We start from the raw sequence: 57,671 nt of genomic DNA, 5'->3' as shown, positions 1-57,671 counted from the left end.
TCATCAGGCGCAGGGCCAGCGGAAAACCCATGACGTGCGGAAACGTCGCGGGCAGCCGATCGGTGAGCCGGAACCCGCAGACCCGGTCATAGTCGGCCAGCTGCGCCCGGTCGACGCTCACCCCGCCCACTGTCAACTCGACCGCCGGCAGGTCGGGCCCGCGCCGCCCACCGCCGAGGCCCGGCAGCGCGCCCAGCAACGCCCGTCGGTGCAGCGCCCCGGCCGCCGGCATCCGGGGCAGCTCGACGGGGGTACGGCTGCCCGACTCCGGCCGCGCGCCCATCACGCCCCCAGCAGGCTCTGGCCGCAGACCCGGACCACGTTTCCGCTGACCGCGCCGCTGGCCGGCCAGGCCAGCCAGCCGATCGTCTCGGCCACGTCCACCGGCAACCCGCCCTGGGCCAGGCTGTTCATCCGCCGGCCCGCCTCGCGGACCACCAGCGGGATGCGCGCGGTCAGCCGGGTCTCGATGAAGCCGGGGGCCACCGCGTTGACGCTGATCCCGCGCTCCCGCAGGGCCGGCGCGAGTGAGTCGACCAGCCCGATCACGCCGGCCTTGCTGGTGGCGTAGTTGGTCTGCCCCCGGTTGCCGGCGATCCCGGCGATCGAGGAGACCGAAATGATCCGCCCGCCGGACGGGATCAGCTCCCGCTCCAGCAGTACGTCGTTGATCCGCTCCTGGCTGGAGAGGTTGACGTCGATCACCTGGTCCCACCGGTCGGCGTCCATCCGGCCGAGCGTCTTGTCCCGGGTGATGCCGGCGTTGTGCACCACCACGTCGACCCGGCCGTGCCGGCTGGCCAGGTGCTCGGCGAGTCGGGTCGGCGCGTCCGGCGCGGTCAGGTCGAGTTGGACGGCGGTGCCGCCGATGTCGTTCGCCACCGCGGCGAGCGCGTCACCGGCAGCCGGGATGTCCAGGGCCACCACCTTCGCGCCGTCGCGGGCGAGCACCTTCGCCAGCGCAGCACCGATGCCCCGCGCGGCGCCGGTGACCAGCACGACCTGCCCGTCCAGCGGGCGGTCCCAGTCGGCCGGGATGCTCGCCGCGCCGCCGCTGACCCGGATGACCTGCCCCGACACGTACGCGGAGCGGCCGGACAGCAGGAACCGGAGAGTCGATTCGAGGCCGATGCTGGGGTCGCCCTGGGCGCGGGCCACCTGGACGAGTTGCGCGGTGATGCCCCGGCCGAACTCCTTGCCGATGCTGCGGACGAATCCTTCGAGGGCGCGCTGGGCGGTCGCCGCGCGGGGCGTCGGGCACTCCTGCGGCGGGTTGCCGAGCACGATCACCCGGCCGCTGGGCAGCACGGCCCGGGCCTGCGGGTGGAAGAAGTCGTAGAGCTGGCGCAGCTCGGTCGAGTCGGTGATCCCGGTGGCGTCGAACAGCAGTGCCCCGTACCGCCGCGGGTTGTCGCCGTGCGAACGGGTCGGCGCATGCTGCGCCGGAGCGCCCCCGACCCATTCGGTGGCGGCGGCCGGGTCGGCCAGCTCGACCCCGGCGGCGGTCAGTCTCATGGCCACCGGTTTGGCGTACCGAGCGCCGGTGGCCGCGCCGAGCAGGGCCGGGCCGGCCAGCAGCGGGTCGCCGGGGTGGTGTCGGCGCAGTCGGGGCGGGTCGGGCAGCCCGAGGCGCTTGACCAGCGCGCGGCCGGCGGCCGATTGGACGAAGCTCGCGTACCTGTCGGTCATGGGCGTAGCCTACTGGCCAGTAGGGTCCAAGCAACACATGTCGAGGAGGCGGATCGTGCAGAGCATCCGGCGGGTCGCGGTCATCGGGGGCAACCGCATCCCCTTCGCCCGTTCCAACGCCCGCTACGCGGACGCGTCAAACGCGGACCTGCTCGGCGCGGCGCTCGACGGCCTGATCGCCCGCTACGGGCTGGCCGGGCAGCGCATCGGCGAGGTGGTCACCGGTGCGGTGCTCAAGCACTCCCGCGACTTCAACCTCACCCGCGAGGTGGTCCTCGGCTCCCGGCTCGACCCACACACCCCGGCGTACGACATCCAGCAGGCCTGCGGCACCGGCCTGGAGGCGACCATCCTGGTCGCCAACAAGATCGCCCTCGGTCAGCTCGACGTGGGCATCGCCGGCGGCGTCGACACCACCTCCGACGCCCCGCTCGCCGTCAACGAGGAGATGCGCCGCACGCTGCTCAAGCTCAACTCGGCCCGCACGCTGGGCGAACGGCTCAAGATCGCGGCGAAGCTGCGCCCACTTCAGCCGTTCAAGCCGGAGATCCCGCGCAACGCAGAGCCGCGTACCGGCCTGTCCATGGGCGACCACGCCGCCCGGACCGCCCTGCGCTGGCAGATCGACCGGCGCTCCCAGGACGAGCTGGCGCTGCGCTCACACCAGCGCCTCGCGGCCGCGTACGACAGAGGTTTCTTCGACGACCTGATGACGCCGTACCTGGGGCTCACCCGGGATGCGAACCTGCGTCCGGACAGCAGCCTGGAGAAGCTCGCCTCGCTGAAGCCGGTCTTCGGCACCCGCGGCCCGGACGCCGAGCAGGCCACCATGACGGCCGGCAACTCGTCACCGCTCACCGACGGCGCGTCCACAGTGCTGCTGGCCAGCGAGGAGTGGGCCGCGGCGCACCACCTGCCCGTGCTGGCCTGGTTCAGCTGGTCGGAGACGGCGGCGGTGGACTTCGTGCACGGCGACGAGGGGCTGCTGATGGCACCCGCGTACGCGGTGCCCCGGATGCTGGCCCGTGCCGGGCTGACGTTGCAGGACTTCGACTACTACGAGATCCACGAGGCGTTCGCGTCGCAGGTACTGGCCACCCTCGCCGCCTGGGAGTCGCCGGAGTTCGCGAAGGACCGGCTCGGCCTGGACGCGCCGCTGGGCGCGATCGACACCGACCGGCTCAACGTCAACGGCTCGTCGCTGGCCGCCGGGCATCCGTTCGCCGCCACCGGCGGACGGATCGTGGCGACCCTGGCCAAGCTGCTGGCCGAGCGGGGCAACGGGCGCGGGCTGATCTCCATCTGCGCCGCCGGTGGTCAGGGCGTGACCGCCATCCTGGAGCGCTGAGCGGAGTGTGCAAGGCGACGCCCGCCGGACCCGAGGGTCCCGGCGGGCGTCGATAGCGCGGTAGGGCTCAGCCGAGGGTGAACCTCTCCCAGGTGCTGATGGCCGGGCCGTTGGCGATCAGTGGCTTGCTGCCCGCGCCGTCGGCGCTGACGTACTTGTTGTTGATACCGGCCTTGAAGCTGACAGTGCCGTCGCTGTTGCGCACGATGGTGAAACGCTCCCAGGTGCTGACGGTCGGTGCGTTCGCGACAGCGGCTTGGCGCCCGCGCCGTCGGCGGACACGAAACGGCTGTTGGCACGGGCGAAGAGGGCGATCTGACCGCTACCGAGGTCGGCGAAGTCGAACCGCTCCCAGCTACCGGCGGTCGCCGCGCTCGCGATCAGTGGCTTCACACCGGCACCGTCGGCAATCACGAAACGGCCGTTCACGCTGGCCTTCAGCGACCTGTTCGCGTCGGCGACCGGAACCTGGGCGAACTTCTCCCAGGCGCTGATCGTCGGCCGGCTCGCCGAGAGCGTCACAGCACCGCTGGGATCGGCGGTGGCGTACAGGTTGTTGCTCGCCTTGAGGCTGACGGTGCCGTCACTGTTGCGGACGACTGTGAACTTCTCCGAGGCGCCGACCATCTGACTCTCGGCGTTGAGTGATTCGTTGGCCAACTGCGTGACGTAGCGGCCGTTGGCCCGCGCGACGAGGGCCACCTGGCCGTTGCCGGCGTCGGCCAGGTCGTACTGCGCGGCGGCGGTCAACCCGACCTGGTTCGGCAGGAGAACCGACGCGGCTGTACCCACGTAGCGACGGTTGGACAACGCGAGCAGGCCCACGGAAGCGGTCCGCCGCAGCACGCTGACCTGCTCGGTGCTGCTGCCGCTCAGGCCGTCGGTTCCGATGGGGCTGACGGTGACGTTGTAGGTGCCCGGCGTGGCGTACTTGTGTGTGGCGATCGGACTGGACTGGCGGGTGGAGATTCCGTCGCCCCAGCTGAACTCGTAATCACGGATCGGGACGAAGCCCGGCGTCGAGGCGGAGGCGTCCACCCTGACCGTGCTCGTGGCGAGGTCCACTGTGGCGTCGAAGGACGACACCGGGTGTTTGATGGCCTCGGCAGCGCCACGGTCGGCGTACGCGATCGGGCCGGCGCCGGTGTTCGGCACGGCCGGATCGTCCCGGCGTGGCTTGCCCTCGGTGTCGAGATCCTGGTAGCCGGGCACCGTCGAGTTCGCCGAGTCGACATTCTCCCGGACATCCGACGTGTACCGGTCGTGTGCGGCCTGCCCGGTGACGGTGCGGAACTGGGTGAGACCCATCCTGGTTCCGTTCCACGAGTAGCCGGTCGCGGACGCGGACTGGTGCCAGGTGTTGTTGTAATCGATCACGGTGCCGCTCAGCGCGGCGTCGTGGACCGCGATCTCAGCGCCTTCGGGAGCCTGCGGGTCGCAGTAGCCCTGGTTGAAGGCGGCGTTGTTGCGGAGCACGTTGTTCTGCACCGAGACCTGCGACGATGCACCGTCGACCTGGATGCCGCCCAGGCAGCGGTCCTGGATCTCGTTGTTGGCGATGGCAGTGCCCACGGCTCCGCGGTTGTGGATGCCGTACCCGATCCCGCCCTTGATCCGGTTGTTGGCGATCACCGTCCCGGCGGCGGCGGGGCCCACCGCGATGGCAGCGCCGGAGAAGCCGGCGACGTCGCCGTCGATGATCGTGTTTTGTGGCCCGTCGACTCGAATGCCCACGCCGTCATCGACGGCGACGTGTTTCGGGTCGGTCGACACCAGTGAGTCCTCGACGAGCACCTCGCTGGTGGACACATCCATTGTCAGGCCGCCGGCAAGCGCCGTCCCGCTGACGGTGAGGTGTTCCAGCGCCGCCACCCTCACATTGGCGAGTCGGATGGCGGGCGCGGTCGCGACATTCGCCATCGTGAAGTTGCCGCCCGCGATCATGATGTTCGAGGCGTTACGCAGATCGAGGGCGGGTACGTCGGTTGACCCGCTGACATTGATATTCTCGATCTGGATGTCGTGCTGGCCGCCGATGACCAGGCCCGCGTTCGGGCCGACAAGCGTCACCGGTGTGCGGGCGTTCCAGGCCGTGAATGCGATCCGCGCCTCTGGTGTGCCGGAGCTGGTGACGGTGACGCGCTCGGCGTAGGTGCCGCCTTCGATAAGAACCGCCCCAGGGGCGGTCACCACGGCGGCTGCTGCACCGATCGTGCAGAACGGCGTGTCGTCGGAGCCGGGCCCCTGGTCGGAGCAGTTTGCGTCGGCCTGCTTGACGTACAGAATCATGGGGTCGTCTGCCTGGGCGGGTGCGCCGGTGGCCAGCAGGGTGCCGCCGGTCACCGCGATCGCGGTGAGGCCGGCGAGGGATCTTCTACGCATGCGTGCCCTCTGTCGTGAAGGGTGGATTCGGCTTCGCCGGAGATCAGATGGAGACGATGATCCGATACCGGCTGATAGCGCACCGTCCCGGGCGACAAAACGGCCAACCGGCCCCACCGGCACCCGCCCTGGCCTGCTGGTCGGACGGGCCGCCGGGTAGGAGAGAATGAGGCACGTGACGACGATCCCCAACGTGCTGGCCAACCGGTACGCCTCGCCTGAACTGGTCGCCCTCTGGTCCCCGGAGGAGAAGGTCCGGATGGAGCGGCGGCTCTGGCTCGCCGTTCTCCGCGCTCAGCGCGACCTGGGCGTGCCGGTGCCGGACGGCGTGGTCGAGGCGTACGAGCGGGTGCTCGACCAGGTCGACCTCGCCTCGATCGCCGAGCGGGAGCGGGTCACCCGGCACGACGTGAAGGCCCGGATCGAGGAGTTCAGCGCGCTCGCCGGGCACGAGCACGTGCACAAGGGGATGACCTCCCGGGACCTCACCGAGAACGTCGAGCAGCTCCAGGTGCGCGCCTCACTGGAGCTGATCCGCGACCGGGTGGTGGCCACCCTGGCCCGGTTGGCCTGGCTGGCCCACGAGCACTCCGAGCTGGTCATGACCGGCCGTTCGCACAACGTGGCGGCGCAGGCCACCACGCTGGGCAAGCGCTTCGCGTCGGCGGCGGAGGAGCTGCTGATCGCGTACGAGCGGCTGGAGGAGCTGATCGCCCGCTACCCGCTGCGAGGGATCAAGGGACCGGTCGGCACGGCCGCCGACCAGCTCGACCTCTTCGACGGCGACGCCGACAAGGTGGCCGAGCTGGAGCGACGGGTAGCCGAGCACCTGGGCTTCTCCCGGGTGCTGGACAGCGTCGGGCAGGTCTACCCGCGCTCGCTGGACTTCGACGTGCTGGCCGCGCTGGCCCAGACGGCCGCCGCGCCGTCGTCGCTGGCCACCACGATCCGATTGATGGTCGGTCAGGAGCTGGCGACCGAGGGCTTCAAGCCGGGGCAGGTCGGTTCCAGCGCGATGCCGCACAAGATGAACACCCGCTCCTCGGAGCGGGTGAACGGCTTCGCCGTGATCATCCGGGGTTACCTGTCGATGGTCGGCGAGCTGGCCGGTGACCAGTGGAACGAGGGGGACGTGTCCTGCTCGGTGGTCCGCCGGGTGGCACTGCCGGACGCGTTCTTCGCCGCCGACGGGCTGTTCCAGACGTTCCTCACCGTGCTCGACGAGTTCGGCTCGTACCCGGCGGTGATCAACCGCGAGCTGGAGCGTTTCCTGCCGTTCCTGGCCACCACGAAGATCCTGGTCGCGGCGGTCCGGCGGGGCGTCGGCCGGGAGGTCGCCCACGAGGTGATCAAGGAGCACGCGGTGGCGGTGGCCCTGGCGATGCGCGAGAAGGGCTCACCGGAGAACGACCTCTTCGACCGCCTGGCGGCGGACGGCCGACTCGGCCTGTCCCGCGCCGACATCGACACCCTGGTCGCCGACCGCAACGCCTTCGTCGGCGCCGCCCAAGCCCAGGTGGCAGCGGTGACAAGCCGCATCACCACCGTGGTGACCGCCCACCCAAACGCGGCAACCTACAGCCCACCCCCCATCCTCTAACCCCACCCACCCCACCCCACCCACCCCACCCGGCGTTGCCCGCCCTTCCCTGGGTGATCAAGAGGTTTGCGTCATTTTCGATCTCCGTGATGACCGAAACCTCTTGATCAACACGGGAGAGGGGGCCCGGTGGGCCGGTGGGTGGGTTACTCGCCGGTTGGGGTTTCGGCGGCGGTTCTCAGGTTGGGGGCGCTGGCCGGTTCGGCGATGCCGCCGGGAGACTCGGTGAAGCCCGCGATTTCCGCGGTCCCGGCGGCGACCGCCGGCTGGTCGGCCGGCATGACCTCGGGCATCTTGGGTACGGCGACCACCGCCGTCCCGTACGCGCAGATCTCCATCCACATCTCGCCACAGTCCCGACTGTCGAACCGCATGCCGATCACCGCGTTCGCGCCGAGCCGCAGTGCCTCCTCGCCGAGGCGGGCCACCGAGTCGGTGCGCCACCGGGTCAGGTTGTCCGGGGCCATCGGGTCGTACGCGCCACCGCGCAGGTTCTTCACACCCTCGCGGTACGGGTTGCGCGTCCTGGCCATCGATGACACCACCTCACCGAGAATCTGGCGGATCTCGTAGCCGGGCAGTTGCTCTGTCGTCACGACCAGCACGGTTCCGATGCTGTCAGGAGTGGCGCGACCCGATCGTGTGCATTGTTCACCTGATCGGATGCTGCAAAACGACGCGGCGCGGACGGCCGGCACGTGGCCGACCATCCGCGCCGAGCGGGGCGCTAACCGTCAGACACCGGCCACCGAGGTGATCCAGGCCCGGTTGTACGCAACGCTGCCGTAGTTCTGGATGCTCGACCCGTCGGCGGTGGAGGCGACGCCGACCTGCTGACCGTTGTAGAACTGCGGGCCACCGGAGTCACCGCGCCAGGCGTTGCCGTTGATCCGGGTGGTGCGGATCGCCTGGCCGCCGTACGCGTCGGTGGCGCTGTTGCTGGTCACCCGGACGGTGGCGGTCTTCAGCACGGTGGACGCCGAGCAGCCGCTGTAGCAGGTCATGCCCCAGCCGTAGATCGAGTTCGTCGAGTTGATCGGCGGGTTGCTGCTGGCCAGGCTCACCGCGGAGGTGCTGACGGTGCTGGAGAGCCGCATGAGCGCGAGGTCGTAGCGGGTGTAGGTGGCGCTGACCGTGCGGGTGACCCCGCCGGAGGTGCGGTTCACGCTGCCGACGCGCACCGACATGGTGCCGCTGATGCAGTGCCGGGCGGTGAGCACCCACTGCGCGGCGATGACGCTGCCGGAGCAGGTGAACGAGCCGTTGCTGAGCACCGCGGCGGCCCAGGGCGCGGACGAGACGGTGCCGCCGCCGATGATGGGTTGCGGGCCGGCGGGGGCGGCGGACGCGGCGGACGTGACGCCGAGGGCGCCGACCAGCGCGGTGCTGAGTACGGCGAGCAGGGGGCGGATGCGCATCGGGTGGACTCCTTGGACGGGGCGCGCCCGGGGTCGCCGGGTGCGGATGGAGCCGGACGGCGGGATTCCCGGAGCCGGCGGAATCGACTTACGTCGATGTAGAGTAGGGCGGGACGCGATCGTTATCAAGGAGCTGATCGAGGTTGCCCAATGTAACGATTCGGCCACCCGCAGCGCCGTATTTGTCCTGCTAGGGCCGCCTGTCGCGCCTGACAGGTCCGACTGAGCGTCAGTAATGTCGATCACTGCCTGAACTGCACCCGGCCGGTGCGTCCGCGGCGATATCTGCCAGGTACGCTGGCTGCGCTCGCCCATTGTGGGTCGGCACCCAACTGCGTACACAGTCAGGAGTGCCCAGTGCCTCGCGTCGTCGTCGACGTCATGCTCAAGCCCGAGATCCTTGATCCGCAGGGCCAGGCCGTCGCAAACGCGCTGCCCCGGCTCGGCGTCGGTGACGTCGCCTCGGTTCGGATCGGCAGGCGGATCGAGATCGAGTTCACCGGTGAACCGGACCTGGACCGCGCTCGGGAGATTGCCGACAAACTGCTCGCCAACCCGGTCATCGAGGACTTCACCGTCCGCCTGGTCGAGGCCGACGAGACTGCGGACGCCCGCTCGTGACCGCCCGGGTCGGTGTGGTCACCTTCCCCGGCTCGCTCGACGACGGGGACGCGGCCCGGGCCGTCCGGATCGCCGGCGCTGAGCCGGTCCGGCTCTGGCACGGCGACCCGGAGCTGCACGGTGTCGACGCTGTCGTCCTGCCCGGCGGTTTCTCCTACGGTGACTACCTGCGGTGCGGTGCCATCGCCCGGTTCGCCCCGGTGATGGAGACGATCGTGGACGCCGCCCAGGGTGGTCTGCCGGTGCTCGGCATCTGCAACGGCTTCCAGATCCTCTGCGAGGCGCACCTGCTGCCCGGCGCGCTCACCCGCAACCAGCACCTGCACTTCCGCAACCGGGACCAGGTCCTGCGCATCGAGTCGGCCGGGACGGCGTGGACCAACGCGTTCCAGCCCGGCCAGGAGGTGCTCATCCCGGTCAAGAACGGCGAGGGCTGCTACGTCGCGGACACCGCGACGCTGGACCAGCTCGAAGCCGAAGGTCGGGTGGTCGCCCGCTACGTCGGCGGCAACCCCAACGGGTCCCAGCGCGACATCGCCGCGATCACCAACGCCGCCGGCAACGTGGTCGGCATCATGCCGCACCCCGAGCACGCGGTGGAGGCGCTCACCGGCCCCTCGCTGGACGGCCTCGGCTTCTTCACGTCGGTCCTCAAGCACCTGGTGGGGGCGCCGGCATGACCGGCGGCACGATCATCGGTCAGCTCAACCGCCGGCCTGGCGGGCACGAGCGCAGCGAGGAGAGGTCATGACCACCCATCCGGACCCGGTACGGGACACACCGGAGGCGTACTCCGCCCCGGCGCAGCCGGCCGAGCCGAGCCTGGCGCAGCCGGTCGCACCGGCAACCGCTCCCGCCCAGCCGGCCGCCGCCGTCTGGACCGAGGGCGTGGACACCGTGCCGCGCGCCGGTGGCACCCCGGGCGAGCTTCAGCCGTACACCGAGCTGGGCCTGCGTGACGACGAGTACGACCGGATCCGGCAGATCCTCGGCCGCCGGCCCACGCAGTCCGAGCTGGCGATGTATTCGATCATGTGGAGCGAGCACTGCTCCTACAAGTCGAGCAAGGTGCACCTGCGCCAGTTCGGCGAGAAGGCCCCGCACAGCGACCGGATGCTCGCCGGCATCGGTGAGAACGCCGGTGTCGTGCAGATCTCCGACGAGCTGGCGGTGACCTTCAAGGTCGAGTCGCACAACCACCCGAGCTTCGTCGAGCCGTACCAGGGCGCGGCGACCGGCGTCGGTGGCATCGTCCGGGACATCCTCGCCATGGGCGCCCGCCCGGTCGCGGTGATGGACCCGCTGCGCTTCGGTGCCGCTGACCACCCGGACACCGCCCGGGTGCTCACCGGTGTGGTCGCCGGCGTGGGCGGCTACGGCAACTGCCTGGGCCTGCCCAACATCGGTGGCGAGCTGGTCTTCGACCCCTCCTACCAGGGCAACCCGCTGCTCAACGCGCTCTGCCTGGGCGTGCTGCCGGTCAGTCGGCTGCAGAACAAGGCCGCCGCCGGCCCGGGCAACGTTGTCGTCCTGATGGGCGCCAAGACCGGCCGCGACGGCATCGGCGGCGTCTCCGTGCTGGCCAGCGCCACCTTCGACGAGGGCAGCGAGGCGCGCCGCCCCGCCGTGCAGGTCGGCGACCCGTTCACCGAGAAGCTGCTGATCGAGGCATGCCTCGAGCTGTACGACGGCCAACTTGTCGTCGGCATCCAGGACCTCGGCGGCGCCGGCCTGACCTGCGCGCTCACCGAGACCGCCGCCGCCGCCGGCACCGGCATGCGGGTCTGGCTGGAGCGGGTGCCGCTGCGCGAGCCCTCGATGGACCCGCACGAGATCCTGGCCAGCGAGTCGCAGGAACGGATGCTGCTGGTCGTCGCGCCGGACAAGCTCGACGCGGTGCTCAAGACCTGCGACAAGTGGGGCGTCCTCGCCACCGCGATCGGTGAGGTCACCGCACCGGAGCCGGACGGCAGCCCGGGTCGACTGCTGATCACCTGGCAGGACCACCTGGTCGTCGACGTGCCGCCGGGTTCGCTGGTCGACGACGGCCCGGTCTACGCCCGGCCGATGCGCGAGCCGGCCGACCTGATCCTGCTCCAGGCCGACCGGGCCGAGACGCTGCCCCGTCCGGCCGACCCGGAGGCGCTGCGGGAGACCGTGCTGCGCATGATCGCATCGCCCAACCTGGCCGACAAGAGCTGGGTCACCGAGCAGTACGACCGCTACGTGCTGGGCAACACAGTGCTCGCCCAGCCGGAGGACGGCGGCGTGATCCGGATCGACGAGCGGACCGGTCTCGGTGTGGCGCTGTCGGTCGACGGCAACGGCCGGTACGCCCGACTGGACCCGTACAACGGCACCAAGCTGGCCCTGGCTGAGGCGTACCGGAACGTGGCGGTGACCGGCGCGAAGCCGATCGCCGTGACCGACTGCCTCAACTTCGGCTCGCCGGAGGACCCGGGCGTGATGTGGCAGTTCGCCGAGGCCGTGCGCGGCCTGGCGGACGGCTGCCTGGAGCTGGGCATCCCGGTGACCGGCGGCAACGTCAGCTTCTACAACCAGACCGGCGCGGCGGCCATCCACCCGACTCCGGTGGTCGGCGTGCTGGGCGTGCTGGACAACGTCGCCGACCGGGTGCCGATGGGCTTCGTGCCGCGCGCCGGTGGCGACCACGACCAGCTCTACCTGCTCGGCGAGACGAACGTGGAGCTGTCCGGCTCGGAGTGGGCCTGGGTGACGCACGAGCACCTCGGCGGTATTCCGCCGCAGGTCGACCTTCTCCGCGAGAAGGCGCTCGCCGAGTTGCTGGCCGAGGCGGCCCGCGTCGGTCACCTGGCCTCCGCGCACGACCTCTCCGACGGGGGCCTGGCCCAGAGCCTGGTCGAGTCCTGCCTGCGTCGCGGCGTCGGTGCCCGGGTCGCGGTGCCGGAGCAGTTCGCCGAGGGCTCGATGCCGTTCGTCTACCTGTTCAGCGAGTCCGCCACGCGGGCGCTGGTCTCGGTGCCGCGCGGCCACGACAAGGCGTTCGCGGCGCTCTGCGCCGAGCGGGGCGTGCCGTTCGAGCTGATCGGCGTCACCGACCCGTCCGGTGGTGCGCTCGAGGTGCACGGCCAGTTCCGGATCGGCCTGGACGAGCTGCGCACCGCGCACACCGAGACGTTGCCGCGCCTCTTCGGGGGCTCGGCGGCCGTCGAGGTGCCCGCGCCGGCTGCCGGTGTGGCGGGTGCGGTCGAGGCCGTCCCGCTGCCGGTCGCGCCGGCTGAGTCGGTCGACGCGGCGGCGGTGGTCTCCGAGCCGATCGCTTCCTCGGGTCCTTCTCCGGAGACCGGCGCGGTCGAGCCGATCGGGTCGGAGCAGCCCGGTGGGGCGTCCGAGTCTGACTCCGGTGACACCGAGCCGTCGCCTGACGAGCGCTGAGGCGTTGACGGCCGCCGTCTACGGCCAACCTGGATCGGGTGCCCGGTTCGACTGGGGGCTGACCGGGGCGGCCGAACTCGGCAGGGTCTGCGCGGCGCTGGTGGTGGTGGACGTTCTCTCGTTCACCACCGCCGTGGAGGTAGCGGTCGCCAGGGGCATGCGGGTGCACCCGTTCCCCTGGGGTGAGCAGGCCGCCGAGTACGCCGTCCGGGTCGGTGCGACCGCTGCTGTCGGGCGGCGGCAGACGACCACGGAACATCCGTGGTCGCTCTCGCCCGCCGCGCTGAGCAGCGCACCAGTGGTGGCGGACCTCGTGCTGCCCTCCCCGAACGGCTCGGCCATCAGCGCCGCCGCCAGCGCCACCGGTCTGCCGGTGGTCGCGGCGTGCCTGCGCAACGCACGCGCCGTCGGGCAATGGCTGCGCCGCCAGGGGTACGGCACGCTGGACGCCCCGATCGGCGTGATCGCCTCGGGGGAGCGGTGGCCGGACGGTTCGCTGCGCCCGTCGGTGGAGGACCAACTCGGCGCCGCCTCGGTGCTGGACGCCCTCTCCGGCGTGCCGGGTGGGCTCTCGGTGGAGGCGGCCATGGCGCTCGCCGCGCTGGCGAGCACCCCGGACCTGCCCGCCGCGGTGCGTGGCAGCGTCTCCGGACGGGAGTTGACCGAGAGCGGCTTCGCCGCGGACGTGGACGTCGCCGTCCGGATCGGCGTGTCGGACGTCGTGCCGGTGCTGCACCAGGGCGTTTTCTCCGCCGCCTGACCGCGCCTGACCGCCGCCAGAAACGGCCACCCGGATCTCCGGGTGGCCGTTTCCATGTGCTGTGGTGGGGTCAGTCGTCCAGCCAGTCGAGGCGGCGACCGCCGCGCTCGGTCGGCGGCGGTGGAGTGTCCGGCCGGTTCCGCCCGGCGGGCTGGCCGTAGCCGCCCTGGTCGTAGCCCCGGTCGTCGTAGCCGCCGCGCTGCTGCGGAGGCTCCTGGCCGTAGTTGCCGCCTTGGTCGTATCCACCGGCGGGCTGGCCGTAGCCGCCCTGGTCGTAGCCCCGGTCGTCGTAGCCGCCGCGCTGCTGCGGAGGCTCCTGACCGTAGTTGCCGCCTTGGTCGTATCCACCGGCCGGTTGACCGTAGCCGCCCTGGTCGTACCCGCCAGCCTCCGGAGCGCCGTATCCGGCGGTCGGCTCTGCGGCGCGACCGCCGTACGGGGCGGCGTCGGGCTGGCCGTACCCCTGCCCCTGCTCCGGCTGGTAGACGCCGGTGGCGTAAGGGTCGGCCGGGGCCGGGTACTGGGTGCTGTCGCCGGTGTACCGGCCGGTCGGCTCGTCGAACCGCTCGCCGTAGGCCGCTCCGCCAGCGGGAGCCGGCGGGTAGGCGGCGGTGCCGCCCGGGGCGTCGTAGTCACGACCGCCGTAGCCGCCACCGGAGGCTGGAGCGTTCCCGTAGCCGGCACCGTAACCGTCACCGGCCGCACCGGCACCGTACCCGCCCTCCGGGCCGGCCGGAGCGCCGTAGCCGCCACCGGAAGCCGGGGCGTTGCCGTAGCCGCCGGCACCGTACCCGGCGGACGCTGGCTCCTCGCCGTAGCCGGCGCCGCCCCAGCCCTGCTGACCCGCGCCGCCGTACGCCTGGGCAGGCGCGCCGTACGGGTCTGGCGGAACGTCGTCGACCACCGGTCGGTGCATCATCGTCGGCGCCTCGCTCAGCGCCGCGCCGCCGACCATGGTCGGGTCTGCTCCACCGCCGGGACGACCGCCGACCACCCGGGTCTGGTCGTCGGGGCCGCGGAACCCGCCGCGCGAGGGCGGCACCGCACCGCCGCCACCGGCAGCTGCCGGGGCGTCGTCGTCGTCGCCGTTCTCCCTGCGCTTCATCCAGAGCAGCACGATCGTGCCGACACCGGCGGCGACCAGGAGACCACCGAGCAGAATGATCAGGTACGAGCCGATGCCGCCGCTGTCCTCGTTGTTCGCGGCGTTCGCCGGAGCACCCTGGCTGGCCTCCTCGGTGGGCTCCTCCTCGGTGCCCTCCTCGGTCACCTCGTCGGTCGGGGTGGCCTCGGGGGTGGCGGACGGGGTGGCGCTGGGCGTCACCTCGACCTTGATCGCGAGGCTGATTCGTTGCCCGGTGACGGCCTGTCCGGCGGCGGCGTTGATCGTCTTGGTGGCCACCACGTTGTCGAAGCTGGCACCCAGATCGATCCGTCCGGGTGCGATCGGCTTGTCGGTGGTGCCGGTGAAGCGGAAGTCGCCGCTGCCGTTGCTGGTGGTGTCGAGCTGTCGGCCGGTGCTGTCGCGCAGCATGACCACCGCGTTCGGCACGGCCTTGCCGTTTGCCTGTGCGACTACCTTGCCGGAGACCGACCGCACGGTCTGGTTCTGCGGCGGCGGCGGAGCGGCCTTGCCCTTCACGGTCAGCGAGACGTTGGCGGTGTCCGGGCCGGACTCGGCCTCGACAGCCACCGTGACCGTCGCGGTCGCGTCGCCGGCGTTGTCGTTGGCCGCGATCCGGACCAGCTGCGACCTCGGCTGATTGCCCAGGCCGGGCAGGTCGATCTCGCCACAACCGCTGGCACATCGAACACCCGAGGGCAGGCCGGCGAGGCTGATCGTCGCCTTGTCGTCACCGTTACCCGGTGTGACGCTCACAGTGATCGTGGCGTCGCTGCCGGCGTTTACGGTGATCGAGCCGGGGGAAACGCTGACATCTGCGGCCATGGCTGGTGTGGCGGGGACGGCGAGCAGAGCGCCGGCAACCAGCGCTACGACCACACCGGCCCGCTGCTTCCAGGCACGTCGGTGTGTTGACACGTCCACCGCCTTCCGGGCTGACTTCCCTCTGACCGGCGGGGCGCCGGGCCGGGGATCATCACGGTACGAATACGCCGTCGGCAACTATGCCTTGTCCGACTGCATGAGCGCGACCCAGGGCCAGCGTCGCGTGTCTGGCCTGGGGGTCGTATCGTCCCGTCGTGTCCTCTCCGCACAGTAAGTCCGCTGCCGTTGTGGCCGCGTTGTCGGCGCTCGACGAGGGGCGTACACCCGAACGGCCGGTGTTCCGAGAGGCGGTCCGGTCGTTGTTGGCCGTCCTCGAGGAGCGCGCCCCCGGCCGATCGGTGGAGGTGCGCGTTCCACCATACGGGGCGATCCAGTGCGTACCGGGGCCTCGACACACCAGGGGAAATCCACCAAACGTGGTCGAGATGGCCCCGAACACCTGGTTGGAACTGGCGACCGGCAGGGTCACCTGGGCGGAGGCGGTGACCGACGGTCGTGTCCAGATGAGCGGCAACCGCGCGGACCTCTCGGCGTATCTGCCCCTCTAGTCGTCCCGATGTCCCACTGACTGTAACGGTGAGCAGCGGAATCGTGACTTTCTGTGTTGACGTCGATTCGCGTACACTGTCAGGCGATGACAGTGGTCCCGGCAGAGGAGAGTGGATCCTCCAGTGATCCCCGCCCGGCCGGTCCAGACCAGCATGAGGGAGCGGTAGGTGCCCCGAGGCGACGGCCGGCTGAGCCACGACCTTGACCCCCAACGACCTGGCCCCCAGGATGCCTGCGGCGTCTTCGGCGTCTGGGCCCCCGGCGAAGAGGTTGCCAATCTGACCTACTTCGGCCTCTACGCCCTACAGCACCGCGGCCAGGAGGCGGCGGGCATCGCGGTGAGCGATGGCTCCGGCGTGGTGGTCTACAAGGATCTTGGCCTGGTGGCGCAGGTCTTCGACGAGCCCACCCTGGCGAGCCTGCGTGGTCACCTGGCTATCGGGCACGCCCGATACTCCACCACCGGCGCGTCCAACTGGGAGAACGCCCAGCCGACGATCCGGTCGACCACCTCCGGCACGACCATCGCGCTGGCCCACAACGGCAACCTGGTCAACACGGCCGAGCTGGAGAAGGAGGTCGCCGAGCGCGGCCTCATCGCTGACGGCTCGACAAACGACACCTCCCTGGTGACGATGCTGCTCGCCAGCCGACCGGATCTGTCGGTCGAGGCGGCCGCGCTGGAGGTGCTGCCGCAGTTGCGCGGCGCGTTCAGCTTCGTCTTCATGGACGAGTCGACCCTCTACGCGGCCCGCGATCCGCACGGTGTCCGTCCGCTGGTGCTCGGCCGCCTGGAGCGCGGCTGGGTCGTCGCCAGCGAGACGGCCGCCCTGGACATCGTCGGCGCCAGCGTGGTGCGCGAGGTCGAGCCGGGCGAGCTGATCGCGATCGACGAGAACGGGCTGCGCTCCACCCGGTTCGCCGCGCCGGAGCCGAAGGGCTGCCTCTTCGAGTACGTCTACATCGCCCGCCCGGACGCCACGATCGCCGGACGCAACGTCCACTCGGCGCGGGTGCAGATCGGCCGGCAGTTGGCCAAGGAGCACCCGGTCGAGGCCGACCTGGTGATCCCGGTGCCCGAGTCGGGCACCCCAGCCGCCATCGGGTACGCGGAGGCGTCCGGCATCACGTACGGCGCCGGCCTGATGAAGAACCCGTACGTGGGTCGCACCTTCATCCAGCCGTCGCAGACCCTGCGTCAGCTCGGCATCCGGCTCAAGCTCAACCCGCTGCGGGAGAACGTCCGCGGCAAGCGGTTGGTGGTCGTGGACGACTCGATCGTGCGCGGCAACACCCAGCGCGCCATCGTGCGGATGCTGCGTGAGGCGGGGGCGCTGGAGGTGCACGTCCGGATCTCCTCCCCGCCGGTCAGCTGGCCGTGCTTCTACGGCATCGACTTCGCCACCCGGGCGGAGCTGCTGGCCAACGGGTTGGACAACGACGGCATCCGGCGCTCCATCGGCGCCGACACGCTGGGCTTCGTTTCTCTACCCGGCCTGATCGCCGCGACCGAGCAGCCGAAGACCAGGTTGTGTCGGGCGTGTTTCGATGGGGAGTACCCGATCGAGTTGCCAGCCGGCAACCTGATCGGTAAGCACGTGCTCGAAGGGGTGGGTCGACGCGTCGCCAACTCGGCGTCGGAGGCCCCGCACACCAACGGCTCGTCCGTCGCCACTCCGGGTGGCGTTACCGCAAACCGCCCGTAGCACCAACCGGCGCGGCCCGGCTACCGCCGGCGGCACCGAGAACCAAAGGGGAGAACCGTGACGCACGTGTCCGAGCGCAGCGGCGCAGGAAGCAGCCCGACCGGCGCCGGCGGCGACCGCCAGCCGTGGACGGGTGGTGCTGGCCGCCAGGCGCGCAAACGCTCGGTCTCGTACGCCGATGCCGGTGTCTCCATCGACGCGGGTGACCGCGCGGTGGAGCTGCTCAAGTCGAAGGTGCGGCAGACCCGCCGGCCCGAGGTGCTCGGTGACCTCGGTGGCTTCGCCGGCCTGTTCCGGCTGGACACGAAGAAGTACAAGAGCCCGATCCTGGCGTCCTCCACCGACGGGGTGGGCACCAAGCTGGTGATCGCCCAGCAGATGGACATTCACGACACGGTCGGCATCGACCTGGTCGCGATGGTCGTCGACGACCTGGTGGCCTGCGGCGCCGAGCCGCTGTTCCTGCTCGACTACATCGCCACCGGCGAGGTCGTGCCGGACAAGGTCGCCGAGATCGGCGCGGGCATCGCCGACGGCTGCCGCTACGCCGGCTGCGCGCTGCTGGGCGGCGAGACCGCCGAGCACCCCGGCGTCCTGCGTCCGGACGAGTACGACATCTCCGCGACCGGCGTGGGCGTGGTCGAGGAAGCCGACATCCTGAGCCCCGATCGGGTCGAGGTGGGCGACGTGGTGATCGCCATGCGCTCCTCCGGCCTGCACTCCAACGGGTACTCACTGGTCCGGCACGTGCTGCTGGGCGCTGCCCGGATGCGTCTGGACATCGTGATCGACGACTTCGGTCGGCAGCGGACCCTCGGCGAGGAGCTGCTCACCCCGACCAAGATCTACGCCAAGGACTGCCTCAAGCTGATCGCCGAGGCCGAGGTGCGGGCGCTGTCCCACATCACCGGTGGCGGCATTCCCGGCAACCTGGTCCGGGTGCTGCCCGAGCACGTCGACGCGGTGGTCAACCGGTCCACCTGGAAGCCGCAGCCGATCTTCGACCTGATCCAGACGAAGGGTCGGATCGACGACCACGACATGGAGTCGACCTTCAACATGGGCGTCGGCATGTTCGCGATCGTGTCGGCCGAGGACGCCGACCGGGCGCTGGCCACCCTGACCGGTCGTGGCGTCGAGGCGTGGCAGGCTGGCGAGATCATCGAGGGCACCGGCAACGTGCAGATGGTCGGTCAGCACACCCGAGGATGATCACTTTCCGGTGATCGTACGGGCACCTGATCAGGGCTTCACCCGAGTGGCCAATGCCGCCTAGCCTGAAGGGCACCCTCAGGCTAGGCGGAGGAGGGCGATGGCTGCTCGGGGACAGTCGTTCAGCGGGATGCGCGGTCTGGCCGCCGTCCCGTCGTACGTCGTCATGCAGCCCACCACCCTCTGCAACCTCGACTGCGCGTACTGCTATCTGCCGTTTCGCGCCGCCGACCGCCGCATGCCGGTGGCGGTGGCCGAGGCGGTCGCGGCAGCTGTCAATCCCTGGGCGGCGAACGGTCGGTTCTCCGTCGTGTGGCATGGCGGCGAGCCCCTGGCCACTGGTCGAGAGCACCTGGCCGATCTGATCGCCCCGTTCGGGCCAGAGGTCGAGCACCATGTGCAGACCAACGCCACTCTCATCGACGACGACTGGTGCGATTTCTTCGCCCGGCACGAGATGCGGGTGAGCGTGAGCGTCGACGGGCCCCGGGCGCGCAACGGCGACCGGGTCAACCGGGGCGGTCAGCCGGCGTACGACCGGATCCTGCACGGCATCTCGGTGCTGCGGCGGCGCGGTCTGCCCTTCTCCGCGCTGGCCGTGGTGTCCCGGCCCGAGCCGGGGCTCGCCACCGAGCTGTACGAATACTTCCTTGAGCTGGGCTGCGACGTGCTGGGCATCAACATCGAGGAGACCGAGGGGGTCAACACCCGCGACAACCGCCACGACCCGTCGGCGGTGTCCGCGTTCTGGGCGGAGTTGGTCGGCGCGTGGCGCCGGGAGCCCCGGATCCACCTGCGGGAGATCGAGTGGTCGTTGCGCTACGCCGCGGCGGTGCTCGACAACTCGGCGGACGCATTGCTGCCCCGCCACCTGGACCCGATCCCCACGATCGGTCACGACGGCTCGGTGATCGTGCTCTCCCCGGAGTTGGCCGGTTTCACCGACCCGCACTACGGCGACTTCAGTAGCGGCAACGTGCTGACGACCCCGTTGGCGCAGATCCTCGGCGACGCGGCGACGACGCCGTGGGTGAGGGAGTTCCTGGCCGGGGTGGAGGCGTGTCGGGCATCCTGCCCGTACTTCGGCTTCTGCGGTGGTGGCCATGCCGCCAACCGTTACTTCGAACTGGGGCGTTTTGACGGTACGGAGACCGAGCACTGCCGCAACAGCAAGATCCGCCTATTGGAGGGAGTGTTGGAGCATGCCCGAGACCACCAGTCACCGGCGGCCTGAGCGCGAAGCGGACGACGGAGTTACCGAACGGGTGCGGGACGCGGCTCCCGCGCTCGTCGCGCTGCTTCAGGAGGCCGAGGACGCCCGGCGGCTGCGTTCGGAGGTGTCGGGCGCGGAGGGCTCCAGCGCGGTCTGCGCCTGGAACCACTTCGAGAACATCCCGACGTTCTACAACTGGAACAATCGCCCGCGCTGAGGGAGCCGTTGTCAGGGGCCTGTCGAGCGACCGGAGTGGATCCGGTCGGGCCAGGCCCCTGATCGTCGGCGACTGCACGTGCACGGGACGTGCGTGAGCACGCGGGGGTTACCGCGTGCTCAGCTGCGTCGAGAGGTCAGCGGGTCGGACGGACCCAGGGATCCGGATCGTCGTCCGCGTGATCCTCATCATCGTCGTCGACGAACTCTTTAGAGTCGTCGTCGAAGTGGTGCTCAGACTTACCAGCACCCGCCAGTTCGCGCTGCAAAGCGGTGAGGTCGGTGTTCGGGGAGTGGTACTTCAACTCCCGCGCCACCTTAGTCTGCTTGGCCTTAGCACGGCCGCGCCCCATGGCTCGACCCCCTCGCACAGAATGCGGGGCAGCCCGAAGGCGGGCCCCGATGACGTCAGGCATCTCTCGTGGCTCTTACGGTACATGGGGATGCCATCGTTCGGCACCTCGGGTTACCGTCAGCCGGCTCTGCGCGTCGCGTCGATCCGGCCGTCACCCAGTGTACCGGGTAAGGAGCGGAACGGTTAGCACCCGTGACACCGGACAAACCGCATCAAATTTGACCCCGGCTCAGCTTACCCAGCGAGGCCCGGCACCGAGGCCCGGAGGCGGATCTCGCCGACCCGCCCCCGGGGCTGGAGGCGCTCAGCGCAGGTGGATCGCGCGCAGCCGACCGACGTCCGCCATCCGCCGCTCCGCCAGCCGGTCGGCGGCCACCGCCGGCGGCACGCCCTCGGCGTCAGCCAGGTGCAGGATCTCGCGGGTGGTGTCGTAGATCCGGGTCGCCCGCAGCTTCGCCCGGTCGAAGTTGAAGCCCTCGATCTCGTCGGCCACCTGGATCACGCCGCCCGCGTTGACCACGTAGTCGGGGGTGTAGAGGATGCCCCGGTCGGCCAGCAGCTTCTCGATGCCCGGGTGGGCGAGCTGGTTGTTCGCCGCCCCGGTGACCACCTTGGCGCGCAACGCCGGCACGGTGTCGTCGTTCAGGGCGCCACCCAGCGCGCACGGCGCGTACACGTCGATGTCCGCGGCGACCAGCGCGCTGGAGTCGTCGACGAGGGTGACCTGCGGGTGGTTGCTGCGCACCCACGCCAGCGCCTTCGGGTTGACGTCGGTGGCGACCACCTCGGCGCCATCCTCCAGCAGGTGCCCGGTGAGGTACTTGCCGACCTTGCCCAGCCCGGCCACGCCGACCCGCCGGCCCCGCAGGCTCGGAGTGCCCCACACGTGCTCGGCCGCGGCCCGCATCCCCTGGAAGACACCCCAGGCGGTGAGGATCGACGAGTCGCCGGCGCCACCGTGCTCCACGCTGCGCCCGGTCACGTAGCGGGTCTCCCGGGCCACCACGTCCATGTCCGCCACGTACGTGCCGACGTCACAGGCGGTGTAGTAGCGGCCGCCCAGCGACTCCACGAAGCGGCCGTACGCGCGCAGCAGCGCCTCGCTCTTGATCTGCTCCGGGTCGCCCCAGATGACGGCCTTGCCGCCGCCCAGGTCCAGCCCGGCGAGCGCGTTCTTGTACGCCATTCCGCGGGACAGGTCCAGCACGTCGGCGAGGGCGTCGTCCTCGCTCGCGTACGGGTAGAAGCGGGTGCCCCCGAGCGCCGGGCCCAGCGCGGTGGAGTAGATCCCGATGATCGCCTTCAGGCCGCTCTGCTTGTCCTGGCAGAACACGACCTGTTCGTGACCGGTCGATACCGGGTCGTCGGTGCTCGCGAATACGCCCATTGTTGGCTCCTACTGTGGTGTGCGTCCTTGTGGGACGCGGACCTGGTGGACCCCGGCGGGGATGCTGCCGGTGTGATCGAGCCTAGTATCGGCCGCCGGGCGGGCGCTCGACGCGCCGCGGCCGTCCCACGGTGCGGCGCGCGTGCTCCGGCCGCTGACCGCGTACGGGCGTGGTTCGTGGGAGGATCGCGCGGTGCCGTCGCTCTTCGCTTCTTACCTGCGCGTGTACGAACCGCTGGCCGCCTTCGATCGAGACCGGCAGAGCTACTGGCGCCGCTACGTCTCGGAGGGGCGCGCGATAGCCCCGGTCGAGGGGCCCGGTCGGCAGCGGACGGCGGTGATCGAGGCGCTGGGTGCTGGCTGGACCCGGCTGCCGGACCTGCCGGAGGAGGCGTACGTCCTGGAGACGGACGAAGGCCTGCTGGTCTGCCCCTGGAACCTGCGCATCCGGGTCGCTGAGGCGGCGCTCAGCGCCCGGGACGGGGTGCCCTCGGTGCTCGCCGACGCCTTCGTGCCGCCGGTGCTCGCCGGGCAGGCCAGGGCGGTGGTGGACGACTGGCGCAGTGGCGCCCGGGTGCTGGAGCACGGGGTGCCCCGGGTGCACGAGCAGATCGCCACCTGGGGCGTACCGCTGCGGTGGTTCGTGCTCTTCGACCCGGCGGAACGCGACCTGGTCACCCAGCCGGGCCGACGGGCGCTGCGCTACCGCACCGAGATCTCCAAGGCTCGACGCCGCTCGTCACGGGCGCTGTCGGTGCTGCGCAAGTCGGTCGGCGAGGCGCCGATCACCGAGGCGGTGGAGGAGGCGGCCCGCTGGTTGGAGGAGTTCCATCCGCGGTCCGTGGTCGAGCTGGACTACGGGGGTCTGGTCGACCTGCTCTCCGACGAGACGCTCGCCGCTGACGACTCGCCCGAACTGGTCGCCGGCGGGCTCGCGGGGCTGTCCCGCGGCGAGGCCGAGGAGGCGTCGGCCGCGTACGACAAGTTGGTGGCCCGGTGGCGCGCGGTGCAGCTGTTGGAGCGGTGCAACTAGGGCATATCACCCTAGGAGCGCTCCCAAGGTGAGTTGTGCTCGTAGTTGACGCATCACGAACCGTGATCATGAGTCCGAATAAGGTGGTTTCTGCCGTGTAAAAGTCGTAAAAATCGGGCATGGTTCATCCGTCCGTCTAGGGACCTTCATCCGTTCGGCCCATGTCGGACATCGGGGACTAGCCGGACCATGGGAGACGCGTCGGCCGGCGGGACCCCGGCCGATGTCTATACATGTGGAGGAGTGACCGATGGCATCGCGAACGCACGAACCAGAGCCGCTACTCACGCCGGCCGAGGTGGCGTCGATGTTCCGGGTCGACCCGAAGACGGTGACCCGGTGGGCCAAGGCTGGCAAGCTCAGTGCCATCCGCACCCTGGGTGGCCACCGTCGGTACCGTGAGTCGGAGGTCAGGGCGCTATTGCAGGGCCAGATCCCGCAGCAGCGGCAGGGCGACTGAGCAGGCAACAGTTCTTCGTCAGGGGCGGTGGATCTCGATCTGCCGCCCCTGACGTATGCCCAGCCCGAGCACGACCCCGGCCGCGCCTCAGCGCTGCGGGGTCAGCGCCGCGGCTCGGCCAACGTCACCCGGATGCCGACAGTGCCGCCCTCGCCGCGACGCAACCGGCTGCCCAGCAGGCTCAGCCGGCCGATCAGGCGGTACTTGTGCTTGAGCAGGTCGCGGACCCGACCGGTGTCACCGCCCCCGTAGATCGTCGCGTGAGCTGACACCTCCGCCCCGTGTGGCCGGCCCCGCACGTCGCACGGGGCCACTGTCACGTCGCCGTTGCGGCGGATCCGCTTCACCTTGCCCGAGTCGGCCCGGGTCCAGACCGCCAGCGCCTCCCCGTCGCGTACCGCCCAGACCGGGGTCGGCACCGCCCGACCGTCCTTGCGAAAGGTCGTGAGCAGGATGTACTTCTCGGCCGACAGCCGGTCCAGCATGGTCACGCCGCCAGGATACGGCCGGCGCGGGCCACTGAGTGGCCGGATAGCGTGAACGCCGTGACGGTTGAGCCCCTAATCGGTGACGTGATCGGCGAACTGCTGCGAGACACGCTCGCCGTGGCCACCGGAGTAGGTCCCCGGCCCCTGGTAGGTGGTCGACTGCCGCGACCGGTCATCGAGATCATCGAACGGGACGACGGTCTGATCAACGGCGCCCCGTCCGCGCACTACCTGGACGGGCCGGCGGAGTGGCAGCCGTACGACCACCGCGCGGTGGACCGGGCGCACGGCGAGACGCTGGACATCGGCACCGGAGCCGGCCGGATCGCGCTGCTGCTCCAGGAGCGCGGCGTACCGGTCACCGGGCTGGACACCTCAGCGGGCGCGCTGGAGGTGAGCCGGCGTCGCGGTGTCCGGCGGCTGGTGCACGGCACCGTCGACACACACGTCGCCGACGGGTCGCGGTACGACACGTTCCTGCTGCTCGGCAACAACCTCGGGCTGTTCGAGGGGCGGGACCGCGCTCCCGAGTTCCTGGCCGCGCTCGCCGCACTGGCCCGACCGGGGGCGCAGATCATCGCGCAGGGCACCGACCCGTACGGCACCCGCGACCCGCTGCACACCGGCTACCACGAGCGCAACCGTCGGCGCGGCCGGCTCGGTGGCCAGCTGCGGCTGCGGCTGCGCTACCGCGAGTTGAGCACCGAGTGGTTCGACTACCTGGTCTGCTCGGCGGACGAGTTCGCCGGCCTGGTGCACGGCACCGGTTGGCGGCTCACCGATGTGGACGACCGCGACGCCCCCTACTACCTGGCCACCCTGCGCCTCGTCGACTGAGCAGGACGGCCCCCGCACTCCGCCAGGCGGAGAGCGGGGGCCGTCCGTACGTCTCAGACCTGGACGGTCGGGGGGAGCTGCTCGGGCGGAAGGCCGCCGTCGCCGTCGACAACCTCGTCCGGTTGGCCGTCCTCGTCGATGTCGACCATGGTGATGTCCACCTTGCCGTCACCGTCGGTGTCGAACTGGAACAGGTCCGCCTTGCCGTCGCCGTCGGTGTCCACCACCCACACGTCGGTCTTGCCGTCGTTGTTGGTGTCGGCGCGCAGCAGTTCGACCCGCTCGTCGCCTCGGGTCTCCACGATCTCCCCGTCGGTGACGCTCTCCGGTGCCTGGCTCATGTCGATGCGGTCCTTCCCTCGGTTGACGGGCCGTCATTACCCGATCCGGCGCTCCCCCACGCATGGGCCGGGTCGTCGCGCTGTCTAGGGTCGCACCATGAGCGAGCGGAGCGGGCGGGACACCCGGGCCGGCGTAGCGGGGACCCCGCGCGTCGGCGGACGGGACAGGGAGGCGTGATGAGCGATCGTTTCGTGGTCGTCGGTGCCGGCACGATGGGACTTGGCATCGCGTACGTGGCGGCCGGCGCAGGGCACGCCGTCGAGTTGGTCGAGGTGGACCCCGAGCGGGGTGCGGCAGCGCTGAACCGGCTCGCCGAGCTGTGGGAGCGGGCGGTGCAGCGCGGGAAGCTGAGCGCCGACGAGGCCGCCACGAACCGGCAGCGGGTGACGCTGCGCCCGACCCTCGCCGAGGTCGCTCCCGCCCCCCAGGTGATCGTGGAGGCGGTGCCGGAGCGTCTCGCCCTGAAGCGTGCGGTGCTCCGGGACGCCGCCACGCTGCGTCCGGCGCTGCTCGGCAGCAACACCTCCAGCATCGCCATCGGGGCGCTGGCCGCCGAGCTGGACGCGCCCGAGCGCTTTCTCGGTCTGCACTTCTTCAACCCGGTCTGGGCGATGGCGCTGCTGGAGATCGTGGTCGGCCCGGCCACCGCCGAGGAGACCACCGCCGCGGCCGTCGCGCTCGCCGGCCGGCTCGGCAAGGACCCCGTCGTCGTACGCGACATGCCCGGCTTCGCCACCTCCCGGCTCGGGGTCACCCTCGGGCTGGAGGCGATCCGGATGGTCGCCGACGAGGTGGCCAGCCCGGCGGACATCGACAAGGCCATGGTGCTCGGCTACCGGCACCCGATCGGGCCGTTGGAACTCACCGACCTGGTCGGCCTCGACGTGCGGCTGGACATCGCCCGCACCCTCCAGGCCGCGTACGGGGACCGCTTCGCGCCGCCCCCGCTGCTGCTGGAGATGGTGGCCGCGGGGCGGCTGGGTAAGAAGTCCGGACAGGGCTTCTACCGCTGGGAAGGCGGTGTCAAGCAGTGAGCGGGTTGCGGATCGAGGAGCGGCCGGACCGGCTGGTGGTCACCCTGGACCGGCCGGAGAAGCGCAACGCCATCGACGCCGACCTGATCGCCGAGCTGCACCAGGTCTGCGCCGAGCTGGAGGCGCGGCCGCGCCTGCTGCTGCTCACCGGCGGCGCGTCGGGCATCTTCGCCGGTGGCGCCGACATCGGCCAACTCCGCGAACGGGGTCGCACGGACGCCCTCGCCGCGATCAACTCGGCCGCCTTCGCCCGCATCCGGGCGCTGCCGATGCCGACCGTGGCGGCCGTCGACGGCCCGGCGTTGGGCGGTGGCGCGGAGCTGGCGTACGCCTGCGATCTGCGGGTGTGCACGGCGCGGGCGGTCTTCGGGCAACCGGAGGTGCGGTTGGGCATCCTGGCCGGCGCCGGTGCGACCCACCGGCTGCCCGCGTTGATCGGCGAGGGCCTGGCCAAGGAGCTGCTCTTCACCGGTCGGCGGGTGGACGCCGCGGAGGCCCTGCGGATCGGCCTGGTGAACCGGGTGGTGGACGAGCCGGGCGAGCTGCTGGCTGTGGCGCACGCGTTGCTGGACGAGATCGCCCTGGGCTCACCGTTGGCGGTGCGGCTGACCAAGCTGGCGGTGGACGCGCCGGCCGCCGCGCACCCGCATCTGGACCTGGTCAGCCAGGCGGTGCTCTTCGAGGACGACGAGAAGCACCGCCGGATGACCGAGTTCCTGGAGCGCCGCCGGCCGCGCTGATCCCGCGTACCAGAAACGGCCGCACCGGCGGGAAGCCGGTGCGGCCGTTGTGGTTTCTGGTCCTGCCTACTGCCGGATCTGCACCCCGGCGTCGGCCAGGCCGCGGATCACCTGGGCGGACTCACCGAAACCGATGATCAGTACGGCGTCCGCGCCGAATTCCTTGATCTCCTTTGCGCCGCCGCTGAAGTCGACCGGTGCGGCCTTCGCGTCGGCCGGCGGCTCGTACGTCAACAGCTTGAGCCGGTCGTTGGCGATACCGGCCTTCTCCAGCTCCTCGCGGACGGTGCCCTGGAGGCCCTCACCGTAGGAGTCCTTGCGGGCGACGATGACGATCTTCTGTGACCCGTCGCGGAGGATCACGTCGGCCAGCGCCCGGCCCTGGAGGCTGTCCGGCGGGGCGGTGCGGAAGTAGAGGCCCTGGTCGTCGACGTCGGTCAGGCTGGCGTCGGTGTTGGACGGGGAGAAGAGGATCTTCCCGGCCTGCACCACGTCCGGCAGCACCGCCCGGGAGATGCCCGAACCGCCGGCACCGATGATCACGCTGACGCCGTCCGCCACGTGCTTGGCCACCGTCGCCTTGGCCACTGCCGGGTTGGTGCCGTCGTCGCCGTCGAGCCACGTCACCGGCTTGCCCAGTGCGCCGCCAGCGGCGTTGATCTCCTTGATCGCCAGCGCGGCGCCGGCGGCCATCGGCGGGTAGGCGATCGAGAGGTCACCGGTCTTCGGCAGCAGGCTGCCCAGGATCAGCGGCTCCTGGTCGGCGGCGCCACCCGGGCGCTGCTTCTTCGGCTTCGGCGGCGTCTTGGTGCTCGCCGCCGACTCGATGCCCGCGCCGACGAACTCGGTCTTGCCGTCGTTGATCTGCTGCCCGTCGAAGGTCAGTGTGGCGTAGCTAGCGGTGGCCGGCTCACCCTTGTCGGTGAAGCCCGCCCGGGTCAGCGACACGCCGCGGTACTCGATGTCCTGCCCGTTGCGGGCCAGCGCGAGACAACTGGCCGGGTCCTCGCAGCGCTGCCCGTCGTTCGTCACGGCGACGATCTGCTTGGTGATGGCGGCAGGGTCGGTGCTCCCGGCCAACTGGGCGGCGAGCACGGCGATCACCACCGCGTCGTACGTCTCGGCGGAGTACACGTAGTCCGTCAGCGCCGGATTGACGGCCCGTAGCCGGCCCTTGAAGTCGTCTGGCAGCGGAACGAGGGGCGTGGTGCCCTTCATCCCGTCGACGAGACTCGCCCGTTCCTTCAACTCCGCAGGGTAGGAGTTGAGCATGTTGCCGTCCGTGCCGTAGAGGCGCACCTGTTGGGCGCTGGCCTCTTCGGGCTTGTCATCCCCGCAAGCGCTTGTGGCGAGCAGGATCGTCGCGCAGGCAGCCAATGTGGCTACCCGCGAGCGGCGTGATTCGAACATGGTCGTCCTTCCTCCGGCGAAGGTCCGCTGCGCACATTAGCGTGCCGAGGCCGGCGGCGGGACCGTGGAGGTGGCGTAATGCGCAGGTAGCTCGCGTTGAACACGGACAGTGACGGTTGTCGGGGGTGCTTGACCACCCGTCCTACTGTGCGCTGCGTGACCGACCTACCACAGCAGACGTTCGATGACGCGGCCGCCGTGCTCCGTTCGGCGCTGACCGGCGATGGAGACGCGGTGGTGGGGGCGTTCGACGCGGTCGTCGACCGGGCCGGCCTGAACGGCGCGTACGGCGTCGCCTGGTGCCTGGCCGCGACAATGCTCGGTGACGCGCCGGCGGCCAGCGGGGCGGCGCTCGACTTTCCGGGGATCGATCAGGCCGGGTACGACACCCGCTGGGTGGCCCGCTTCGTCAGCGCGTACGCGAATCGGGACGAGCCGACCGGGGAGGCGCTGTTCGGCGCGGCGGCAGCCGACGGGCTGCTCCCCGACTGCCTGCTCACACTCGCCGGCTCGACGATCGCCACCCTGCGCAGCCGCGCCGGGTGAACCGCGACCGTACGGATCGGTCAGAACGCGTGGTACGCGATCAGCGGTTCGTACTCATACCGCAGGTTCTCGAAGCGGACCCGGAAGTTGACGCCGTCCCGGACGTTGGTCGCCACGGTGATCCAGCCCGAGTTGGCCGGCAGGTAGGTCCAGTAGTTGCAGGCGCTCGTCTTGTCGACGAAGATCACGCACGCGTCGGTGGCGTACACGCTCGCGTTGCGCACGTTGATGTCGCGACAGCGCGTCGTGGTGCGGTACTGGCCGGCCGAGCCGCCGTAGCGGCCGGTCTCGAAGTACGACCGGACCGCCCCGCCGTAACAGGTGGCGAGCGGGCCGAACGCGTTCGCCCCGGAGTTGACCGGCGTGGTCGGTGTGGTCGGCTCCGCCTGCGCGGGCGTGCCGACGGAGAGCAGTGCGGTGGCCGTGGCGACGGCAAGTAGACGAGCGGTCGGGGATGGCATCCGTTCGTTCCTCCAAGCAGTTGGTTGACCGTCCGTATCGGACTGATCATCTGGCCGTGACGATGATACGTATCGATCGATTGCCGTGCGGCCCCGATGATGTCCGGCCCGTGTGGTAGCTCTGTAGGCATGTCCGAGGCCATGCTCAGCAAGGTGCGCAAGCTGCTGGCCCAGGCCGAGGACCCGGCCTGCACGCCGGCCGAGGCCGCCGCGTTCACCGCCAAGGCGACCGAGCTGATCGCCCGCTACGGCGTCGACCGGGCGCTGCTCGCCGCCCGGGACCCGACCACCGACCCGGTCGGCGATCGGGTGCTGGACGTCGTCGCCCCGTACGCCCGCGACAAGGTCGGCCTGCTCGCCGCGGTGGCCGAGCCGCTGCGCTGCCGCTGCGTACGCCGTCGGCAGGGCAACGGCTTCGCCCTGCACCTCTTCGGCTTCGCCAGTGACCTGGAACGGGTCGACCTGCTCTTCACCTCACTGCTCGTGCAGGCGGCGCACGGCCTGGCCGCCACCGAGGTGCCCGCGGACGACCACCCCGCCGCCTTCCGCCGCTCCTGGCTGGCCGGCTTCGCCGAGGTGGTCGGAGGTCGACTCTGGGCGGCCGAGTCGGCGGCGGCCACCGAGTCGGGCGCACCGTCGATGGCGCTGGTGCTGGCCGACCGGTCCGACCGGGTGCAGCGCCGGCTCACCGAGGAGTACCCACGGCTGCGTACCGCACCGCCACGTCGGTTGGGCGGCACCGGCTTCGGTTCGGGGGCGGAGGCCGGCCAACGCGCGAACCTTGGTGGTCGGGACGTCGGCGGCGTCGCTGCCGGTCGGCGGCTCGGCCGGTGACCCGGCAGGTCGTCAGGCCGTCGAGCTGGGACGGTGGCGCGACACCGTGGCGACGTAGCGGGTGAGTAGCTCGTGCCAGCCGGCCGTGAGCGCCTTGCGGTAACCCTCGGCAGCCTCGCCGTGCCGGTCGAAGTGCCGATGCTCCAGCTCGACCCGGGTGTGTTCCGGCCCCTCGGCATGGAACAGCACCTCGACCTCGCTCGCGCGGGCCGGGTCCGGCACCGGCGCCCGGTCGGGACCGATCTGCCACACGAAGACCAGTCGGCGAGGCGGATCCCAGGTGAGCACCCGACCCCAGTCGGCGCGGAAACCGTACGGGCCGATCTCGTAGAGCATGCCGCCGGCCCGAGGCTCCATGCCCAGCTCGGCCAGCGCGTCCGGGCCGGACCAGGTGTATTCGGTGACCCACCAGTCGGTCAGCTCGTCGGTGAAGACCGCGAACGCGTGCTCGGCGGAGCCCGGGACGAGAAGGCTGCACCGGAGAGAGAACTGGCCGACGTCCTGCCGGATGTCGGCCGGATCAGTCAATTCCTGTCCCATAGGCCCGGACCATACCGGCTGATGCCTCGGTGTGCAGCTTCGCGCTGTGCCCGGTTCCAGACAGCGGGTCGTCGAGTCGTCACGGACGGGATGGCCCGCCGGAAAGCGGGTAACCGCGCCCAACGGCTCGGACGACCGGGCCGGTGTGCAGGTGGGGCGGGAGAGCATGAGCGAGAGCGGGCAGCAGCGGGAGCCGGACCGGAACGTCGACAGCGGGAACCCGGACGTCCTGCTCGACATTCCGAAGGTCTCCGTCGACTCCATCCGACTGGCGGTCGACGGTCTGGAGGCCGACCTGTCGCTGCGGGCCCGGGTGGCCAACCTGCTCCAGGTCGACGCCGGCGTACGGGTGCACCTCAACGGCGGCGAGTTGAACATCGACGGGGTGAACGCCGAGGCGCAGCTGCGGGTGCGGTTGGAGCAGCTGACCAGAATCCTGGGCCGCGCGCTCGACACGCTCGACCACAACCCACACATCATCGAGGCGCTCGCGGGCACGGCCGGCACCGCCGTCGACGACGTGAACCGCAGCGCCCAGCAGTTGGCCGCGGGCGCAGCGGAGATCAAGGCATCGAGTCGACGCCTGGGTTCTGATCGGCCGGATGCGGGTCGGTCCGGGGCTGGCCCGGTCGGTTCGGGACCGGGTGCCGGCGGACCCGGGCCGCGAGCCGGCGGCCCAGGGCTTGCCGACCAGGCGCAGCCGCAGGGCCAGCAGCCGCAGGGTCGGCGTCCTCAGGGCCAGCATCCGGGATCGGCGGGGCCGACCGCCGGGCAGACCGGCAACAAGCCCGGCCAGTCGGCGGCGTCCGGTCCGAGCCCGTCCGGGGACGGCGACGGTGGTCTTCCAGGCGCGGCGCAGGCTGCGGCGCAGAACGCAGCCCAGTTCGCCGAGCAGGCGGGGGAGACGCTACGAGAGGCCGGGCGCAGCGTGTGGGAGGCGATCCAGGGCAGCGTGGCCCAGCATCGCCCGCAGGGTCGCCGCGACCACTGAACACCGCGCGCGGTGTCGCGCCTGCTGGGACCGCGCGACTTCAGAAAGTCGTGTTGATCATCCAGGAGAGTGGTGGGTATGGCGTCACTGAAAGCGACCCACCAAAGCAAGATCCCCACCTGCGTTTCCGCTGGCGGGGACCTCTGTAGCCCGGCGAAAGGCTATGTGGCCAGGGGCGGGGTCGAACCGCCGACCTTCCGATTTTCAGTCGGACGCTCGTACCAACTGAGCTACCTGGCCGTGTCGCTCGGCTCATGTTACCCGGCAACCGGACGAACCGGCGGCAAGGCGACCTGCTCCGATACGCAGAACGCCGCGCGGGGCGCGGCGTCAGCGCTGCGGTCCTGACGGGACTTGAACCCGCGACCTCCGCCTTGACAGGGCGGCGAGCACTCCAACTGCTCCACAGGACCTAGCTTGTGTTGCTCCGACTTGCGCCGGTCTTGCCTTGCTCCGGCTTACGCCGGTCGTGCCCCCAACGGGATTCGAACCCGTGCTACCGCCTTGAAAGGGCGGCGTCCTGGGCCGCTAGACGATGAGGGCGGCCCCGCCATCATTGCACATTCGCAACTTCAAGCGGACTTGCTCCCATCCGGCCCCGCCGGAGGCTTGGAAAGCATACGTGATGCTCCGTCGGTCGACAAAATCGGTGTCGGCAAGGGCTTGATGCGGGCCATAACCGCAGGTCAGAGCGTTTCTAGCGGAGCCGGGTGATGCCGAAACGCTGCTTCAGGTCGGCGATCAACTTCGGGCATGCGGCGAGTGTCGCGGCCCGATTACCGCCCCCGTCGTGCAGAAGGACGATCCCACCGGGCCGGGTGGCGGCGTGCACACGCTTGCCGATCGTGGCCGCGGTCGGCTTGTCCCAGTCCTGCGGGTCGACCGACCAGTGCAGGGGACGCATGCCGAGGTCCTTGGCCACCCCGAGCACCTCCGACGTCCACCGGCCGCCCGGCTGCCGGTAGAACGACACCTTCGCGCCGGGAACGGCCTTCCGGATGGCCTTGTTGGTGCGGTCCAGGTCGGCCCGGATCTCGCCGACAGGTCGGCGGGCAAGATCGAGGTCGTGACGCCAGCTGTGGTTGCAGAGCTGGTGTCCCTCCCGGACGATCCGCCGGACCAACTCCGGGTGACGTTGCACCTCGCGACCGACAACGCAGAAGGTCGCCGTCACCTTGGCGGCCTTCAGCTGGTCGAGCACCTTGGGTGTCCAGGCCGGGCTGGGCCCGTCGTCGAACGTCAGGGCCACCGGGCGTACGCCGGTGTTGCGCCCCAGACCGGCGGGGAGCTTGGCCGGCAGCGGCCGCAGGGGCGGCTTGGCCGGCTTGGTGACGCTGGGGTGCGGTGTCGGGGTGGGCGGCGTGGTCGATTCCACCGGCCGTGGAGCGCCGGCGGGTGCGATGGTGCGCTCCGGCTGCGCACAGCCGGAAAGGGCCAGCGCCACGGCGAGGACGGACGCCAGGATGGCGCGGGCTTGCATCTGCTCGCTCCCGGAGGGTCGGGGTAGGCGGACCCGCCCGACGGTAGTTCACGCCGCGATCCGGCGACAGTGCGATCAATCACGCCTCGACTGGCCCAGGGAGTCGCGGACGGCGGCGGAGAGCGAGACCGCCTCGGCCAGGTCGACCGGTCGCACCACCCCGGCGGGCAGCGTGTCGGCTCGCCAGCCGGGGCCGGCGGCGAGCACCAGCAACGGGCGCCGGGGGGCGGCGAGCAGCGCGCTGAGTTGGGTCGGGTCGGCGGTGGCCCGGGTGTGCGACCAGAGCACCACGGCGGCCGGTCCGGTCCGGTTGACCGCCTCGACGAGGGCAGCCACCGGCACCCGGGCGCCGAGCATCCGGTAGCTGACACCGGCCTCCGCGAGAGCCGCCGCCAACGCCTCCAGCGGCAGGGTGTGCTGTTCCTCGTCGGCGCAGGAGAGCAGGATCCGGGCCGGCCCGGTGGGGACGTTGGCCCGACTGGCCGCCGCGAGCGCCTCCGAGACGCAGCGGGACATCAGGTGTTCCACCTCGATCAGGCCGGCGGTGGCTGCGTGTCGTTCGCCGATACCGGCGAGCACCGGGCGCAGCAGGCCCTCCCAGGTGGCGACGACCCCGCCGGCGGCCAGGGCGTGCGCGATCGTCTCGCTGATCACCGCCGCGTCCAGTCGCATGGCGGCCCGGGCCAGGCCGCGGGCCGCCGGACCGGCACGGCCGACCGGGATGGAGCCGCCGCCGTCACGGCCGGTGGGGTGGATCCGGGCGGGGGCGACCGTGCCGGTGCCGTTGGGCATCGGGTCCGGTGCCTGGCGGGCCCAACGGGCCGCCTCGGCGGGGCTCACCCCGTCGGCGGTGAGCCGTCGCATGATCTCGAGACGGGCCAGGTCGGTGGGTGTGTACCGGCGGTGGTGACCGGGGACGTGTTCGCTGGGCCCGAGCCCGTAGCGCTGGTGCCAGGTGCGGAGGGTCGTCACCGCGACCCCCAACCGACGTGCGACAGCGCCCGCGCTCAGCGCCTCATCGACCACCCGACCGCTCCGCCGTGTCATCCGCCGACGATCCGGGCGGCGTCATGGCCGGGCCGGTTGCGCCCGACCGTGGCTCCGCGGGGCGTAGCAAGCGGTTCACCACCCCGCCCAGCCAGGGCGCGTACGACCGGGGATCGAGCTTCAACTCGGCCTCCAGCGCGGCGGGGTCGGCCCACCGCAGCTCGGCCACCTCGTCCGGGTCGGGCAGTAGCGGAGCGTGGGGCAGGAACTCGCCTCGCAGTACGTGGTCGTACTCGAACTCGACCCGACCGGTCGCCGGGTCCTCGGCGTAGTAGACGTAGATGCCGACCTCGGTCAGCTCGACCGGGCCCGCGCCCAGCTCCTCGCTCAGCCGTCGGTTGGCCGCCTCGGCGAGCGACTCGCCAGGCTGGGGGTGGCCGCAGCAGGAGTTGGCCCAGCGCAGCGGGAACCGGGTCTTCACGGCGGCTCGGCGCTGGAGCAGCACCTGGCCGTCCGGGTCCACCAGCAACACCGAGAAGGCCCGGTGCAGCTGCCCCGGTGGTTGGTGCGCGGCCGCGACGGTCGTCTCGCCGTGGGCAGTGCCGGCCTCGTCGACGAGCTCGACGAGGTGCTTCTCACGACTGCTCATCGGCCTTCCCCGGTGATCCGGCCGGCGGCGAGCTTGCCGGAGATGAGCACCATCGGTACGCCGACGCCGGGTTGGGTCCCGGAGCCGACGAAGACCACGTTCGGCAGGTCGCGGTGCAGGTTGGACGGGCGGAACGGGCCGGTCTGGAAGAGGGTGTGCGCGGCGGCGAACGGGGTGCCGGCGGCCATCCCCTGCTCCTCCCACTCGGCGGGGGTGATCGCCCGGAGCACCTCGACCCCGGCGCCGAAGCCGACGTAGCCGCGCTCCTCCAGGGTGCCGATCAGCTGGTCGGTGTAGCGCTGGGTCAGGTCACCGCGCCACTCGAACGGCGCCCGGTGCAGGTTGGGCACCGGGGCGAGCACGTAGTAGGTGTGTCGGTCCGGCGGGGCCACCGCGGGGTCGGTCCGGCTCGGGTTGGTCACCAGCAGCGACGGATCGGTCATCAGCTCACCCCGTCGGATGACCTCATCGAAGGTGCCCTTCCACGCGCGTCCGAAATGGATGTTGTGATGGGCGATCTTCGCATAGGCCTGTCGGGAGCCGACGTGCAGAACGACGCAGGACGGCGAGTAGGTGAGCCGGCGCTGCGGCGCGGCGGGGAGCAGGTCCCGGTAGGCGACCGGCAGGTCGGGGTTGAGCACCACCACGTCCGCCGGCACCAGGTCGCCGTCGGCGGTGAGCACGCCGGTGGCGCGGCCGTTCACGGTCTCCACCCGGGTCACGGTGGTGTCGTACCGGATCTGCACGCCGTGCTTCTCGGCCGCGCCGGCCATCGCCCTGGAGACCGCGTGGATGCCGCCGCGTGGGAAGTAGACCCCGGCCACCGAGTCGAGGTATGCGATGACCGCGTAGATGGCCAGCGCGTCGTGCGGCGCGAGGCCGGCGTACATCGCCTGGAAGGAGAAGATCCGCTGGGTACGCGGGTCCCGGAAGAACTGGTTGATCTTCGTTTGGAGGCGTCGGAAGGCCCCGCCGCTGAGCAGCTTGAGCAGGTTGCCGGTGATCAGGTCGGTGGGCGCGTCCAGGTTGCGCTCGATGAAGTCGGTGCGCTCCAGCCGCCACAGCTCCCGCGCGTACTCGACGAACCGAAGGTAGCCGTCGGCCTCCCGAGGCCCGCAGACCCGGGAGATCTCGGCCGCCATCCGGGTGGTGTCGGTGAGCACGTCGAGGGTCGAGCCGTCCGGGTAGTACGCCCGGTAGGCGGGGTCGAGCGGGGTCAGGTCCAGCCAGTCGTGCAGCTCCTCGCCGACCGCGCCGAGCGCCTCGGCGATCAGGTCGGGCATGGTGAGCACTGTCGGGCCGGTGTCGAACTCGTAGCCGTCCACGCCGAGGCGTCCGGCCCGCCCGCCGGGCACCGGCTCGCGCTCCAGCACCGTCACCTGTCGACCGCTACCGGCCAGGTGCAACGCGCAGGCGAGCCCGCCCAGCCCGGCCCCGACGACCACCACCCGGTCCGTCCGTCCTGTCACCGTCCGCACGTGACCACCTCCTCGCTCAAGTCGCTCTTCAGGCCCGCCGGTTGGCAGCGGCGGTGGCCAGCCCGGTCAACGCGGTCCGCGCCGTCTGGTCCACGGGCGCGGCGTCGAGCGCGGCCAGCGCGTCGCTGACCCGCTCGGCGATCATCTGCTCCACCCGGGTCACCGCGCCGGTCTCGGCGACCAGTTCGGCGAGCGTGTCGACCGATCCGTCGGCGGCCCGCTCCAACGCCGTGAGCTGTGCCGGCGTGGCCAGCTCGCGGGCCAGCATGAGCAGCGTGGTCGGCTTGCCGGTGCGGAGGTCGTCCCCGGCCGGCTTGCCGGTCGCCGCCGGGTCGCCGTAGACGCCGAGCAGGTCGTCGCGGAGCTGGAACGCTTCGCCGACAGCCAGGCCGTAGCGGGTGTACGCGGAGACCAGCGGGTCGTCGGCGGGCACCCCGGCCAGGCAGGCGCCGAAGAGCAGTGGTCGCTGGACGGTGTAGCTGGCGGTCTTGTAGCGGGCCACCCGTAGTGCCCGGTCGACCGACCAGCTCTCCGGGTCGTTCTCGCCGAGCACGTCCAGATACTGCCCGGCGACCGTCTCGACCCGCATCTGGTCGTAGCAGCGGCGCACCTCGAAGAGTCGCGTCGACGGCACCGAGGCGTGGGAAAGCAACTGGTCGGCCCAGACCATGCAGAGGTCGCCGATGAGCACGGCGACGGCCTCCCCGAACCGGCCGGGATCACCTCGGTGGCCGGCGGCGACGTGCTGTTCGGCGAGCGCGACGTGCGCGGTGGGCCGGCCGCGGCGGGTGGTGGACGCGTCCATCACGTCGTCGTGCACCAGCGCGAAGGTGTGCAGCAACTCCAGCGCGGCCAGCGCGGGCAGCACGGGTGGTAGCGGCGCGGTGCCACCGACGGCCCCGCGCCACCCCCAGTAGGCGAACGTGGAGCGGATCCGCTTGCCGCCGGTCAGGACGGCCTCCCGCGCGGTGGCGGCGAAGCTGCCCATCGACGAGTCGATGTCGTTGAGGGTGTCGACCTCGGCGGTGAGGAAGGCGTCCAGGGTCTCGCCGACAGCCGTGACCAGATCGTGGGTATAAGCAGCCAGAACGGCGCGGACCGGATCGTCCCCGTCCCCCGGCCCTGTCGGCGCCACGCGGGTCACGTTGCCCGCAACTGCGTCGTTGGCCATGCGGCTGAGCGTACCCTAGGGTACGAGTTGCGTCGATTGGTGCGTCGAAAAATGGAGGAGGGCCGGTGGAAACTGATCTCACCGCTGCCTATGACCGGTGCCGTGAGCTGCACAAACGCCACGGCCGCACCTACTATCTCGCCACCCGCCTGCTCCCCGCTTGGAAACGACGACATGTGCACGCCCTCTACGGGTTCACGCGGTACGCGGACGAGATCGTCGACCGCACCGAGGACCTGCCGCCGGCCGAGCGGGCCGCCCTGCTGGACCACTGGGCCAGCCAGTTCGTGGCCGGTCTGCACGGTGCGCCGGTCGACGACCCACTGTTGCCGGCAGTGCTGCACACGATCGCCGTCTTCGATCTCGACCGGGACGACTTTGCGTCGTTTCTGAAGAGCATGGCGATGGACCTGACCGTCACCGCGTACCCGACCTACGACCACCTGCTCGACTACATGGAGGGCTCGGCGGCGGTCATCGGCACCATGATGCTCCCGATCCTGGGCACCTCCGACCCGGTGGCGGCCCGGGAGCCGGCCCGACAACTCGGCTTCGCCTTCCAGCTCACCAACTTCATCCGGGACGTCGCCGAGGACCTCGACCGGGGCCGCACCTACCTGCCGGACGAGGACATGGCGAAGTTCGGGGTCACCCGCGAGGAGTTGGTCGAGGCCCGCGCCCGGGGCCGCGTCACAGCCCGGATCCGCGAGCTGATCGAGTACGAGGTGACCCGCGCCCAGGCGCACTACGGCGCCGCCGCACCGGGCATCACCATGCTGGCGCCCGCCTCGCAGGCCTGCATGCGCACCGCGTACGCCCTCTACGGCGGCATCCTCGACGAGGTGGCCGCGCAGGACTACGACGTCTTCGTCCGGCGGGCCCTGGTGCCGCAGCGGCGACGGATGGCGGTGGCCGCGCGGGCCCTGCTCAGCCCGACCGGTACCCCGGTCGTCATCCCCGGGCCGACCATCCAGCCGGAGAGCCGGTGACCGCGAGCACGGCGATCGTGCTCCTCACCCGCGACCTGCGGGTGCACGACCACCCGGCGCTGGCCACCACCTGTGCGGCCTTCGACCAGGTGGTGCCGCTGTACGTGCTCGACCCGGCGCTGGCCGACCTCTCCGCCAACCGCACCCGCTTCCTGCACCAGGCCCTCGCCGACCTGCGCGACCAACTCCGTGAGCGTGGTGGCGACCTGGTGGTCCGGCACGGCGACCCGGCGGCCGAGACGATCCGGCTGGCCGGCGAGATCGGGGCCACCGCCGTCGCGCTGTCGGCCGACGTCAGCCACTACGCCGTCCGTCGGGAGCGGCGACTACGCGCCGAGTGCGAGCGGCACCGGCTGCACCTGCGACTGTTTCCCGGGTTGACAGTGGTCGAGCCGGGCGCGTTGCGGCCCGGTGGCGGCGGCGACCACTACCGGGTGTTCAGCCCGTACCACAGGGCCTGGGCGGCCAACCGGTGGCGCGAGGAGTTGGCCGCGCCGCGCCGGATCGCGCTGCCCGATCGGGTACGCGTGGGTCGGCTGCCGGCGCTGCCGGCCGGCGACTCACCCGACGCGGCCAGCGGTGGTGAGCGGATCGCCCGGCAGCGGCTCACCGACTGGCTGCCCGACCTGACCCGGTACGGCGATCAGCACGACGACATGGCCGGCGACGACACGTCCCGGCTCAGCCCGTACCTGCGCTTCGGCTGCGTGTCGCCGCTGGCGGTGGCGAACCGCGCCGGCGACCGGTCCGGCCCGTTCGTCAGGCAGCTCTGCTGGCGGGACTTCTACTACCAGGTCACCGCAGCCTTCCCGGAGATCTCGACAACGGCGTACCGGCGGGGCGCCACCGAGCAGTGGCGCTACGACGACGACGCCTTGGCGGCCTGGACCGAGGGACGCACCGGGATGCCGATCGTCGACGCCGGGATGCGGCAGATGCTGGCACAGGGCTGGATGCACAACCGGACCCGGCTGATCACCGCCGGCTACCTGACCAAACACCTCGGGCAGGACTGGCGGTCCGGAGTGGCGGTGTTCTTCCGCTGGCTGCTCGACGGGGACGTGGCGAACAACTCCGGCAACTGGCAGTGGGTCGCCGGCACCGGCAACGACACGAAGCCCTACCGGGGGTTCAACCCGGTCCGGCAGGCCGAACGGTACGACCCGGACGGCGACTACGTGCGTCGGTGGGTGCCGGAGCTGGCGGGGGTGCAGGGCAAGGCCATCCACCAACCGTGGCGGCTGCCCGAGGCCCTGCGCCAGACGCTCGACTACCCACCGCCCCTCTCGGTACCGGACACCGACCCCGTCTGGCTGCGCTGATCAGAGCACCGAGTGCAACGCCTCGACCAGTTCGTCCACCCGGTCGTGCTCGGCGAGGTGCGCAGTGGCGTACGCGAAGATGTAGCCGCGCTCGGGGTCGGCCCACGCGCTGCTGCCGCCGATGCCACCCATGCCCCAGCTGCCGTCCGGCTCCCACTGCATGCCCAGGGTCCAGTGGGCGTCGCGGTCCAGCACCAGGTCCGGCCCGTCGTACTGGACCCGGGTCGCCTCCGCCACCAGCTCCGGGCTGAACAGCCGAACCCCGTCCAGGACACCACCGGCCAGGAGGCCGGCGTAGAGCCGGGCCAGGCTGGACGCTGTGGCGTGCAGGTTGACCGCTGGCACCTCCGCGCCCCGCCACATCGGGCTGTTCAGCACGGCCAGGTCCAGCCCGCCGGCCGGGTTGCCCATCGCCCGCGCCCGTGGCGAGCCGGGCTCGCCGAGCATTCGGGTCGGCCACTGCGGGTCGCCGTACCGCAGGTCCGCGCACCGCAACTGGTCCGCCTCGGTCAACCCGAAGCCGAGGTCGAGTTGCCACCGGTCGGCGATCTCCTCGGCCAGGAACCGGCCCACCGACCGTCCGTCGACGCGGCGGACCAGCTCGCCCACCAGGTGCCCGTACGTCCAGGCGTGTTCCCCGGCGACCGAGCCCGGCGACCACTCGGGGTCGGCGGCGGCCAGGTCGCCGATGAGCAGCGCCCAGTCGGCGATCGCGGCGGCCGGTCGCGGCACCGGAAAGGCCGGCAGTCCGGCGGTGTGCGACAACACCTGACGCACTGTGGCGGGAGTGCGGAACTCCGGCCAGTACCGGTCCACGGGTGCGTCGAGATCGACGGTTCCCCGGTCGACGAGCAGCAACAGGCAGAGCGCTGCCACCGGCTTGCCGACCGAGTAGACGTTCACCAGCGTGTCCGGCAGCCACGGCTCGCCGCCCGGCCCGTGGCCGCGGCGGGAGCCGCCGGTCAGGTCCACGACCGGCTGCCCGTCGTACCAGATGGTCAGGGCTGCGCCGGTTTCCCGACCGGAGGCGAGCAGGTCGTGGAAGCAGTCCTGGACCGGAGCGAAGCGTGCGTGCATCCGGCCACGGTAGGCGTCCGGGTCGGTGCGCGCGCCGACTTTTCCGCCGACCCCGGTGGTTGGGGTGGTGTCGCTGGGGGATGCTGTTCGGTGTGGCGGATCCGGAGCTGGTGGATGTGGTCGTGGTCGGGCTCGGGGTCGGCGGCGAGGAGGTGGCCGAGCGACTTGCCGAGGCCGGCCTGAACGTCGTCGGCGTCGAACGGGATCTCGTCGGCGGGGAGTGCCCGTACTGGGGCTGCATCCCGAGCAAGATGATGATCAGAGCCGCCAACGCGCTCGCCGAGGCTCGCCGGGTCGACGGGCTCGCCGGAACGGCGCAGGTCCAGCCGGACTGGGCGCCGGTGGCGAAGCGGATCCGCGAGGAAGCCACCGACACCTGGGACGACACGGTCGCGGCGGAGCGGTTCGTCGGCAAGGGCGGCCGGCTCGTGCGGGGCAGCGGTCGGCTCGACGGTCCGCGCCGGGTCCGCGTCGGTGACCAGGTGTTCGAGGCCCGGCACGGGGTGGTGCTGGGCACCGGCACGCGTCCGTCGGTGCCGCCGATCGACGGCCTGGCCGACACGCCGTACTGGACCAACCACCAGGCGATCGAGGTCGAGGAGCTGCCGGAGTCGCTGCTCGTGCTGGGTGGCGGCGCGATCGGCCTGGAGTTGGCGCAGGTCTTCGTCCGCTTCGGGGTCCGGGTCACAGTGGTCGAGGCGCTCGACCGGGTGCTGGCCGTCGAGGAACCCGAGGCGTCCGAGGTCGCCGCGGCGGCGCTGCGCGCCGACGGCGTGGAGATCCACACCGGGGTACGCGCCGAACGGGTCGAACACGACGGGACCAGGTTCACGCTGCGCGGTGGCGGCGGCGCGGAGTTCACCGCCGACCGGCTGCTGGTGGTGACCGGGCGCAAGGCACACCTGAGCGAGCTGGGCCTGGACACGATCGGCCTGGACGCCAGCCAGCGTTACCTCCCGGTCGACGACCGTCTGCACGTCACCGACCACGTCTGGGCGGTCGGCGACATCACCGGCGAGGGCGCCTTCACGCACATCGCCATGTACCAGGCGGGGATCGTGATCGCCGACATCCTGGCCCGTGCCCGGCAGGCGAAGGCGGGGGCGGACGCCAGCGGCACCTCCAGCGTGGTCGGCGGCGCGATGGGCGCATCCAGCTCGCTGGCCGCCAGCGGGTCGAGCGGGTCGGCCGGCACCGTTCCGCGAGCCGACTACCGCGCGCTGCCCCGGGTGACGTTCACCGATCCCGAGATCGGCGCGGTCGGGCTCACCGAACAGCAGGCCCGCGAACGCGGCATCAACGTGCAGGTGGGTTTCACCAAGCTCAGCAGCTCCACCCGCGGCTGGATCCACCGGGTCGGCGACGACGGTTTCATCAAGCTCGTGGCGGACGCCGACCAGGGCGTGCTGATCGGTGCCACCTCGGCCGGCCCGGCCGGTGGCGAGGTGCTGTCCGCGCTGGTGGTGGCGGTGCACGCGGCGGTGCCGCTGAGTCAGCTCCGGCACATGATCTACGCGTACCCGACCTTTCACCGGGCCATCGAAACCGCCCTGCGCGACCTGTCCTGACCCCGGCTCCGCGTGACGATCAAGCAGTGCGCCGACAAACGCCGGCAATTTGCTGTTCATTTCTTTCATCCAGGTGACGTACGATTGCGACCGTGACCAAGCGGTTGACTGAAGTTGCCAAGAAGGCGGGCGTCAGCGAGGCCACCGTCAGCCGGGTGCTCAACGGCCGCGACGGGGTCTCCGAGGCGACCCGCACCGCCGTGCTGACGGCACTGGACGTGCTCGGTTACGAGCGGCCGACCAAGCTGCGCGGCGAACGCGCCCGGCTGGTCGGGCTGGTGCTGCCCGAGTTGCAGAACCCGATCTTCCCGGCGCTGGCCGAGGTCGTCACCGGCACCCTCGCTCAGCGCGGCTACACCCCGGCGCTCTGTGCCCGGACCATCGGTGGGGTCTCCGAAATGGACTACGTGGAGATGCTCCTCGACCACCAGGTCTCCGGGGTGATCTTCGCCGGTGGCTCGTACGCGCTCGCCGACGCCCGACACGACCACTACCGTCGGCTGACCGACCGAGGGCTTCCGGTCGTGCTGGTCAACGCCGGTGTGGACGAGCTGGGCTTTCCCCGCGTCTCCACCGACGACGCGGTGGCGGTGGAGCAGGCGTACGGGCACCTGCGCTCGCTCGGGCACGAACGGATCGGCATGGTGCTCGGCCCGGAGGGGCATGTGCCGTCGCGGCGCAAGCTCGACGCGATGGTCCAGGCTGCCGGCTGGGACGAGGGCGACGCCGAGTGCGTCGAGCGTTCCAGCTTCTCGATGGAGGGTGCGCGGGTCGCCGCGACGAAGTTGGTCGAGCGGGGCGTGACCGGCATCATCTGCGCCAGCGACGTGCTCGCACTGGGCACGATTCGGGCGGCCCGCCGGCTGGGCCGTTCGGTTCCGGCCGACGTGTCGGTGGTGGGTTTCGACGACTCCGCCTTCATGACGTGCACCGATCCGCCGTTGACCACAGTGCGGCAACCGATCGAGACGATGGGGCAGGCCGCCGTGGATCTGCTGGTCACCCAGATCGAGGGTGCCGGTGTCCTTCAGGACGAGCTGCTGTTCGAGCCGGAGTTGGTGGTGCGGGGCTCCACCGCGCCCGCCCCTGGCCGCTAGGCACCACACCGAACGACGCTTCGGCCGTCGACCGCCTCTCGCGGTCGGCGGCCGTTTTCGTCGTTGCTCACCATCGTCGGCATCGACCGGTCCGAATGGTCGGTCGTAAGCGATCAATAGCCGCCAAATCGGGCTGCTTTCAGCGACTTGCCAACATCTGTCGTCATCACGTCGTGTCCTTTCGGAACAGGGTCGATACCTTGCCGAAATGAGTCGGCCTCGCTACAGTGACTCCACTCACACCTGGCTCCGACGCAGCTACTGGGCGTCAGGTCGTATCACCGCAGATCAGCGAAGGTCATTGGAGACACCCGTTCCCGAAGGGATGGACAGATGTCCGTACCGCAACACCGAAAGGCTGCGGCGGTTGCGCTCGTGGCCGGCCTGGGGCTCAGCCTCACGGCATGCTCCACGAAGAGCGACGACAAGGGCTCGAACGCCAACGGCAAGGTCACCATCACGGTCGACTGCCAGCCGGTCGGCGCGCAGAAAGAGCTGTTGAAGAACTGGAACGACGACGTCGCCGAGTTCCAGAAGCAGAACCCGGACATCACCATCAAGAGCGTCAGCGTCGGCGAGCAGTGCAACAACCCGCCGGACTTCACCGCCCGCCTCGCCGGCGGCACCGTGACCGACGTCTTCTACGGATACATGACCGATCTCCAGCAGGTGCTCGACTCCGGTCAGGCGATGGACATCGGCCCGCACGTCAACAAGGACGCGATCTCGACCTGGGACAGCGTCGACCCGGCGCTCAAGGAGGTCTTCACCGACGGCGGCAAGCTCTACGCCGTTCCGGTGAAGAACTACTCGATGGGCCTGGTCTACAACAAGGCCCTGTTCCAGCAGGCCGGGCTGGACGTGAACAACCCGCCCAAGACCTGGGCCGACGTCCGTGCCGCCGCCAAGAAGATCTCCGCGCTCGGCAACGGCATCGCCGGCTACTCGGAGTACAGCGCCGGCAACACCGGCGGCTGGCACTTCACCTCCCTGCTCTACTCGCAGGGTGGCCAGGTGCTGACCGAGGACGGCAAGAAGGCCGACTTCAACAACGCCATGGGCAAGCAGGTCCTGCAGAACCTCAAGGACATGCGGTACGGCGACAACAGCATGGGCGCCCGTCAGCTGCTCCAGTGGGGCGACCTGCTGACGAACGCCGGCGCGGGCAAGGTCGGCATGTTCATCGGCGCGCCGGACGCCACCCAGGCGATCGTCAGCCAGTTCCAGGGCAAGTTCCAGGACTGGGCGATGGCCCCGCTGCCCGGCCAGGACGGCGCGGCGAAGGGGACGCTCGGTGGTGGCGAGGGCTACTTCTTCAAGAAGGACCTCACTCCCGAGCAGGTCAAGGCCGGTCTGAAGTGGATCGCGTACCAGAAGCTCACCCCGGGCAAGGGCCAGTTCGACTACGTGCGGGCCAAGCCGCAGAACTACCCGGTGGGTCTGCCCCAGCCGCTGCTCTTCGCCAACGGCAGTGACGCCCAGAAGCAGGAGCTGGAGCTGCGTAAGGCGAACGCGAACGTCGACACGGCGAACTTCGCGCTCTTCGAGGCGACCCCGGTTCCGATCAAGGGTGAGCCGCGCAACGCCCAGGCCGTCTACGCGGTGCTCGACGCCGCGATGTCGGGTGTGCTGACCAACCCGAACTCGAACATCGACGCACTGCTCAAGACCGCCGAGGAGAAGGTCAACCAGCTCCTCGCCGCCGAGAGCTGACCGATCGTGTGGGGGTCGGGACGCCGACCCGACCCCCACGCCACTCGCGCCACATCTCGACGTCACCGACTCACCCAGGAGTTGCCTTGGCGATCACCACCGTCCCGGAGACCCCCAGGAAACCGGGCCGCCCGCCGTCGCCGTACTCGGCGAGGCCGCAGCGCACCAGCCTCGGCCGCAAGGTACGGGACAACCTCACCGGTCACGCGTTCCTGATCGGAGCGGTGCTCTGCTTCGTCGTCTTCTCCTGGTACCCGATGGTCCGCGGCATCATCATGAGCTTCCAGCGGACCCGGCGCGGCGAGACCACCTGGGTGGGCTGGGACAACTACTCCCGCATCATCGCCGACCCCAGCTTCTGGACGGCCTGGCAGAACACCTTCTACTTCACTGTCCTGGCGCTGGCCCTCGGATACGTGGTGCCGTTCTTCGTGGCGATCCTGCTCAACGAGTTCCGCCACGCCAAGGGGTACCTGCGGATCCTGGTCTACCTGCCGGTGATGCTGCCGCCGGCCTCCGCGCTGTTCCTCTTCAAGTTCTACGCGTACGACCCGAGCGAGGCCGGGCTCTTCAACGCCATCCTCAAGGCGCTGCACCTGCCCACCTCGCAGTGGATGCAGTCACCCGAGATGACGATGCCGGCGATGGTGCTCGCGTCGACCTGGATGAACATGGGCGGCGCGGTGCTGATCTACCTGGCGTCGTTGCAGAACATCCCCGGTGAGCTGTACGAGGCCGCCGAGCTCGACGGCGCCGGGATCTGGCGCCGGATCGTCCACGTGACGATCCCGCAGACCCGGTTGATCCTCGCGCTCCTGGCGATGTTGCAGATCGTCGCCACCATGCAGCTCTTCATCGAGCCACTGATCCTCGCCAACGGTGCGGGTGCGGAGGACTCGGCGACCTCGGTGGCGTACCTCATCTACCAGCACGGGTTCTTCCAGAACGACCTCAACGGCGCCGCCGCCCTGGGCGTGATCATGCTCGTGGTGCTGGCCGGCTTCTCCGCCGTGTACGTGCGGCTGACTGCGAAACAGGACTAGGACGGCGAGGAATGGCACAGGATTCCGGAACCCGGACCCTCATCTCCCAATCCCAGCTCAGCCGGGGGCGCGGCCGGGTCATCTACTGGACGCTGCTGGTGGTGGTGGTGGCGGGGTTCACGCTCGTCTTCCTCGGGCCGCTCTACTGGATGGTCACCGGCGCGCTCAAGTCCGGCCAGGAGATCGCGCAGACCCCACCGTCGCTGTTCCCGAAGGATCCGCAGCCGCAGAACTACATCGACGCGTGGAACAACCTGGCCCTCGCCAAGCTGCTCTTCAACACCTTCTACTACGCCATCGGCGCGGTGCTGTTCCAACTGGTCTTCGACACCGCCGCCGCGTACTCGCTGTCAAAGCTTCGACCGATCTTCGGCAACGTGATCCTCGCCCTGATGCTGGGAACGCTGATGATCCCGGCGATGGTCCTCATCGTTCCGCAGTACGTGACGGTGATCGACCTGCCGATCGTGCACATCAACCTGCTGGACTCACCGTTCGCGATCTGGTTGCCCCTGGTCGCGAACGCGTTCAACATCTTCCTGTTGAAGCGGTTCTTCGACTCGATCCCCGAGGAGCTGATGGCGGCGGCCCTGATGGACGGGGCGACGTCGCTGCGCACGCTCTGGTCGATCATCCTGCCGCTGTCGCGTCCCATCCTCGGCGTCGTCTCCATCTTCGCCGTGACGGCGGTCTGGAAGGACTTCCTCTGGCCAAAGCTGGTCATGCCGTCGCCCGAGACCCGGACGGTCAGCGTCGGCATCTACGCCTTCGCGGGTGGCACGCCGATGAACGTGGTGATCGCCGCGTCGGTCATCGCCGCGATCCCGACCGTCATCATCTTCCTGATCTTCCAGCGGAACATCATGTCCGGTCTGACCACGGGCAGCATCAAGGGATAGCGACCACCGGTCCTCCCGCGCGGCGAACAACGACCGTTCGCCCGACACATAACCAGGTCCGGCGAACCCGCCGACGTACTGACGCAGAAAGCAGGTGCTCGTGTCCACAGCTGACAGAAGTCCGTGGTGGCGTGGAGCCGTGATCTACCAGGTGTATCCCCGGAGCTTCGCCGACGGTAACGGCGACGGCATCGGCGACATCGCCGGCATCCGGTCCCGGCTGAACCACCTGTCCGCGCTCGGCGTCGACGCGATCTGGTTCAGCCCCTGGTACCCGTCCCCGATGGCCGACGCCGGCTACGACGTCTCCGACTACCGCGACATCGACCCGGTCTTCGGCACCCTGGCCGAGGTCGAGGCGCTGATCGCGGAGGCGCACGCGCTGGGCATCCGGACCATCGTCGACGTGGTGCCCAACCACTGCTCCGACGCCCACCCCTGGTTTCAGGCCGCGCTCGCCGGGGGCCCCGGCGCGCCAGAACGGGACCTTTTCTGGTTCCGACCCGGCCGTGGCCCCAACGGCGACGAACGACCCACCGACTGGGTCGGCGAGTTCGGCGGCGAGACCTGGACCCGCACCACCAACCCGGACGGCACCCCCGGCGACTGGTACCTGCACCTGTTCGCCCCCCAGCAGCCGGACTTCAACTGGGACCACCCCCGGGTGCGGGAGGAGTTCGAGGACATCCTGCGGTTCTGGTTCGACAGGGGCGTGGACGGCATCCGGATCGACTCGGCCGGGCTCCTGGTCAAGGACGGGACGCTGCCCGAGGTCCGCGAGGACCAGCCGCACCCGTTCCACGACCTCGACGGGGTGCACGACATCTACCGGGGCTGGCGTCGGGTCGCCGACGAGTACGCCGACCGGGCGCTGATCGGTGAGGTGTGGCTGCCGGACCGGCAGCGGTTCGCCAACTACCTGCGCCCGGACGAGCTGCACGCCGCGTTCAACTTCGACTTCCTCGGCTGCGCCTGGGACGCCGCGGCGCTGCGGGAGAGCATCGACGGGACGCTGAGCGCGCACGCGCCGGTCAACGCGCCGGCCACCTGGGTGCTCTCGAACCACGACGTCACCCGGCACGTCACCCGCTACGGTCGCGCGGACACCCGGTTCAGCTTCGCCGCCAAACGCGAGGGCACCCCCACCGACCTGGAGCTGGGCACCCGCCGGGCCCGCGCCGCCGCGCTGCTCTCGTTGTCGCTGCCCGGTGCGGCCTACATCTACCAGGGCGAGGAGCTGGGCCTCTACGAGGTCGAGGACATCCCGTACGCGATGCGGCAGGACCCCATGTGGGAGCGGTCCGGCCGGATCGACCCCGGTCGGGACGGCTGCCGCGTACCGCTGCCGTGGGCCGGGGACGAGCCGCCGTTCGAGTTCAGCCCGGAGGGTGCCGCGGCGCCCTGGCTGCCGCAGCCGGCCGACTGGAAGGACCGGACAGCCAGCGCGCAGACCGGCGACTCGGCCTCCATGCTGGAGCTGTACCGGGCGGCGATCCAGGCCCGAAAGGCCGACCCGGCGCTCGGTGACGGTGAGCTGACCTGGTTGCCCGCCCCGGACGGGGTGCTGGCGTTCAGCCGCGGCGAGGGCTTCACCTGCCTGGTCAACCTGTCCGCCGCGCCGGTGCCGATGCCAGCTCAGGGGGAGTTGCTGCTGGCCAGCGGGCCGCTCGACGACGGGTTGCTGCCGTCCGACACAGCGGTCTGGCTGCGTACCGCCGAATCCACCGACGGGCCGCGCGGGGCGGACGGCCCGGCCTGACCTGACGCTGCTCGCCGTGGTGCCGGCGGCCCGTCCCGGCCGCCGGCACCACGCCACCAAAGAAGGGAGAACCGAGGGGGACGCGCGACACCGCACCGACACGGGGGGATCTGGCCTGCCTGACGAAAGGGAGAGCGCAGCTCATGGCCAACCACACCACCGGCACCCCGCACCACCTTCGACACCCGGCCCGGGCACTGTTGGCCGCCATCGCCGCCACCCTGCTCGCCGCCACCTCGGTCACCGTCCTCGCGGTCACCGGCACCGCGACCCCGGCCTCGGCGGCGGGGTTGTCCCCCTTCGACATCCCCAACCGGGGCGCCACAGTTCCGTTCGTCGAGCAGGAGGCGGAGGAGACCGCCCACAACGGCACGAAGATCGGCCCGGACCGGCGCTACGGCACGCTGCCGTCCGAGGCGTCCGGCCGGGAGGCGGTCACCCTCGACGCCGTCGGCGAGTACGTGGAGTTCACCCTCACCGCCCCGGCCAACGCTGTCACCTTCCGCTACAGCCTGCCGGACAGCCCGGCCGGCACCGGCCGGGACGCCGCCATCGACCTGCGGGCCAACGGGGCGCTGCTGAGGTCGGTCCCGGTGACGTCGAGGTACGGCTGGTACTACGGCGGATACCCGTTCAACAACAACCCGGGCGACACCAACCCGCACCACTTCTACGACGAGACCCGGGCGCTGTTCGGCAGCACCCAGCCGGCCGGCACGAAGATCCGGCTCCAGGTCTCCTCGACCGCGCAGTCGCCCACGTTCACCATCGACCTGGCCGACTTCGAGCTGGTCGCCCCGGCGATCACGAAGCCCTCCGGCGTGCTCGACGTGGTCACCGACTTCGGCGCCGACCCGAGCGGCGCCACCGACTCGACGGCGAAGTTCCAGGCGGCGGTCGACGCCGGCAAGGCCCAGGGCCGGGCGGTCTGGATCCCGACCGGCACCTTCACCCTCTGGGATCACGTGGTGGTCGACGGGGTGACACTGCGCGGCGCGGGGCCCTGGTATTCGGTGCTCGGCGGCCGGCACCCCACCGAGCGACACCGGTCCGTCGGCATCTACGGCAAGTACGTCCCCGGTGGCGGCTACACCGGCCCGGTCCGCGCCCACGAGGCGAACGGGCCCAGCCGCAACGTCACGCTGCGGGACTTCGCCATCATCGGCGACATCCGCGAACGCGTCGACGACGACCAGGTCAACGCTCTCGGCGGGGCGATGACCAACTCGGTGGTGGACAACCTCTGGCTGGAGAACACCAAGGTCGGGGCGTGGATGGACGGCCCGATGGACAACTTCACCATCCGCAACAGCCGGATCCTGGACCAGACCGCGGACGGGGTGAACTTCCACACCGGCGTCACCAACTCGACGGTGACCAACACGTTCGTCCGCAACACCGGCGACGACGCGTTGGCGATGTGGGCGCAGAGCGTGCCGAACGTCAACAACTCCTTCACCCACAACACCATCGGGGTGACCCTGCTGGCGAACCACCTGGTCAGCTACGGCGGTCGGGACATCAAGATCACCGACAACGTGACTGCCGACTCGCTGACCAACGGCGGCGGCATCCACGTCGCGAACCGCTACCCCGGCGTGCAGGGCGCCACCGGAGTCCAGGGCACCTGGACGATCGCCCGGAACACGTTGATCCGTAACGGCAACTCGGACTACAACTGGAACTTCGGTGTCGGGGCGATCTGGTTCTCCGCGCTCAACGAGGCGTTCCAGAACCCCACCATCAACATCACCGACACCGACATCCTGGACAGCTCGTACGCGGCGCTGCACTGGATCGAGGGCCAGACCAACGGGATCAACCTCAACAACGTACGGATCGACGGCGCCGGCACGTACGCGCTCCAGGTGCAGGCGAACAGCCAGGTGTCGTTCACCAACGTGCGGGCCACAAACATCGCGCAGAGCAACCCCATGCACAACTGCGTGGGCGCCGGCTTCCAGATCACCCAGGGCTCCGGCAACTCCGGCTGGTACACCCCGACCCCGTACTGCGGCCCGTGGCCGAACCCCCAGTGGGGCGGCGGACCCACCTCGCCGCCACCGACGACCCCACCGCCCACCACCCCGCCGCCCACCACCCCACCGCCCACCACCCCGCCCCCGACCAGCGCGAACCTGGCGCTGGGCCGGTCGACGACAGCGACCAGCACCAACCAGAGCTACACGGCCGCCAACGTGGTGGACGGCAACGCGTCGACGTACTGGGAGAGCGCCAACAACGCCTTCCCCCAGTCGGTCACCATCGACCTGGGCGCTTCCCGGTCGGTCGACCGGGTGGCGCTCAAGCTGCCCACCGGTTGGGAGCAACGCACCCAGACCCTGTCGGTGCTCGGCTCCACCGACGGCTCGTCGTACACCACACTGGCGTCGTCCGCCGGTCGGGTCTTCGCCCCCGGTGCGGGCAACACGGTGTCGATCGGGCTGCCCTCCGGTGACCGCCGCTACATCCGGGTCACCGTCACCGGCAACACCGGCTGGCCGGCCGCCCAACTCTCCGAGGTCGAGGTGTACGGCGGCACCCAGACCACCCCGCCGCCGACCACCCCGCCGCCGACCACCCCGCCGCCGACCAGCGGCAACCTGGCGGCCGGACGGTCGATCACCGAGACCAGCCACTCCGACGTGTACGCCGCTCCCAACGCGGTGGACGGCAACGCGAACACCTACTGGGAGAGCGCCAACAACGCGTTCCCGCAGTCGTTGACAGTGGACCTGGGCGCCGACCGGTCGGTGTCCCGGGTCGTGCTGAAGCTCCCACCCTCGTCGGCCTGGCAGACGCGTACGCAGACGCTGGCGGTGCTCGGCTCCACGAACGGCTCGACGTTCAGCACGCTGAAGGCGTCCGCCGGCTACACCTTCAACCCGGCCAGCGGCAACACGGTCACCGTGACCTTCACGGCGACCACCCAGCGGTACCTGCGGCTGACCGTCACCGGCAACAGCGGCTGGCCAGCCGGCCAGCTCAGCGAGTTCGAGATCTACTCCAGCTAGCCCCCAACTGTCGCGGAACGACGGGCGTACCCCTGCACCCGTCGCCGGGCAACGCACCCACACCCATCCCCGAAAGAGGTGTAGCGACCCCATGTCCAGGACCGGCACCAGACGAGGCACGCCGCCAACCGGCGCGCCCACCACCGTCCCCCGCACCGCCCGAACCGGCCGCCGTCGAATGCTCGCCGGCGCGCTCGCCGGGATGCTCCTCGCCACTGCCCCGGTCGTCACCCCGATGGCGAGCGCGGCACCGGCGGCCGACCCGTCAGCGGCCGCCGCCCGCGTGGCAATGCTCGCCGGGCTCTCCGCCACCATGACCGCCAGCAGCCACAACCAGAACTACGTGGCGGGCAACGCCAACGACGGCAACGCGTCGACCTACTGGGAGAGCGCCAACAACGCGTTCCCGCAGTGGATCCAGGCGGACCTGGGCGCCACCGTCAGCGTGGACCGGGTGGTGCTCAAGCTGCCACCCGCGTCGGACTGGCAGACCCGTACCCAGACGCTGTCGGTGTCGGGTTCGACAAACGGCTCGTCCTTCACCATCCTGAAGGCGTCCGCCGGCTACACCTTCAACCCGAGCAGCGGCAACACCGCGACCGTCAGCTTCACCGCCGCCAGCACCCGCTACGTACGCGTGCAGGTCACCGGCAACACCGGTTGGCCGGCCGCCCAACTGTCCGAGGTCGAGGTGTACGGCGCCACCGGCAGCAACGACACCCAGGCACCCAGCGTGCCGGGCAACCTGGCCTACACCCAGCCGGTCAGCGGGCAGATCCGGCTCGCCTGGTCGGCGTCGACCGACAACGTCGGGGTGACCGGCTACGACGTCTACGCCAACGGCGCGCTGCGTGGCAGCGTCAACGGTTCGACGCTCACGTACACCGACAGCCAGCCGACCACTGCCACGGTGTCGTACTACGTGCGGGCCAAGGACGCGGCCGGCAACCAGTCGGCCAACAGCAACACAGTGACCCGCACCGGCACCGGCAACCCGCCGACCGGTTCCAACCTGGCGATCGGCAAGCCGATCAGCGCCTCCGGGTTCGTGCACACGTTCGTGGCCACCAACGCCAACGACAACAACGTGGCCACCTACTGGGAGGGCAACGGCAACCCGAGCACGCTGACAGTGCAGCTCGGCGCGAACGCCAGCCTCAGCCAGGTCGTCGTGAAGCTCAACCCGGACTCGGCGTGGGGCGCGCGTACCCAGAACATCACCGTGCTCGGCCGGGACCAGGGCTCGTCGAGCTTCACCACCCTGGTCGGCGCGGCGAACTACGCCTTCAACCCGGGCAGCGGCAACACGGTGACCATCCCGGTCTCCGGCGCGGCGGCCGACGTACGGCTCTCGATCGCCTCGAACACCGGCGCTCCGGCCGGTCAGGTGGCCGAGTTCCAGGTCTTCGGCACCCCGGCGCCGAACCCGGACCTGACCGTGACCGGCATGTCGTTCAGCCCGTCCGCACCGGTGGAGACGAGCACCATCACGCTCTCCGCGACGGTGCGTAACGCGGGCTCGGCGGCCTCCGGCGCGACCAACGTCAACTTCTACCTGGGCTCCACCCGGGTGGGCACGGCCTCGGTCGGCGGTCTCGCGGCCGGTGCCTCGACCACTGTCAGCGCCAGCATCGGCACCCGGGACTCGGGCAGCTACCCGCTCAGCGCCAAGGTCGACGAGTCGAACACCGTCGTCGAGCAGGACGACACCAACAACAGCTACACCAACCCCAGCCCGTTGGTCGTCGCCGCGGTCGCCAGCTCCGACCTGGTCGCCTCGGCGGTCGCCTGGTCGCCGGGCAACCCGTCAGCGGGCAACACGGTGACCTTCTCCGTTTCCATCCGCAACGCCGGCAACCAGGCTTCCGCCTCCGGTGCGCACGGCATCACCCTGACCGTGCTCAACGACTCCGGCACCGTGGTCCGTACCCTGACCGGCTCGCACTCCGGCGTGATCAACGCCGGCGCCACTGTCGGCCCGATCAGCCTGGGCACCTGGACCGCCGCGAACGGCAAGTACACCGTCCGGGTGGTGCTCGCGGTGGACGGCAACGAGCTGCCGGTGAAGCAGGCCAACAACACCAGTGACCGGCCGCTCTTCGTCGGTCGCGGCGCCAACATGCCGTACGACATGTACGAGGCCGAGGACGGCGTGATCGGCGGCGGCGGCACAGTCGTCGGACCGAACCGGGAGATCGGCGACCTGGCCGGCGAGGCGTCCGGTCGGCGCGCGGTGACCCTGAACTCGACGGGCAGCTACGTCGAGTTCACCACCCGGGCCAGCACCAACACGCTGGTCACTCGCTTCTCCATCCCGGACGCACCGGGCGGCGGTGGGATCAACTCGACGCTGAACGTCTACGTCAACGGCACGTTCCACAAGGCCATCGACCTGACGTCCCGGTACGCCTGGCTCTACGGCAACGAGGCCAGCCCGGGCAACTCGCCGAGCGCGGGCGGACCGCGGCACATCTACGACGAAGCCAACGTCATGCTCAACTCCACGGTTCCGGCCGGCAGCAAGATCCGCCTCCAGAAGGACCCGGCCAACACCACCACGTACGCGATCGACTTCATCAACACCGAGCAGGTGGCGCCGATCGCCAACCCGGACCCGGCCCGCTACACCACGCCGACCGGCTTCACCCACCAGGACGTGCAGAACGCCCTGGACCGGGTGCGGATGGACACCACCGGCAACCTGGTCGGGGTGTACCTGCCGGCCGGTAACTACTCCACCTCGTCGAAGTTCCAGGTGTACGGCAAGGCGGTCCAGGTGACCGGCGCCGGCCCCTGGTACACCCGGTTCAACGCTCCGTCGGGCCAGGACAACACCGACATCGGCTTCCGGGCGGAGAACTCGGCGGCGAACTCTTCCTTCAAGAACTTCGCCTACTTCGGCAACTACACCTCGCGGATCGACGGTCCGGGCAAGGTGTTCGACTTCGCCAACGTGTCGAACATCGTGATCGACAACATCTGGAACGAGCACATGGTGTGCCTCTACTGGGGCGCGAACACCGACTACATGACGATCAAGAACTCCCGGATCCGGAACATGTTCGCCGACGGCATCAACATGACCAACGGCAGCACCAACAACCTGGTCAGCAACAACGACGCCCGGGCCACCGGCGACGACAGCTTCGCGCTGTTCTCGGCGATCGACGCGGGCGGCGCCGACATGAAGGACAACATCTACGAGAACCTGACCTCGACCCTGACCTGGCGGGCCGCCGGTGTCGCCGTGTACGGCGGCTACGGCAACACGTTCCGCAACATCTACATCGCGGACACCCTGGTCTACTCGGGCATCACCATCAGCTCGCTCGACTTCGGCTACCCGATGAACGGCTTCGGTGCCAACCCGCCGACCCGGTTCGAGAACATCTCGATCGTGCGGGCCGGTGGGCACTTCTGGGGTGGGCAGACCTTCCCGGCGATCTGGGTCTTCTCCGCCTCGAAGGTGTTCCAGGGCATCCGGGTCAGCGATGTCGACATCATCGATCCGACCTACAGCGGCATCATGTTCCAGACCAACTACGTCGGCGGGCAGCCGCAGAACCCGATCACCGACACGGTATTCACGAACGTCTCGATCAGCGGTGCCCGCAAGAGCGGGGACGCCTACGACGCGAAGTCCGGCTTCGCCATCTGGGCGAACCCGATGCCGGAAGCCGGGCAGGGGCCGGCCGTCGGATCGGTCACCTTCAACAACCTCCGGTTGAGCAACAACGCGGTGGACATCCAGAACCCCACGACAACCTTCACCATCAACCGCAACTGAGCTAGCCGGTAGCCGACGCCGCCGGGGGGTGCACCCCTCCCGGCGGCGTCGCGCCGTGTCGGCCCTCGCCCGCGGCGAACCGGGCCGCACCGGCCGCCGCGTCCGTGGCCAGTGAGTCCATCCCGTACGCCAACTCGGTCGCCAGCGCCTCCGGCTCGGGCCGCCCCGCGCCGGCCAGCAGCGCCGCCCGGTCGTTGCGCAGGCAGGTCTGCGGATGCCGGGCGATCGCCGCCGCCAACTCCTCGGCCGCGGCCCGCGCCTGGCCGGGTGGCACCAACCGATTGACCAACCCCATCGTGTACGCCTCGTCGGCCGGCACCGGGCGACCGGTGAGGATCAGGTCCATGGCCCGACTCTCGCCGATCAGCCGGGGCAGCCGGACGGTGCCACCGTCGATCAGCGGCACTCCCCAGCGGCGGCAGAACACCCCGAAGGTCGCGTCGGACTCGGCGATCCGCAGGTCACACCAGAGCGCCAGCTCAAGTCCGCCGGCCACCGCGTACCCGGAGATCGCCGCGATCACCGGTTTGCTGAGGGTCATCCGGGTCGGACCCATCGGGCCGTCCCCCTCCGGCTCGACCCGGTTGCCGCTCGGTGTGCCGATCGCCTTGAGGTCGGCGCCGGCGCAGAACGTCCCACCGGCGCCCCAGAGCACTGCCACCGCCGCGTCCGGATCAGCCTCGAAGGCCCGGAACGCGTCGGCCAGCGCCCGAGCGGTAGGACCGTCCACGGCGTTCCGAGCGTCCGCCCAATCCAGCACAACAGTGGTGACCGCCCCGACCCGCTCCACCCGCACACCCATCCCGCCAGCATGCCGGCCCGGCCCCACCCCCACAATCCCCGTCGATCTTGCACTTCCGGTTGCCGGTTCGCGGCTTGTGCCCCGGATCATTCCAGCAGAAACTGCAAGATCGACGGCCTGGGTGGCGCGGCAGGTTTGTCACCGCCGACCGGTTTGCGACGGCGATCGCCGGGAAGTCGGTACTCGTGCGAGCACTTTTGACGAAAGTTGAGCAGGACTCCCGGCTGGACCGCGCGGGTGACCGGTTGCAGAAGATCGTCCTGGGGGCGCTGCGTCCACGCCGGCTGCGCGACCTGCTGCACGGGGTGACCCTCGGGCATCCGCTGCACCCGGCGATGGTGCAGGTGCCGGTCGGCGCGTGGATCAGCGCCGCGGTGCTGGACCTCATGCCCGGGCAGCGTCGGCCCGCCACCGTGCTGGTCGGTCTGGGCACCGTCAGCGCGCTGCCAGCGGCGGTCGCAGGTCTGAACGACTGGGCGGCACTCGCCCGCGACCAGCGCCGGGTCGGCCTGGTGCACGCCGCCGCCAACACCGTCGGCCTGACGCTCTACGCCGGCTCGTTGGCCGCTCGGCTGTCCGGCCGCCACGGAATGGGCCGCGCCCTCGGCTTCCTCGGGCTCTCCACCGTGAGCCTCGGCGCGTACATCGGGGGTCACCTGGCGTACAAGCAGGGGGCGCAGGTCAACCAGAGCGTCTCCGAGCTGCACCGGATGACCGATGGCTGGCACTCGCTGGCCGACATGGCGACGCTGCCGCAACGCACCCTGATCACCCGAGAGGTGGACGACGACATCTCGGTGATCCTCTACCGGCACGGTGACGAGGTGACCGTGATGTTGGAGCGCTGCCCGCACCAGAGCGGGCCGCTCGGCGAGGGTGAGGTGCAGGAGATCGACGGCCACGCCTGCGTGGTCTGCCCGTGGCACGGCAGCGCCTTCCGGCTCAACGGCGGTGAGGTCGTGCAGGGGCCGTCCGGCAACGACCAGCAGGTCCTGCCCACCCGGATCCAGAACGGCGTACTCCAGACCCGCGTGCCCTGACCGCGTGCCCTGACCGCCTGCGCTGGGTGTGTCACCCCGCGCCGATGCTCCTCGCCGCGCGGCAGTAACGCCTTCGACGCATATGCCTGTGAGTCATCTTTATGACTCACAGGCATATCGCTCTCCGAGACATTGCCCCGGCCACTCCCGCTAGGCGGCGTGCCTCGACCGTCGCCGGCCGCAGGACGGCGGAGACACC

Annotated in this window: 50 protein-coding genes and 3 tRNA genes (1 of these 53 cut by a window edge); 30 read left to right on the top strand and 23 right to left on the bottom strand. The window is 70.7% G+C overall.

The genetic code is table 11. The annotated features are described in order from the left end of the window. Window positions 1-283, bottom strand: the start of a protein-coding gene (locus PSH03_RS13150; protein WP_238689262.1) for a MaoC/PaaZ C-terminal domain-containing protein. It extends 584 nt beyond the left edge of the window; the window shows 283 of its 867 coding nt (coding positions 1-283); the start codon lies at window positions 281-283; its stop codon lies beyond the left edge, outside the window. Beyond that, window positions 283-1,689, bottom strand: a complete 1,407-nt coding sequence (locus tag PSH03_RS13145; RefSeq protein ID WP_238689261.1) for a 3-oxoacyl-ACP reductase — start codon at window positions 1,687-1,689, stop codon at window positions 283-285. The genes PSH03_RS13150 and PSH03_RS13145 overlap by 1 nt, the downstream gene beginning before the upstream one ends. 55 nt (window positions 1,690-1,744) lie before the next feature. Here PSH03_RS13145 and PSH03_RS13140 point away from each other — a divergent pair, with 55 nt between their 5' ends. Beyond that, entirely contained in the window at window positions 1,745-3,037 is a 1,293-nt protein-coding gene (locus tag PSH03_RS13140) for an acetyl-CoA C-acetyltransferase (RefSeq protein WP_210787324.1), read from the top strand. Between the two features lie 117 nt (window positions 3,038-3,154). On the opposite strand, the gene PSH03_RS13135 is transcribed toward PSH03_RS13140, so the two are convergent. Next, window positions 3,155-5,419 carry a right-handed parallel beta-helix repeat-containing protein gene (locus PSH03_RS13135; protein WP_238689260.1) on the bottom strand — a complete coding sequence of 755 codons (2,265 nt, stop codon included), beginning with the start codon at window positions 5,417-5,419 and terminating at the stop codon, window positions 3,155-3,157. A 175-nt stretch (window positions 5,420-5,594) separates the two neighbouring features. On the opposite strand from PSH03_RS13135, the gene purB reads away from it, so the two are divergent. Further along, window positions 5,595-7,019 (top strand): adenylosuccinate lyase, encoded by a 1,425-nt coding sequence (purB, locus tag PSH03_RS13130; RefSeq protein ID WP_238689259.1) that lies wholly within the window; start codon window positions 5,595-5,597, stop codon window positions 7,017-7,019. 146 nt (window positions 7,020-7,165) lie between these two features. Here purB and PSH03_RS13125 read toward each other — a convergent pair whose 3' ends face one another. Together PSH03_RS13125 and PSH03_RS13120 are read right to left on the bottom strand one after the other, a co-directional pair. Beyond that, a complete protein-coding gene (locus PSH03_RS13125) occupies window positions 7,166-7,729 on the bottom strand; it encodes a YbjQ family protein (RefSeq protein WP_238689258.1) in 564 nt (187 codons plus the stop codon). 24 nt (window positions 7,730-7,753) lie between these two features. After that, complete coding sequence (locus PSH03_RS13120; RefSeq protein WP_210784150.1) at window positions 7,754-8,437, bottom strand: S1 family peptidase; 684 nt, start codon at window positions 8,435-8,437, stop codon at window positions 7,754-7,756. Between the two features lie 357 nt (window positions 8,438-8,794). Here PSH03_RS13120 and purS point away from each other — a divergent pair, with 357 nt between their 5' ends. The 4 genes from purS to PSH03_RS13100 all read left to right on the top strand — a co-directional run bounded on the left by purS (window position 8,795) and on the right by PSH03_RS13100 (window position 13,235). Next, a complete protein-coding gene (purS, locus tag PSH03_RS13115) occupies window positions 8,795-9,058 on the top strand; it encodes a phosphoribosylformylglycinamidine synthase subunit PurS (protein ID WP_030491392.1) in 264 nt (87 codons plus the stop codon). Next, the gene (purQ, locus tag PSH03_RS13110; protein WP_210784151.1) at window positions 9,055-9,738 is read left to right on the top strand and encodes a phosphoribosylformylglycinamidine synthase subunit PurQ; all 684 of its coding nucleotides are present in this window, start codon (window positions 9,055-9,057) and stop codon (window positions 9,736-9,738) included. The genes purS and purQ overlap by 4 nt, the downstream gene beginning before the upstream one ends. A 67-nt stretch (window positions 9,739-9,805) precedes the next feature. Next, window positions 9,806-12,475, top strand: coding sequence for a phosphoribosylformylglycinamidine synthase subunit PurL (gene purL / locus PSH03_RS13105; protein ID WP_210784152.1), 2,670 nt, complete (start codon window positions 9,806-9,808; stop codon window positions 12,473-12,475). Between the two features lie 4 nt (window positions 12,476-12,479). After that, window positions 12,480-13,235: a 2-phosphosulfolactate phosphatase gene (locus tag PSH03_RS13100; protein WP_238689276.1), complete on the top strand. Its 756-nt coding sequence runs from the start codon at window positions 12,480-12,482 to the stop codon at window positions 13,233-13,235. A 70-nt stretch (window positions 13,236-13,305) separates the two neighbouring features. On the opposite strand, the gene PSH03_RS13095 is transcribed toward PSH03_RS13100, so the two are convergent. Next, complete coding sequence (locus PSH03_RS13095; protein ID WP_238689257.1) at window positions 13,306-15,276, bottom strand: carboxypeptidase regulatory-like domain-containing protein; 1,971 nt, start codon at window positions 15,274-15,276, stop codon at window positions 13,306-13,308. Between the two features lie 161 nt (window positions 15,277-15,437). On the opposite strand from PSH03_RS13095, the gene PSH03_RS13090 reads away from it, so the two are divergent. From PSH03_RS13090 to amcA, 5 genes are all read left to right on the top strand, one after another. Beyond that, complete coding sequence (locus tag PSH03_RS13090) at window positions 15,438-15,791, top strand: sterol carrier family protein (RefSeq protein ID WP_238689256.1); 354 nt, start codon at window positions 15,438-15,440, stop codon at window positions 15,789-15,791. Between the two features lie 168 nt (window positions 15,792-15,959). Continuing rightward, on the top strand, window positions 15,960-17,498 hold the full coding sequence (purF, locus tag PSH03_RS13085; protein ID WP_210784153.1) for an amidophosphoribosyltransferase: 1,539 nt from the start codon (window positions 15,960-15,962) through the stop codon (window positions 17,496-17,498). Between the two features lie 57 nt (window positions 17,499-17,555). Next, the gene (gene purM / locus PSH03_RS13080; RefSeq protein ID WP_091396042.1) at window positions 17,556-18,710 is read left to right on the top strand and encodes a phosphoribosylformylglycinamidine cyclo-ligase; all 1,155 of its coding nucleotides are present in this window, start codon (window positions 17,556-17,558) and stop codon (window positions 18,708-18,710) included. Window positions 18,711-18,840: 130 nt separating this feature from the next. After that, entirely contained in the window at window positions 18,841-19,944 is a 1,104-nt protein-coding gene (gene amcB, locus PSH03_RS13075; protein ID WP_305076082.1) for a cyclophane-forming radical SAM peptide maturase AmcB, read from the top strand. Continuing rightward, window positions 19,913-20,140 (top strand): multiple cyclophane-containing RiPP AmcA, encoded by a 228-nt coding sequence (gene amcA / locus PSH03_RS13070; RefSeq protein ID WP_210784155.1) that lies wholly within the window; start codon window positions 19,913-19,915, stop codon window positions 20,138-20,140. Before amcB ends, amcA begins: the two co-directional genes overlap by 32 nt. Before the next feature lie 136 nt (window positions 20,141-20,276). Here amcA and PSH03_RS13065 read toward each other — a convergent pair whose 3' ends face one another. Together PSH03_RS13065 and PSH03_RS13060 are read right to left on the bottom strand one after the other, a co-directional pair. After that, on the bottom strand, window positions 20,277-20,492 hold the full coding sequence (locus PSH03_RS13065) for a DUF3073 domain-containing protein (protein ID WP_030332207.1): 216 nt from the start codon (window positions 20,490-20,492) through the stop codon (window positions 20,277-20,279). Window positions 20,493-20,798: 306 nt separating this feature from the next. After that, window positions 20,799-21,881, bottom strand: coding sequence for a Leu/Phe/Val dehydrogenase (locus tag PSH03_RS13060; RefSeq protein WP_210784156.1), 1,083 nt, complete (start codon window positions 21,879-21,881; stop codon window positions 20,799-20,801). Between the two features lie 193 nt (window positions 21,882-22,074). Here PSH03_RS13060 and PSH03_RS13055 point away from each other — a divergent pair, with 193 nt between their 5' ends. Further along, the gene (locus tag PSH03_RS13055; protein ID WP_210784214.1) at window positions 22,075-22,914 is read left to right on the top strand and encodes a DUF8083 family protein; all 840 of its coding nucleotides are present in this window, start codon (window positions 22,075-22,077) and stop codon (window positions 22,912-22,914) included. 250 nt (window positions 22,915-23,164) lie between these two features. Further along, a complete protein-coding gene (locus PSH03_RS13050; RefSeq protein WP_007073996.1) occupies window positions 23,165-23,374 on the top strand; it encodes a BldC family transcriptional regulator in 210 nt (69 codons plus the stop codon). Window positions 23,375-23,475: 101 nt separating this feature from the next. On the opposite strand, the gene PSH03_RS13045 is transcribed toward PSH03_RS13050, so the two are convergent. Next, window positions 23,476-23,865, bottom strand: a complete 390-nt coding sequence (locus tag PSH03_RS13045) for a PPOX class F420-dependent oxidoreductase (protein ID WP_210784157.1) — start codon at window positions 23,863-23,865, stop codon at window positions 23,476-23,478. Between the two features lie 54 nt (window positions 23,866-23,919). Here PSH03_RS13045 and PSH03_RS13040 point away from each other — a divergent pair, with 54 nt between their 5' ends. Next, complete coding sequence (locus tag PSH03_RS13040) at window positions 23,920-24,699, top strand: class I SAM-dependent methyltransferase (protein ID WP_238689255.1); 780 nt, start codon at window positions 23,920-23,922, stop codon at window positions 24,697-24,699. 53 nt (window positions 24,700-24,752) lie between these two features. Here PSH03_RS13040 and PSH03_RS13035 read toward each other — a convergent pair whose 3' ends face one another. Next, window positions 24,753-25,040, bottom strand: a complete 288-nt coding sequence (locus tag PSH03_RS13035) for a hypothetical protein (protein ID WP_091396025.1) — start codon at window positions 25,038-25,040, stop codon at window positions 24,753-24,755. 177 nt (window positions 25,041-25,217) lie between these two features. Here PSH03_RS13035 and PSH03_RS13030 point away from each other — a divergent pair, with 177 nt between their 5' ends. Both PSH03_RS13030 and PSH03_RS13025 read left to right on the top strand, forming a co-directional pair. Continuing rightward, window positions 25,218-26,075 carry a 3-hydroxyacyl-CoA dehydrogenase family protein gene (locus PSH03_RS13030; protein ID WP_238689254.1) on the top strand — a complete coding sequence of 286 codons (858 nt, stop codon included), beginning with the start codon at window positions 25,218-25,220 and terminating at the stop codon, window positions 26,073-26,075. After that, entirely contained in the window at window positions 26,072-26,815 is a 744-nt protein-coding gene (locus PSH03_RS13025) for an enoyl-CoA hydratase/isomerase family protein (RefSeq protein ID WP_238689253.1), read from the top strand. Before PSH03_RS13030 ends, PSH03_RS13025 begins: the two co-directional genes overlap by 4 nt. Window positions 26,816-26,881: 66 nt before the next feature. On the opposite strand, the gene PSH03_RS13020 is transcribed toward PSH03_RS13025, so the two are convergent. Continuing rightward, on the bottom strand, window positions 26,882-28,225 hold the full coding sequence (locus PSH03_RS13020; RefSeq protein ID WP_238689252.1) for an ABC transporter substrate-binding protein: 1,344 nt from the start codon (window positions 28,223-28,225) through the stop codon (window positions 26,882-26,884). Between the two features lie 156 nt (window positions 28,226-28,381). On the opposite strand from PSH03_RS13020, the gene PSH03_RS13015 reads away from it, so the two are divergent. Then, a complete protein-coding gene (locus PSH03_RS13015) occupies window positions 28,382-28,771 on the top strand; it encodes a hypothetical protein (RefSeq protein WP_210784162.1) in 390 nt (129 codons plus the stop codon). A 20-nt stretch (window positions 28,772-28,791) separates the two neighbouring features. Here PSH03_RS13015 and PSH03_RS13010 read toward each other — a convergent pair whose 3' ends face one another. Next, window positions 28,792-29,232 (bottom strand): hypothetical protein, encoded by a 441-nt coding sequence (locus tag PSH03_RS13010; protein WP_210784163.1) that lies wholly within the window; start codon window positions 29,230-29,232, stop codon window positions 28,792-28,794. A 129-nt stretch (window positions 29,233-29,361) separates the two neighbouring features. Here PSH03_RS13010 and PSH03_RS13005 point away from each other — a divergent pair, with 129 nt between their 5' ends. After that, window positions 29,362-30,066 (top strand): DUF2786 domain-containing protein, encoded by a 705-nt coding sequence (locus PSH03_RS13005; RefSeq protein ID WP_238689251.1) that lies wholly within the window; start codon window positions 29,362-29,364, stop codon window positions 30,064-30,066. 12 nt (window positions 30,067-30,078) lie between these two features. Here the strand turns inward: PSH03_RS13005 and PSH03_RS13000 are convergent, their stop codons facing one another. Continuing rightward, window positions 30,079-30,606, bottom strand: coding sequence for an SRPBCC family protein (locus PSH03_RS13000; protein WP_238689250.1), 528 nt, complete (start codon window positions 30,604-30,606; stop codon window positions 30,079-30,081). Between the two features lie 46 nt (window positions 30,607-30,652). Here PSH03_RS13000 and PSH03_RS12995 point away from each other — a divergent pair, with 46 nt between their 5' ends. Beyond that, window positions 30,653-31,597 (top strand): hypothetical protein, encoded by a 945-nt coding sequence (locus tag PSH03_RS12995; protein ID WP_210784166.1) that lies wholly within the window; start codon window positions 30,653-30,655, stop codon window positions 31,595-31,597. A 166-nt stretch (window positions 31,598-31,763) separates the two neighbouring features. Here PSH03_RS12995 and PSH03_RS12990 read toward each other — a convergent pair. From PSH03_RS12990 to PSH03_RS12955, 8 genes are all read right to left on the bottom strand, one after another. Further along, window positions 31,764-31,837, bottom strand: a tRNA-Phe gene (locus PSH03_RS12990). Between the two features lie 99 nt (window positions 31,838-31,936). After that, window positions 31,937-32,010, bottom strand: a tRNA-Asp gene (locus PSH03_RS12985). 57 nt (window positions 32,011-32,067) lie between these two features. Further along, window positions 32,068-32,140: transfer RNA gene (locus PSH03_RS12980), tRNA-Glu, on the bottom strand. A 154-nt stretch (window positions 32,141-32,294) separates the two neighbouring features. Further along, window positions 32,295-33,077: a polysaccharide deacetylase family protein gene (locus tag PSH03_RS12975; RefSeq protein ID WP_238689249.1), complete on the bottom strand. Its 783-nt coding sequence runs from the start codon at window positions 33,075-33,077 to the stop codon at window positions 32,295-32,297. Between the two features lie 75 nt (window positions 33,078-33,152). Continuing rightward, entirely contained in the window at window positions 33,153-34,103 is a 951-nt protein-coding gene (locus PSH03_RS12970) for a MerR family transcriptional regulator (RefSeq protein WP_238689275.1), read from the bottom strand. Further along, window positions 34,093-34,713 (bottom strand): isopentenyl-diphosphate Delta-isomerase, encoded by a 621-nt coding sequence (gene idi, locus PSH03_RS12965; RefSeq protein ID WP_238689248.1) that lies wholly within the window; start codon window positions 34,711-34,713, stop codon window positions 34,093-34,095. The genes PSH03_RS12970 and idi overlap by 11 nt, the downstream gene beginning before the upstream one ends. Next, window positions 34,710-36,191, bottom strand: coding sequence for a phytoene desaturase family protein (gene crtI, locus PSH03_RS12960; RefSeq protein ID WP_091395988.1), 1,482 nt, complete (start codon window positions 36,189-36,191; stop codon window positions 34,710-34,712). Before crtI ends, idi begins: the two co-directional genes overlap by 4 nt. 28 nt (window positions 36,192-36,219) lie before the next feature. After that, a complete protein-coding gene (locus PSH03_RS12955) occupies window positions 36,220-37,362 on the bottom strand; it encodes a polyprenyl synthetase family protein (RefSeq protein ID WP_238689247.1) in 1,143 nt (380 codons plus the stop codon). A gap of 65 nt (window positions 37,363-37,427) precedes the next feature. On the opposite strand from PSH03_RS12955, the gene PSH03_RS12950 reads away from it, so the two are divergent. Further along, window positions 37,428-38,351, top strand: a complete 924-nt coding sequence (locus PSH03_RS12950) for a phytoene/squalene synthase family protein (protein WP_210784170.1) — start codon at window positions 37,428-37,430, stop codon at window positions 38,349-38,351. Continuing rightward, window positions 38,348-39,673 carry a cryptochrome/photolyase family protein gene (locus PSH03_RS12945; protein ID WP_238689246.1) on the top strand — a complete coding sequence of 442 codons (1,326 nt, stop codon included), beginning with the start codon at window positions 38,348-38,350 and terminating at the stop codon, window positions 39,671-39,673. Before PSH03_RS12950 ends, PSH03_RS12945 begins: the two co-directional genes overlap by 4 nt. Here PSH03_RS12945 and PSH03_RS12940 read toward each other — a convergent pair whose 3' ends face one another. Next, entirely contained in the window at window positions 39,674-40,750 is a 1,077-nt protein-coding gene (locus PSH03_RS12940; RefSeq protein WP_238689245.1) for a serine hydrolase domain-containing protein, read from the bottom strand. It abuts the gene before it with no gap. An 80-nt stretch (window positions 40,751-40,830) separates the two neighbouring features. Here PSH03_RS12940 and PSH03_RS12935 point away from each other — a divergent pair, with 80 nt between their 5' ends. From PSH03_RS12935 to PSH03_RS12900, 8 genes are all read left to right on the top strand, one after another. Next, window positions 40,831-42,318, top strand: a complete 1,488-nt coding sequence (locus PSH03_RS12935; protein WP_238689244.1) for a dihydrolipoyl dehydrogenase family protein — start codon at window positions 40,831-40,833, stop codon at window positions 42,316-42,318. Between the two features lie 92 nt (window positions 42,319-42,410). Further along, the gene (locus PSH03_RS12930) at window positions 42,411-43,415 is read left to right on the top strand and encodes a LacI family DNA-binding transcriptional regulator (protein WP_112677526.1); all 1,005 of its coding nucleotides are present in this window, start codon (window positions 42,411-42,413) and stop codon (window positions 43,413-43,415) included. 333 nt (window positions 43,416-43,748) lie between these two features. Then, the gene (locus PSH03_RS12925; RefSeq protein ID WP_210784174.1) at window positions 43,749-45,128 is read left to right on the top strand and encodes an ABC transporter substrate-binding protein; all 1,380 of its coding nucleotides are present in this window, start codon (window positions 43,749-43,751) and stop codon (window positions 45,126-45,128) included. A gap of 86 nt (window positions 45,129-45,214) precedes the next feature. Next, a complete protein-coding gene (locus PSH03_RS12920) occupies window positions 45,215-46,171 on the top strand; it encodes a carbohydrate ABC transporter permease (protein WP_112586243.1) in 957 nt (318 codons plus the stop codon). Window positions 46,172-46,182: 11 nt separating this feature from the next. Further along, window positions 46,183-47,070, top strand: coding sequence for a carbohydrate ABC transporter permease (locus PSH03_RS12915; RefSeq protein WP_112586245.1), 888 nt, complete (start codon window positions 46,183-46,185; stop codon window positions 47,068-47,070). Between the two features lie 139 nt (window positions 47,071-47,209). Continuing rightward, window positions 47,210-48,829 carry a glycoside hydrolase family 13 protein gene (locus PSH03_RS12910; RefSeq protein ID WP_238689243.1) on the top strand — a complete coding sequence of 540 codons (1,620 nt, stop codon included), beginning with the start codon at window positions 47,210-47,212 and terminating at the stop codon, window positions 48,827-48,829. A 143-nt stretch (window positions 48,830-48,972) separates the two neighbouring features. After that, a complete protein-coding gene (locus PSH03_RS12905) occupies window positions 48,973-51,843 on the top strand; it encodes a galactose-binding domain-containing protein (protein WP_238689242.1) in 2,871 nt (956 codons plus the stop codon). 91 nt (window positions 51,844-51,934) lie between these two features. After that, window positions 51,935-55,630 carry a galactose-binding domain-containing protein gene (locus tag PSH03_RS12900; protein ID WP_238689241.1) on the top strand — a complete coding sequence of 1,232 codons (3,696 nt, stop codon included), beginning with the start codon at window positions 51,935-51,937 and terminating at the stop codon, window positions 55,628-55,630. A 1-nt stretch (window position 55,631) separates the two neighbouring features. Here PSH03_RS12900 and PSH03_RS12895 read toward each other — a convergent pair whose 3' ends face one another. After that, window positions 55,632-56,432, bottom strand: coding sequence for a crotonase/enoyl-CoA hydratase family protein (locus tag PSH03_RS12895; RefSeq protein ID WP_238689240.1), 801 nt, complete (start codon window positions 56,430-56,432; stop codon window positions 55,632-55,634). Window positions 56,433-56,617: 185 nt separating this feature from the next. Between PSH03_RS12895 and PSH03_RS12890 the strand changes: the two genes are divergently transcribed. After that, window positions 56,618-57,472: a Rieske (2Fe-2S) protein gene (locus tag PSH03_RS12890; RefSeq protein WP_210784179.1), complete on the top strand. Its 855-nt coding sequence runs from the start codon at window positions 56,618-56,620 to the stop codon at window positions 57,470-57,472. The last annotated feature ends 199 nt before the right edge of the window (window positions 57,473-57,671 follow it).

Origin of the sequence: Micromonospora salmantinae (genome assembly GCF_022230905.1) — a bacterium.
Lineage (GTDB): Bacteria > Actinomycetota > Actinomycetes > Mycobacteriales > Micromonosporaceae > Micromonospora > Micromonospora salmantinae.
Note: the sequence above shows the minus strand (reverse complement) of the source record. Positions and strands in the feature narration are given on the sequence as shown.

Bases quoted from the DNA above. Each gene is read 5' to 3' on its own strand.
- PSH03_RS13030 (WP_238689254.1), top strand. From the start codon at position 25,218: ATGAGCGATCGTTTCGTGGTCGTCGGTGCCGGCACGATGGGACTTGGC.
- amcB (WP_305076082.1), top strand. From the start codon at position 18,841: ATGCGCGGTCTGGCCGCCGTCCCGTCGTACGTCGTCATGCAGCCCACC.
- PSH03_RS12935 (WP_238689244.1), top strand. From the start codon at position 40,831: ATGCTGTTCGGTGTGGCGGATCCGGAGCTGGTGGATGTGGTCGTGGTC.
- PSH03_RS12925 (WP_210784174.1), top strand. From the start codon at position 43,749: ATGTCCGTACCGCAACACCGAAAGGCTGCGGCGGTTGCGCTCGTGGCC.
- PSH03_RS13060 (WP_210784156.1), bottom strand. From the start codon at position 21,881: ATGGGCGTATTCGCGAGCACCGACGACCCGGTATCGACCGGTCACGAA.
- idi (WP_238689248.1), bottom strand. From the start codon at position 34,713: ATGAGCAGTCGTGAGAAGCACCTCGTCGAGCTCGTCGACGAGGCCGGC.
- PSH03_RS12955 (WP_238689247.1), bottom strand. From the start codon at position 37,362: ATGGCCAACGACGCAGTTGCGGGCAACGTGACCCGCGTGGCGCCGACA.
- purL (WP_210784152.1), top strand. From the start codon at position 9,806: ATGACCACCCATCCGGACCCGGTACGGGACACACCGGAGGCGTACTCC.
- PSH03_RS13010 (WP_210784163.1), bottom strand. From the start codon at position 29,232: ATGCCATCCCCGACCGCTCGTCTACTTGCCGTCGCCACGGCCACCGCA.
- PSH03_RS13005 (WP_238689251.1), top strand. From the start codon at position 29,362: ATGTCCGAGGCCATGCTCAGCAAGGTGCGCAAGCTGCTGGCCCAGGCC.
- PSH03_RS13065 (WP_030332207.1), bottom strand. From the start codon at position 20,492: ATGGGGCGCGGCCGTGCTAAGGCCAAGCAGACTAAGGTGGCGCGGGAG.
- PSH03_RS13020 (WP_238689252.1), bottom strand. From the start codon at position 28,225: ATGTTCGAATCACGCCGCTCGCGGGTAGCCACATTGGCTGCCTGCGCG.
- PSH03_RS13120 (WP_210784150.1), bottom strand. From the start codon at position 8,437: ATGCGCATCCGCCCCCTGCTCGCCGTACTCAGCACCGCGCTGGTCGGC.
- PSH03_RS12900 (WP_238689241.1), top strand. From the start codon at position 51,935: ATGTCCAGGACCGGCACCAGACGAGGCACGCCGCCAACCGGCGCGCCC.
- PSH03_RS13135 (WP_238689260.1), bottom strand. From the start codon at position 5,419: ATGCGTAGAAGATCCCTCGCCGGCCTCACCGCGATCGCGGTGACCGGC.
- PSH03_RS12940 (WP_238689245.1), bottom strand. From the start codon at position 40,750: ATGCACGCACGCTTCGCTCCGGTCCAGGACTGCTTCCACGACCTGCTC.
- PSH03_RS12905 (WP_238689242.1), top strand. From the start codon at position 48,973: ATGGCCAACCACACCACCGGCACCCCGCACCACCTTCGACACCCGGCC.
- PSH03_RS12895 (WP_238689240.1), bottom strand. From the start codon at position 56,432: ATGGGTGTGCGGGTGGAGCGGGTCGGGGCGGTCACCACTGTTGTGCTG.
- PSH03_RS13000 (WP_238689250.1), bottom strand. From the start codon at position 30,606: ATGGGACAGGAATTGACTGATCCGGCCGACATCCGGCAGGACGTCGGC.
- PSH03_RS12975 (WP_238689249.1), bottom strand. From the start codon at position 33,077: ATGCAAGCCCGCGCCATCCTGGCGTCCGTCCTCGCCGTGGCGCTGGCC.
- PSH03_RS13125 (WP_238689258.1), bottom strand. From the start codon at position 7,729: ATGGTCGGCCACGTGCCGGCCGTCCGCGCCGCGTCGTTTTGCAGCATC.
- amcA (WP_210784155.1), top strand. From the start codon at position 19,913: ATGCCCGAGACCACCAGTCACCGGCGGCCTGAGCGCGAAGCGGACGAC.
- PSH03_RS13035 (WP_091396025.1), bottom strand. From the start codon at position 25,040: ATGAGCCAGGCACCGGAGAGCGTCACCGACGGGGAGATCGTGGAGACC.
- PSH03_RS12915 (WP_112586245.1), top strand. From the start codon at position 46,183: ATGGCACAGGATTCCGGAACCCGGACCCTCATCTCCCAATCCCAGCTC.
- PSH03_RS13050 (WP_007073996.1), top strand. From the start codon at position 23,165: ATGGCATCGCGAACGCACGAACCAGAGCCGCTACTCACGCCGGCCGAG.
- PSH03_RS13145 (WP_238689261.1), bottom strand. From the start codon at position 1,689: ATGACCGACAGGTACGCGAGCTTCGTCCAATCGGCCGCCGGCCGCGCG.